Source organism: Pseudomonas sp. LPB4.O (assembly GCF_038383825.1).
Lineage (GTDB): Bacteria > Pseudomonadota > Gammaproteobacteria > Pseudomonadales > Pseudomonadaceae > Aquipseudomonas > Aquipseudomonas putida.
Window position 1 is genome coordinate 853,037 of the sequence record NZ_CP151298.1, and the last position, 55,036, is coordinate 908,072.

At 63.2% G+C, this 55,036-nt stretch carries 53 protein-coding genes and 1 riboswitch (2 of these 54 cut by a window edge); of the genes, 32 read left to right on the plus strand and 21 right to left on the minus strand.

The features are described from left to right. The 4 genes from prmC to MRBLPB4O_RS03885 form a co-directional block, all read left to right on the plus strand. Positions 1-776: the 3' portion of a peptide chain release factor N(5)-glutamine methyltransferase gene (prmC, locus tag MRBLPB4O_RS03870; protein ID WP_341797554.1), read on the plus strand. Its footprint begins 55 nt before the window's first position; the window shows 776 of its 831 coding nt (coding positions 56-831); the start codon falls outside the window, past its left edge; its stop codon occupies positions 774-776. After that, on the plus strand, positions 770-1,525 hold the full coding sequence (locus tag MRBLPB4O_RS03875; RefSeq protein ID WP_049277203.1) for a molybdopterin-synthase adenylyltransferase MoeB: 756 nt from the start codon (positions 770-772) through the stop codon (positions 1,523-1,525). The genes prmC and MRBLPB4O_RS03875 overlap by 7 nt, the downstream gene beginning before the upstream one ends. Then, entirely contained in the window at positions 1,518-2,315 is a 798-nt protein-coding gene (gene murI / locus MRBLPB4O_RS03880) for a glutamate racemase (RefSeq protein WP_341797555.1), read from the plus strand. The genes MRBLPB4O_RS03875 and murI overlap by 8 nt, the downstream gene beginning before the upstream one ends. Before the next feature lie 104 nt (positions 2,316-2,419). Continuing rightward, the gene (locus MRBLPB4O_RS03885) at positions 2,420-2,938 is read left to right on the plus strand and encodes an acyloxyacyl hydrolase (protein ID WP_063423725.1); all 519 of its coding nucleotides are present in this window, start codon (positions 2,420-2,422) and stop codon (positions 2,936-2,938) included. A gap of 138 nt (positions 2,939-3,076) precedes the next feature. Here MRBLPB4O_RS03885 and MRBLPB4O_RS03890 read toward each other — a convergent pair whose 3' ends face one another. From MRBLPB4O_RS03890 to MRBLPB4O_RS03910, 5 genes are all read right to left on the minus strand, one after another. Continuing rightward, positions 3,077-3,775 carry an SDR family oxidoreductase gene (locus MRBLPB4O_RS03890; protein ID WP_341797556.1) on the minus strand — a complete coding sequence of 233 codons (699 nt, stop codon included), beginning with the start codon at positions 3,773-3,775 and terminating at the stop codon, positions 3,077-3,079. An 11-nt stretch (positions 3,776-3,786) separates the two neighbouring features. Further along, positions 3,787-5,214 carry a deoxyribodipyrimidine photo-lyase gene (phrB, locus tag MRBLPB4O_RS03895; RefSeq protein ID WP_341797557.1) on the minus strand — a complete coding sequence of 476 codons (1,428 nt, stop codon included), beginning with the start codon at positions 5,212-5,214 and terminating at the stop codon, positions 3,787-3,789. Continuing rightward, the gene (locus MRBLPB4O_RS03900; RefSeq protein ID WP_341797558.1) at positions 5,205-6,104 is read right to left on the minus strand and encodes a MerR family transcriptional regulator; all 900 of its coding nucleotides are present in this window, start codon (positions 6,102-6,104) and stop codon (positions 5,205-5,207) included. Before MRBLPB4O_RS03900 ends, phrB begins: the two co-directional genes overlap by 10 nt. Then, on the minus strand, positions 6,094-7,062 hold the full coding sequence (locus MRBLPB4O_RS03905; RefSeq protein ID WP_341797559.1) for a DUF523 and DUF1722 domain-containing protein: 969 nt from the start codon (positions 7,060-7,062) through the stop codon (positions 6,094-6,096). Before MRBLPB4O_RS03905 ends, MRBLPB4O_RS03900 begins: the two co-directional genes overlap by 11 nt. Positions 7,063-7,162: 100 nt before the next feature. After that, positions 7,163-8,149: an NAD(P)/FAD-dependent oxidoreductase gene (locus MRBLPB4O_RS03910; protein WP_341797560.1), complete on the minus strand. Its 987-nt coding sequence runs from the start codon at positions 8,147-8,149 to the stop codon at positions 7,163-7,165. 187 nt (positions 8,150-8,336) lie between these two features. Here MRBLPB4O_RS03910 and MRBLPB4O_RS03915 point away from each other — a divergent pair, with 187 nt between their 5' ends. Continuing rightward, entirely contained in the window at positions 8,337-9,242 is a 906-nt protein-coding gene (locus MRBLPB4O_RS03915; RefSeq protein ID WP_341797561.1) for a TIGR01777 family oxidoreductase, read from the plus strand. Positions 9,243-9,255: 13 nt separating this feature from the next. Continuing rightward, on the plus strand, positions 9,256-10,272 hold the full coding sequence (gene hemH / locus MRBLPB4O_RS03920; RefSeq protein ID WP_341797562.1) for a ferrochelatase: 1,017 nt from the start codon (positions 9,256-9,258) through the stop codon (positions 10,270-10,272). Positions 10,273-10,404: 132 nt separating this feature from the next. Here hemH and MRBLPB4O_RS03925 read toward each other — a convergent pair whose 3' ends face one another. Further along, positions 10,405-11,679, minus strand: a complete 1,275-nt coding sequence (locus MRBLPB4O_RS03925; protein ID WP_016501493.1) for a uracil-xanthine permease family protein — start codon at positions 11,677-11,679, stop codon at positions 10,405-10,407. Positions 11,680-11,681: 2 nt separating this feature from the next. Further along, positions 11,682-12,320, minus strand: a complete 639-nt coding sequence (gene upp, locus MRBLPB4O_RS03930) for a uracil phosphoribosyltransferase (protein WP_016501492.1) — start codon at positions 12,318-12,320, stop codon at positions 11,682-11,684. Between the two features lie 161 nt (positions 12,321-12,481). On the opposite strand from upp, the gene MRBLPB4O_RS03935 reads away from it, so the two are divergent. The 4 genes from MRBLPB4O_RS03935 (at position 12,482) to MRBLPB4O_RS03950 (ending at position 14,396) form a co-directional block, all read left to right on the plus strand. After that, on the plus strand, positions 12,482-13,039 hold the full coding sequence (locus MRBLPB4O_RS03935) for a hypoxanthine-guanine phosphoribosyltransferase (protein ID WP_016501490.1): 558 nt from the start codon (positions 12,482-12,484) through the stop codon (positions 13,037-13,039). A 2-nt stretch (positions 13,040-13,041) separates the two neighbouring features. Beyond that, positions 13,042-13,515: a WbuC family cupin fold metalloprotein gene (locus MRBLPB4O_RS03940; protein ID WP_341797563.1), complete on the plus strand. Its 474-nt coding sequence runs from the start codon at positions 13,042-13,044 to the stop codon at positions 13,513-13,515. A 51-nt stretch (positions 13,516-13,566) separates the two neighbouring features. After that, the gene (locus MRBLPB4O_RS03945) at positions 13,567-14,037 is read left to right on the plus strand and encodes a hypothetical protein (protein ID WP_016501488.1); all 471 of its coding nucleotides are present in this window, start codon (positions 13,567-13,569) and stop codon (positions 14,035-14,037) included. A 68-nt stretch (positions 14,038-14,105) separates the two neighbouring features. Continuing rightward, positions 14,106-14,396 (plus strand): PA4642 family protein, encoded by a 291-nt coding sequence (locus MRBLPB4O_RS03950; RefSeq protein ID WP_341797564.1) that lies wholly within the window; start codon positions 14,106-14,108, stop codon positions 14,394-14,396. Between the two features lie 116 nt (positions 14,397-14,512). On the opposite strand, the gene mqo is transcribed toward MRBLPB4O_RS03950, so the two are convergent. Beyond that, positions 14,513-16,021: a malate dehydrogenase (quinone) gene (gene mqo, locus MRBLPB4O_RS03955; protein ID WP_019470525.1), complete on the minus strand. Its 1,509-nt coding sequence runs from the start codon at positions 16,019-16,021 to the stop codon at positions 14,513-14,515. A gap of 600 nt (positions 16,022-16,621) precedes the next feature. After that, positions 16,622-16,855, minus strand: a complete 234-nt coding sequence (locus MRBLPB4O_RS03960) for a hypothetical protein (protein WP_341797565.1) — start codon at positions 16,853-16,855, stop codon at positions 16,622-16,624. A gap of 145 nt (positions 16,856-17,000) precedes the next feature. Here MRBLPB4O_RS03960 and MRBLPB4O_RS03965 point away from each other — a divergent pair, with 145 nt between their 5' ends. After that, positions 17,001-17,585, plus strand: coding sequence for a YajG family lipoprotein (locus MRBLPB4O_RS03965; protein WP_016484885.1), 585 nt, complete (start codon positions 17,001-17,003; stop codon positions 17,583-17,585). A gap of 106 nt (positions 17,586-17,691) precedes the next feature. Here the strand turns inward: MRBLPB4O_RS03965 and MRBLPB4O_RS03970 are convergent, their stop codons facing one another. Further along, positions 17,692-17,898 (minus strand): hypothetical protein, encoded by a 207-nt coding sequence (locus MRBLPB4O_RS03970; RefSeq protein ID WP_016501484.1) that lies wholly within the window; start codon positions 17,896-17,898, stop codon positions 17,692-17,694. Between the two features lie 159 nt (positions 17,899-18,057). On the opposite strand from MRBLPB4O_RS03970, the gene MRBLPB4O_RS03975 reads away from it, so the two are divergent. After that, entirely contained in the window at positions 18,058-18,318 is a 261-nt protein-coding gene (locus MRBLPB4O_RS03975) for a hypothetical protein (RefSeq protein WP_016484887.1), read from the plus strand. A 36-nt stretch (positions 18,319-18,354) separates the two neighbouring features. Here MRBLPB4O_RS03975 and MRBLPB4O_RS03980 read toward each other — a convergent pair whose 3' ends face one another. Further along, positions 18,355-19,521, minus strand: coding sequence for a 1-acyl-sn-glycerol-3-phosphate acyltransferase (locus MRBLPB4O_RS03980; protein WP_341797566.1), 1,167 nt, complete (start codon positions 19,519-19,521; stop codon positions 18,355-18,357). A gap of 125 nt (positions 19,522-19,646) precedes the next feature. Between MRBLPB4O_RS03980 and MRBLPB4O_RS03985 the strand changes: the two genes are divergently transcribed. The 4 genes from MRBLPB4O_RS03985 to MRBLPB4O_RS04000 all read left to right on the plus strand — a co-directional run bounded on the left by MRBLPB4O_RS03985 (position 19,647) and on the right by MRBLPB4O_RS04000 (position 21,671). Next, on the plus strand, positions 19,647-19,829 hold the full coding sequence (locus MRBLPB4O_RS03985; protein WP_341797567.1) for a CPXCG motif-containing cysteine-rich protein: 183 nt from the start codon (positions 19,647-19,649) through the stop codon (positions 19,827-19,829). Continuing rightward, positions 19,829-20,089: a DUF2007 domain-containing protein gene (locus tag MRBLPB4O_RS03990; RefSeq protein ID WP_341797568.1), complete on the plus strand. Its 261-nt coding sequence runs from the start codon at positions 19,829-19,831 to the stop codon at positions 20,087-20,089. The genes MRBLPB4O_RS03985 and MRBLPB4O_RS03990 overlap by 1 nt, the downstream gene beginning before the upstream one ends. 15 nt (positions 20,090-20,104) lie before the next feature. Continuing rightward, complete coding sequence (locus MRBLPB4O_RS03995; RefSeq protein WP_341797569.1) at positions 20,105-20,725, plus strand: SOS response-associated peptidase; 621 nt, start codon at positions 20,105-20,107, stop codon at positions 20,723-20,725. Between the two features lie 127 nt (positions 20,726-20,852). After that, positions 20,853-21,671, plus strand: coding sequence for a M48 family metallopeptidase (locus tag MRBLPB4O_RS04000; protein ID WP_341797570.1), 819 nt, complete (start codon positions 20,853-20,855; stop codon positions 21,669-21,671). Between the two features lie 150 nt (positions 21,672-21,821). Here the strand turns inward: MRBLPB4O_RS04000 and MRBLPB4O_RS04005 are convergent, their stop codons facing one another. The 3 genes from MRBLPB4O_RS04005 to MRBLPB4O_RS04015 all read right to left on the minus strand — a co-directional run bounded on the left by MRBLPB4O_RS04005 (position 21,822) and on the right by MRBLPB4O_RS04015 (position 24,692). After that, complete coding sequence (locus tag MRBLPB4O_RS04005; RefSeq protein ID WP_063423738.1) at positions 21,822-22,406, minus strand: TMEM165/GDT1 family protein; 585 nt, start codon at positions 22,404-22,406, stop codon at positions 21,822-21,824. Between the two features lie 88 nt (positions 22,407-22,494). Then, positions 22,495-22,634: riboswitch (yybP-ykoY riboswitch) on the minus strand. A gap of 39 nt (positions 22,635-22,673) precedes the next feature. Further along, positions 22,674-23,672, minus strand: coding sequence for a class I SAM-dependent methyltransferase (locus tag MRBLPB4O_RS04010; RefSeq protein WP_341797571.1), 999 nt, complete (start codon positions 23,670-23,672; stop codon positions 22,674-22,676). A 54-nt stretch (positions 23,673-23,726) separates the two neighbouring features. Further along, positions 23,727-24,692 (minus strand): 2-hydroxyacid dehydrogenase, encoded by a 966-nt coding sequence (locus tag MRBLPB4O_RS04015; protein ID WP_341797572.1) that lies wholly within the window; start codon positions 24,690-24,692, stop codon positions 23,727-23,729. A 162-nt stretch (positions 24,693-24,854) separates the two neighbouring features. Here MRBLPB4O_RS04015 and MRBLPB4O_RS04020 point away from each other — a divergent pair, with 162 nt between their 5' ends. From MRBLPB4O_RS04020 to MRBLPB4O_RS04055, 8 genes are all read left to right on the plus strand, one after another. Continuing rightward, positions 24,855-26,537, plus strand: coding sequence for a fatty acid--CoA ligase (locus tag MRBLPB4O_RS04020; protein ID WP_197864923.1), 1,683 nt, complete (start codon positions 24,855-24,857; stop codon positions 26,535-26,537). Between the two features lie 332 nt (positions 26,538-26,869). Next, positions 26,870-28,756 carry a DUF1302 domain-containing protein gene (locus MRBLPB4O_RS04025; protein WP_341797573.1) on the plus strand — a complete coding sequence of 629 codons (1,887 nt, stop codon included), beginning with the start codon at positions 26,870-26,872 and terminating at the stop codon, positions 28,754-28,756. 25 nt (positions 28,757-28,781) lie between these two features. After that, on the plus strand, positions 28,782-30,146 hold the full coding sequence (locus MRBLPB4O_RS04030; RefSeq protein ID WP_341797574.1) for a DUF1329 domain-containing protein: 1,365 nt from the start codon (positions 28,782-28,784) through the stop codon (positions 30,144-30,146). Positions 30,147-30,567: 421 nt separating this feature from the next. After that, complete coding sequence (locus MRBLPB4O_RS04035; protein ID WP_341797575.1) at positions 30,568-33,285, plus strand: LuxR C-terminal-related transcriptional regulator; 2,718 nt, start codon at positions 30,568-30,570, stop codon at positions 33,283-33,285. A gap of 159 nt (positions 33,286-33,444) precedes the next feature. Then, positions 33,445-35,052: a tetratricopeptide repeat-containing response regulator gene (locus MRBLPB4O_RS04040; protein ID WP_258655237.1), complete on the plus strand. Its 1,608-nt coding sequence runs from the start codon at positions 33,445-33,447 to the stop codon at positions 35,050-35,052. Next, positions 35,049-35,741, plus strand: a complete 693-nt coding sequence (locus MRBLPB4O_RS04045) for a HAMP domain-containing sensor histidine kinase (protein ID WP_341797576.1) — start codon at positions 35,049-35,051, stop codon at positions 35,739-35,741. Before MRBLPB4O_RS04040 ends, MRBLPB4O_RS04045 begins: the two co-directional genes overlap by 4 nt. Before the next feature lie 146 nt (positions 35,742-35,887). Next, positions 35,888-36,532: an MBL fold metallo-hydrolase gene (locus MRBLPB4O_RS04050; protein ID WP_341797577.1), complete on the plus strand. Its 645-nt coding sequence runs from the start codon at positions 35,888-35,890 to the stop codon at positions 36,530-36,532. Positions 36,533-36,641: 109 nt separating this feature from the next. Further along, entirely contained in the window at positions 36,642-37,364 is a 723-nt protein-coding gene (locus MRBLPB4O_RS04055) for an OmpA family protein (RefSeq protein ID WP_016501466.1), read from the plus strand. A gap of 118 nt (positions 37,365-37,482) precedes the next feature. Here the strand turns inward: MRBLPB4O_RS04055 and pta are convergent, their stop codons facing one another. Further along, positions 37,483-39,570, minus strand: coding sequence for a phosphate acetyltransferase (gene pta, locus MRBLPB4O_RS04060; protein WP_341797578.1), 2,088 nt, complete (start codon positions 39,568-39,570; stop codon positions 37,483-37,485). 31 nt (positions 39,571-39,601) lie between these two features. After that, positions 39,602-39,904, minus strand: a complete 303-nt coding sequence (locus MRBLPB4O_RS04065) for a DUF3565 domain-containing protein (RefSeq protein ID WP_341797579.1) — start codon at positions 39,902-39,904, stop codon at positions 39,602-39,604. Here MRBLPB4O_RS04065 and MRBLPB4O_RS04070 point away from each other — a divergent pair. Next, a complete protein-coding gene (locus MRBLPB4O_RS04070) occupies positions 39,903-40,388 on the plus strand; it encodes a peptidylprolyl isomerase (RefSeq protein ID WP_016501463.1) in 486 nt (161 codons plus the stop codon). The genes MRBLPB4O_RS04065 and MRBLPB4O_RS04070 overlap by 2 nt on opposite strands. 145 nt (positions 40,389-40,533) lie before the next feature. Then, positions 40,534-41,016, plus strand: a complete 483-nt coding sequence (locus MRBLPB4O_RS04075; RefSeq protein WP_341797580.1) for a glutathione peroxidase — start codon at positions 40,534-40,536, stop codon at positions 41,014-41,016. A gap of 124 nt (positions 41,017-41,140) precedes the next feature. Here MRBLPB4O_RS04075 and MRBLPB4O_RS04080 read toward each other — a convergent pair whose 3' ends face one another. After that, on the minus strand, positions 41,141-42,331 hold the full coding sequence (locus tag MRBLPB4O_RS04080) for a glycosyltransferase family 1 protein (RefSeq protein ID WP_341797581.1): 1,191 nt from the start codon (positions 42,329-42,331) through the stop codon (positions 41,141-41,143). Positions 42,332-42,509: 178 nt separating this feature from the next. On the opposite strand from MRBLPB4O_RS04080, the gene MRBLPB4O_RS04085 reads away from it, so the two are divergent. After that, positions 42,510-43,826 (plus strand): PAS domain-containing methyl-accepting chemotaxis protein, encoded by a 1,317-nt coding sequence (locus MRBLPB4O_RS04085; RefSeq protein WP_341797582.1) that lies wholly within the window; start codon positions 42,510-42,512, stop codon positions 43,824-43,826. Positions 43,827-44,016: 190 nt separating this feature from the next. On the opposite strand, the gene cysZ is transcribed toward MRBLPB4O_RS04085, so the two are convergent. Then, positions 44,017-44,745, minus strand: coding sequence for a sulfate transporter CysZ (cysZ, locus tag MRBLPB4O_RS04090; protein WP_016501458.1), 729 nt, complete (start codon positions 44,743-44,745; stop codon positions 44,017-44,019). Positions 44,746-45,075: 330 nt separating this feature from the next. On the opposite strand from cysZ, the gene trxB reads away from it, so the two are divergent. Next, on the plus strand, positions 45,076-46,038 hold the full coding sequence (gene trxB, locus MRBLPB4O_RS04095; RefSeq protein ID WP_003247318.1) for a thioredoxin-disulfide reductase: 963 nt from the start codon (positions 45,076-45,078) through the stop codon (positions 46,036-46,038). Between the two features lie 59 nt (positions 46,039-46,097). Here trxB and nadC read toward each other — a convergent pair whose 3' ends face one another. Next, the gene (gene nadC, locus MRBLPB4O_RS04100; protein ID WP_016501457.1) at positions 46,098-46,946 is read right to left on the minus strand and encodes a carboxylating nicotinate-nucleotide diphosphorylase; all 849 of its coding nucleotides are present in this window, start codon (positions 46,944-46,946) and stop codon (positions 46,098-46,100) included. Between the two features lie 242 nt (positions 46,947-47,188). Between nadC and MRBLPB4O_RS04105 the strand changes: the two genes are divergently transcribed. The 3 genes from MRBLPB4O_RS04105 to ampE all read left to right on the plus strand — a co-directional run bounded on the left by MRBLPB4O_RS04105 (position 47,189) and on the right by ampE (position 50,833). Next, positions 47,189-49,345, plus strand: a complete 2,157-nt coding sequence (locus tag MRBLPB4O_RS04105) for a DUF1631 domain-containing protein (protein ID WP_341797583.1) — start codon at positions 47,189-47,191, stop codon at positions 49,343-49,345. A gap of 88 nt (positions 49,346-49,433) precedes the next feature. Beyond that, the gene (ampD, locus tag MRBLPB4O_RS04110; protein ID WP_341797584.1) at positions 49,434-50,006 is read left to right on the plus strand and encodes a 1,6-anhydro-N-acetylmuramyl-L-alanine amidase AmpD; all 573 of its coding nucleotides are present in this window, start codon (positions 49,434-49,436) and stop codon (positions 50,004-50,006) included. Continuing rightward, positions 50,003-50,833 (plus strand): regulatory signaling modulator protein AmpE, encoded by an 831-nt coding sequence (gene ampE, locus MRBLPB4O_RS04115; RefSeq protein ID WP_234227514.1) that lies wholly within the window; start codon positions 50,003-50,005, stop codon positions 50,831-50,833. Before ampD ends, ampE begins: the two co-directional genes overlap by 4 nt. A gap of 79 nt (positions 50,834-50,912) precedes the next feature. On the opposite strand, the gene MRBLPB4O_RS04120 is transcribed toward ampE, so the two are convergent. Together MRBLPB4O_RS04120 and cra are read right to left on the minus strand one after the other, a co-directional pair. Next, entirely contained in the window at positions 50,913-51,701 is a 789-nt protein-coding gene (locus tag MRBLPB4O_RS04120; RefSeq protein WP_341797585.1) for a TatD family hydrolase, read from the minus strand. Positions 51,702-51,703: 2 nt separating this feature from the next. After that, the gene (gene cra / locus MRBLPB4O_RS04125) at positions 51,704-52,699 is read right to left on the minus strand and encodes a catabolite repressor/activator (protein WP_341797586.1); all 996 of its coding nucleotides are present in this window, start codon (positions 52,697-52,699) and stop codon (positions 51,704-51,706) included. A gap of 284 nt (positions 52,700-52,983) precedes the next feature. Here cra and ptsP point away from each other — a divergent pair, with 284 nt between their 5' ends. Beyond that, positions 52,984-55,036 carry the 5' portion of a phosphoenolpyruvate--protein phosphotransferase gene (gene ptsP / locus MRBLPB4O_RS04130; protein ID WP_341797587.1) on the plus strand. It continues 800 nt past the right edge of the window, so the window shows 2,053 of its 2,853 coding nt (coding positions 1-2,053); it begins with the start codon at positions 52,984-52,986; the stop codon falls past the right edge of the window.

Consider the following 55,036-nt stretch of genomic DNA (forward strand, 5'->3'; position numbering starts at 1 on the left):
AGCGGCTGGATGCCGAACTGCTGCTGGCTGCTGCCATCGGCAAATCGCGCAGCTACCTGCACACCTGGCCCGAGCGAATTGTCAGCAGCGAAGATGCCCAGACCTACGCCGATTACCTGCAGCGCCGCCGTGGCGGCGAGCCGGTCGCCTACATCCTCGGGCAGCAGGGCTTCTGGAAGATCGACCTGGAAGTGGCGCCGCATACCCTGATCCCGCGGCCGGATACCGAACTGTTGGTCGAGACGGCCCTCGAGCTGCAACCTGCCTCGCCAGCCAAGGTCCTCGACCTGGGCACCGGTACCGGTGCAATTGCCCTGGCCCTGGCCAGCGATCGCCCGGCCTGGCAGGTAACTGCGGTTGACCGGGTGGAGAAGGCCGCTGCCTTGGCCGAGCGCAACCGCCAGCGCCTGGGCCTGGGCAACGCCCAGGTGCGGGTAAGCCACTGGTTCGACAGCCTGGCCGGCGAGCGTTTCGACCTGATTGTCAGCAACCCGCCCTACATTGCCGCCGCAGACCCGCACCTGGTGGCCGGTGACGTGCGCTTCGAGCCCAGCAGTGCGCTGGTGGCCGGTGCCGATGGCCTGGACGACCTACGCGTGATTGCCGCCCAGGCCCCCGCGCACCTGTTGCCGGGTGGCTGGTTGCTGCTGGAGCATGGTTACGACCAGGCAGCGGCAGTACGCGCCTTGCTGGCTGAGCAAGGTTTTATCGAGGTTGCCAGCCGCACGGACCTGGGCGGCCATGAACGCATTACCCTGGGGCGCCTGCCATGCTGAGTGATGAGGAACTGTTGCGTTACAGCCGGCAGGTATTGCTGGCCCAGATCGACATCGACGGCCAGTTGCGGCTCAAGCAGAGCAAGGCCCTGATCGTCGGGCTCGGCGGCCTGGGCTCGCCGGTTGCGCTGTACCTGGCTGCCGCCGGGGTCGGTGAGCTGCACCTGGCCGACTTCGACACCGTCGACCTGACCAACCTGCAACGCCAGGTGATTCACGACAGTGCCAGCGTCGGCATGAGCAAGGTCGATTCGGCCTTGCAACGCTTGCAGGCAATCAACCCGGAGATCGGCCTGGTCGCCCATCGCCAGGCCCTGGATGAAGACTCGCTCGCTGCTGCTGTGGCGGCGGTCGACCTGGTGCTGGATTGCTCCGACAATTTCGCTACCCGTGAAGCGGTCAACGCTGCCTGTGTGGCTGCTTGCAAACCGCTGGTAAGCGGCGCGGCGATCCGCCTGGAAGGGCAGCTGTCGGTGTTCGACCCTCGGCGCGACTACAGCCCCTGCTACCACTGTCTGTATGGGCATGGCAGTGAAGATGAGCTGACCTGCAGCGAAGCGGGCGTTATCGGGCCGCTGGTGGGCCTGGTGGGCAGCCTGCAGGCGCTGGAGGCGATGAAGCTGCTGGCCGGGTTCGGCGAGCCGCTGGTTGGCCGCCTGCTGTTGATCGATGCCCTCGGCACCCGCATTCGCGAGTTGCGGGTCAAGCGTGACCCGGCCTGTACTGTTTGCGGCAAGCGCGATGGCTGAGCGCTCGGCGCCGGTCGGCGTGATGGACTCGGGGGTCGGCGGTTTGTCGGTGCTCGCCGAGATCCAGCGCCTGCTGCCCAACGAGACGCTGTTGTACGTGGCCGACTGTGGCCATGTGCCTTATGGCGAGAAGTCGCCAGACTACATCCGTGGACGCTGCCGGCGTATTGCCGCGTTCTTCCATGCACAAGGCGCCAAGGCCATGGTACTGGCGTGCAACACCGCCACGGTAGCGGCGGTGGCTGACTTGCGCGAGTTGTACCCGACCTGGCCGCTGGTGGGCATGGAACCCGCCGTGAAGCCTGCGGCGGCGGCTACCCGCTCGGGCGTGGTCGGTGTGCTGGCCACTACCGGTACCCTGCAGAGCGCCAAATTCGCCGCTTTGCTCGACCGCTTCGCCAACGACGTACAGGTCATCACCCAGCCTTGCCCGGGGCTGGTCGAGCTGATCGAAACCGGCGACCTGACCAGCCTGGCGCTGCGCCAGATGCTGCTTGGCTATGTGCAGCCGTTGCTGGCCGCCGGCTGCGACACGCTGATCCTCGGTTGCACCCATTACCCGTTCCTGCGCCCGTTACTGGCCGACCTGGTGCCAGCGGACGTGGCTATCATCGACACCGGCGCCGCTGTGGCGCGCCAACTGCAGCGGCTGCTGGGTGCCAATGATCTGTTGGCCGAAGGCCCGGCCGGCGATGCCCGCTTCTGGACCAGTGCTGATCCAGAAAATCTCAGAAAAATCCTACCTGTGCTGTGGCGTAAGTCCGACGATGTGCAAAGCTTTGCGTTGTGAAAAAAACGTGAAAGACAGCTGAACTATCGTTCCACTTCCGCTTTCTACCGCTTGCCTGCTTGAGGCGGACACTAATAACAGCATCAGGAAGAAGGATGTTTCTTATGAGGAAACTGCTTGGCTTGGCGGCGGCTGCTGCCTTTACATTGGGGCAAGCGATGTCGGCACAGGCTGCCGACGTTTCGTTTTCGGTAGGGCAGACCGGTGACTCGACCATGGTCTACCGATTAGGGCTGCAATCGAACTGGGATGCGAGCTGGTGGCAGACCAGCGTTGGTCGGCTGACTGGTTATTGGGATGGGGCCTACACCTATTGGGATGGTGACGAGACGGCGAGCAACCATAGCCTGTCGTTCGCGCCAGTCTTCGTCTATGAATTTGCCGGGGAGTCGGTGAAGCCCTACATCGAGGCTGGGATTGGTGTAGCGGCGTTTTCCAGCACCGAGCTGGAAAGCAATGAGCTAGGCTCGGCGTTCCAGTTCGAGGACCGCATCGGCTTCGGTTTGCGCTTTGCCGGCGGGCATGAGATTGGGGTGCGGGCGATCCACTACTCCAACGCGGGTATCAAACAGCCCAACGATGGTGTGGAGAGCTACAGCCTCCATTACCGCATGGCGCTCTGAATTCACCTGCGCCGGCGTCTTCGCGGCGGTTCGACGCTTCGATGAACCCGCTTCTACAGGGATACCGCAGCATTCAAGATCTGGGTATTCCTGTGGGAGCGGGCGCGCCCGCGAAGAAGCTAACCCTGTTTTCAGGTATTAGCGCGTCAACGGCCACAGGCTACTGACGTCCAGGGTTTCCAGGATCAGTTCCGGTTCTCCCTGCGGCCACCGACGCAACAACGCTTCAGCGACACCCTGCGGCGTCCACTCCTCCGGTATCGCCTGCACCGACGTCACCGGCACCTTCAGCGACTGTGGCGCCACTACAGTCAGCCCGATGCCCAGCTCCTTCAGAGGCTTGCGTTGCTCACGCATCCATTGCGGCAGGTTGTTCCAGCCCGCAATGACCTGTGTCGGTGCATACAGCTGCAACGCTGAATACCGGTTGAACAACGCCATCACCTGCGGCGAATCGCCCTTCGCCAGCAAAGGCAGCGCTTTGCTCAGGCACAGCTCACCTGCCAGCTGGTTGGTACTGCCTATCGCCTCGAACAGTTCGCTGTCTGCTACATCGGCCGGCAGGTAATCACTGGTACCCGCATTGATGATCAAGCCATCCAGCGAGCACCAGGCATGGCATATCTGCTGGCAGGCATCGGCTGCGTCGGGTTCGGCATGCAGCTGCCATGGCAGGCGCAAAAAACGCCGACCATGTTGTGCTGCCAACCTATTCAATTCATCGCTTTCCTTTGCACTGGCGGCAACGCGATGGCCCTGTTCGAGCAAGCGTTCCACCAAAGCCAGACCTAGTCCATTGCTGGCGCCCGTGACCCAAAAACTTCGTGAGTCATTCAAGACGTTGTCCTCTAATACTGCCGGCGTGGAAGGGCCTTGAAGGCTTCCAGTGCACGCAGGCGACTGCTGCCGAGATCGACCACAGGACTGTGATACAAATTATTAGCAAATAAATCCCTGCATTTCATCGGTTCATGGATATTTTTCTCGCTTATGTCACGTAACTCCGGCAGCCAGTGCCGAATGAAATGCCCTTGAGGGTCGAAACGTTGAGACTGTGAAATCGGGTTGAAGATACGGAAATAGGGCACTGCGTCTGTGCCGGTGGATGCACTCCACTGCCAGCCGCCATTGTTGGCAGCCAGGTCACCGTCTATCAGGTGGCGCATGAAGTGCCGCTCGCCCTTGCGCCAGTCGATCAGCAGGTTCTTGCTGAGGAACATCGCCACGACCATGCGCAGGCGGTTGTGCATCCACCCGGTATCCAGCAGCTGGCGCATGGCGGCGTCGATGATCGGGAAGCCGGTGCGGCCTTGTTCCCAGGCCTCCAGGTCTGCCGGGGCGTCACGCCAGGGCAAGGCTTCGGTCTGGGCGCGGAAGGCGCGATGGCGTGAGACCTGTGGATAACCGCTCAGGATGTGCTTGTAGAATTCGCGCCACAGCAGTTCGTTGATCCAGGTTTGTACGCCCGTACTGCCACTGTCGAACTCGCCTCGGTTGCTGGCCAGTGCGCCGTGCAGGCACTGTCGGGGCGAGATCACGCCGGCGGCCAGGTAAGTCGAAAGCTGGCTGGTACCGGGCTTGGCAGGCAGGTCACGCTGAAGCTGGTAGTCGTCGATGGCTTCGTCAAGGAAGCGGGACAGCCGCCCCTGCGCCTCGGCTTCACCCGCCGGCCAATGGTCACGCAAGGCGCGCGTGGGTGTTTCAAAACCGTCCACGTGTTGCGGAACCGGGTCGGCAGGGATGTGCAGCGGTGCCTGGCGCTTAACCCGGTGGGCCAGGGCAGGCAGGCTGCGGTGCAGGTGCTCCAGGCAGGTTTTCTTGAACTGGCTGAAAACCTGGAAGTAGTCACCACTGCGGGTCAGGATGGTGCCCGGGCGGAAAAACAGCTGGTCGAGGTGGCTGTGGGCCTGAATGCCCGACTTTTCCAGCAGGGCACGGGTGGCATCGTCACGGCGCTGCTCGTTGATGCCGTACTCTTCGTTCCAGTGGGCGCTTGCCACCTGATGTTGGCGGCATACCTCAAGCACGGCTTGTGGTGCCTGGTCCCAGGTGTCGATCTTGCGGATCAGCAGGGGGATATTCAGGCCTTCCAGCGACTGGCGCAGGTCGCGCAGGTTGCGCAGCCAGAAATCGACTTTGCAGGCGGCATCATCATGGGCTTGCCATTGCCCGGGGCTGACCAGCCACAGGGCAATGGTCGGCCCGCGCTCGGTGGCGGCGCTGAGTGCGGTGTTGTCATTGATGCGCAGGTCGCTGCGCAGCCAGGTCAGGTGCATGGGGCATTCATCTCTACAGGGTGGCCGCTTTGGGCTTGAAGCAAGCGCAGTGCCACCTGCGGGGTTTCGAACAAGGCGAGGTTGGGGAGCTCGAGGGCAAGCAGCTGATTTTCATGCAGCAACAGCATCGGGCCGCCGGCCAGGATTGTCATGGGCAGGTTGTGCAGGGTGCGTTGCAGTGCCTTGCCATCGATGCGGGGCCCCAGGTGCAGGAGCACGGCGCGGGGGTTGAGTGTGCTGACCGCGCGTTGCAGGTGCGGGCCTGCAACGGGGTTTTCCAGTACTTCGACTGGGAACCCGTTGCTGGTGAACAGCCAGGCGCATAGCCATAAACCGGCGCTGAAGGCACGTTCACTGTCTTCCACCAGCAACACCGCAGGGCCCTGCAATAACTGGTTGTCATGGTAGACGCGGGCACCAAGCTTGCTGCGAAGCCAGCTGTGGAAAAACGCCTGTTCCAGCTGCGCATTGAAGTAATTGCACCACCGCAGGTCGAGGAGGTCGAGCAGCGGCAGCAGCAGTTGTTCGCACAGGGTAACGGCCGGGTACAGGGCCATGGCCTGGTTAAGCTGTTGGTCAAGGGCGCGCTGTGAAAGGTTGGCAATGGCCTCGATCAGCTGGAACTGCCGGGCCTGCCAGTCACCCTTGGGCGGCGTGCTGGACGGCTTGTCGAGCAGCTCGCTCACTTGGCCGACCGATGCCCCACGCTGCAACCAGCCAAGGATTGCCTCGACCCGCTCGACCTGTTCCTGCGGGTACAGGCGATGCCCCTTGGCGGTGCGCTGGGGCTTGAGCAGGCCATACCGGCGTTCCCAGGCGCGCAGGGTGACCGGGTTGACGCCGGTGCGGCGGGCCAGTTCGCCGATGGGCAGCAAGTCCTCAGACCGCATTGCGCAAGCCCAGGCTCTCGGGGTGCGGCTGCAGGTAGGCTTGCTGCTGCAGATAGGAGTCGGGGTGCTTGCGCAAATGGTGCTTGAGCAGGGTCAGCGGCACCACAAGTGGCACCACGCCTTGTTGGTACTGACTGATGAGTGTCTGCAACTCGGCCTTGTCCTGTTGCGTCAGGCTGTCCTTGAAATAGCCGCTGAGGTGCTGCAGCACATTGCAGTGGGTGCCGCGGCTGGCGCAGCGGCGCAGGGCCTGCATCAGCTGGCTGAAGTAGCGTGGGCCGATGCTGTGTGGGTCGTCATCCTTGCTCATGCTGCCCAGCAGGCGGCCCAAGGTTCGATAGGCCTGGGGGTTGTTGGCCATCACCAGGTATTTGTAACGCGAATGAAAGCGGACCAGGCTGCCACGGCTAAGGCCCTCGGCAAGCAGGCGCTGCCAGTCGGCGTAGGCATACACGCGGCTGATGAAGTTCTCGCGCAGCACGGGGTCATGCAGGCGGCCTTCTTCTTCTACTGGCAGGTCCGGGCGTTGAGCGCAGAAAGCCTGGGCGTAAACGCCGCGCCCACCGTGGAGGGCCGGATGGCCGTTGTCCTGATACACCTTGACCCGCTCCAGGCCACAGGAAGGCGACTTCTGCATGAAGATATAGCCGCAGATATCGTCGAGCTCGGCGGCCATCTGCTCGCCATAGCTGCGTAGCGGGCCGGTCAGGTCCATACCAGGGTTGCGGGTGCCGACCACTATCGGTCGTTCCGGATTGCCCACCAGGCGGATCGGGTCGCGCGGTATGCCCAGGCCGATGGCGACTTCCGGGCACACCGGTAACCAATCGAAATGGGCATCCAGTTGCGTACGGCACAGGTCCGAGGCTTTGTGGCCGCCGTTGTAACGCACGCTATGCCCGGTCAGGCAGGCGCTGATAGCGATACGCGGCTTGCTGTGGGCGGAAGGGTCGTGCATGGCTGCCTCCGGTAAACCTGTACGAGTCTAAAATTTTGTACAAGTTTATTCCAGCACAGCCGGGGAGTTATGCAAACTAGAATTTGTGTATAACGCTACATCACTCCAAGTGTTCGAGCAGCCGCCGCGCCGCTTCCTGGCCGCTGAGCCAGGCGCCTTCTACGCGCCCGGACAGGCACCAGTCGCCGCAGGCGTACAAGCCTTGGTCAGCATCGGCCAGTGCGCCCCACTCATGATTGCTGCTGGGGCGCGCATACAGCCAGCGGTGGGCCAGGGCGAAGGTGGGCGCCGGTACCACGCAGCCGACCAGCTCGGCGAACTCGCCCCACAGCTGTTCGATCACTTGCTCCTTGGGCAGGTCGATGTGCTGCCGGCTCCAGTCGGAGGTCGCGTGCAGCACCCAGGTATCGAGTTGCTCGTCGCGGCCGGGCTTGCTGCGGTTACGGGCCAGCCAGTCAAGCGGGTTGTCCTGCACGAAGCAGCCTTGCATCGGGGTGTCCAAAGGTGTCTGGAAGGCCAGCGCGACAGCCCAGACAGGTTCCATTTGCACGCCCGCAGCCACGGCGGCCAGTTTCGGGGTGGAGGCTAGCAGTGGCGTGGCCTGCGGTGCCGGCACGGCGATCACCACGCGGCTGTAAGGACCATGGCTGCAGCCTTCGGTATCTTGCAGGTGCCAGTACTGCTTGCCACGGAACACTTCGGCGATACGGCAGCCGAAGTTCACCGTCACATCCTTGAGCAGGCCACGGGTGATGGCGCTCATACGTGGTACGCCTACCCAGCGGGTCTGTTCGTCAGGGGAGGGGGTGAGCTCGCCATCACGGTAGTTGTACAGCTGTGGCTTCCACTGCTCGGCCCAGCCGGCGGCAACCCAGTGTTGCACCTGCTCGACGAAGCGCCGGTCACGGGCAGTGAAATACTGGGCGCCGAGGTCTAGCGCGCCGGCCTCGCTGCGCTTGCTGGCCATGCGTCCACCACTGCCGTGGCCTTTGTCGAACAGATGCACGGATTGCCCGGCTTTTTGCAACGCCTGGGCGGCTGACAAGCCGGCGATACCGGCCCCGATGATGGCAATAGGTACTGTCATGATGGCCTCTTCAAACCTTGCTGTTAGCAGACTACGCTGTCAGGCAAACCTGTACAATCCAGAAATTCTGTATAAGGTTATTCCGCTTTGGCGGTCAGGTTGGCCTATGTTTATCCGAGAGCGTCGGGTCAAAAAAGTGCCTTGATGTTAAAAATAGACCACCGCCGCACTCTGCGAGGACACAGCCATGCATATATTGCTGACAGGTGGCACCGGTTTGATTGGCAAGCATCTTTGCCAGTACTGGCTTGGCCAGGGGCATCGGCTTACGGTTTGGAGCCGGCGACCTGAACAGGTGGCAAAAATATGTGGTAGTGGCGTACGTGGCATCGCCCGCCTGGAGCAACTGGAGGCGGACGATCACCTTGATGCGGTGGTCAACCTGGCCGGTGCGCCGATTGCCGATCGGCCCTGGACGGCTGCCCGACGCAACCTGCTGTGGGCCAGCCGGGTCACCCTGACCGAGCAATTGCTGGCCTGGTTGGGCACCCGTGAGCAACGCCCGCACGTGCTGATCTCCGGCTCTGCGGTGGGCTGGTACGGTGACGGTGGCGAACGCGAACTGACCGAGGCTTCGCCACCGGTGCGCGAAGATTTCGCCAGCCAGTTGTGCATTGCCTGGGAAGAGACGGCCCAGCGCTCCCAGGCTCAGGGTATCCGCGTGGTACTGGTGCGCACCGGGCTGGTGCTGGCCAGCGATGGCGGCTTTTTGTCGCGCCTGCGCGTGCCCTTCAAGCTGGGGCTGGGCGGGCCATTGGGCAATGGCCGGCAGTGGATGCCGTGGGTCCATATAGACGACCAGGTCGCCCTGATTGATTTTCTCTTGCAGCACAACGATGCCAGCGGTCCTTATAATGCCTGCGCCCCGGAGCCGGTGCGCAACCGCGAGTTCGCAAGGCGCCTGGGCCGGGCCCTGCATCGGCCAGCGCTGCTGCCAGTGCCGGCACTGTTGCTCAAGGCTGGCCTGGGCGAGATGTCGACCTTGCTGCTGGGCGGGCAGCGGACACGCCCGGTACGCTTGCTGGCGGCTGGCTTCACTTTCCGCTTCAACGATCTGCAATCGGCCCTGGACAACCTGTCCAGCCGCCTCTGACATAGGACGCTGCATGACCGATCACGCCCTGCTGCTGGTCAACCTGGGTTCCCCGGCTTCCACCTCGGTGGCCGATGTGCGCCGCTACCTCAACCAGTTCCTCATGGACCCGTACGTGGTCGACTTGCCTTGGCCGGTGCGGCGCCTGTTGGTGTCGCTGATCCTGGTCAAGCGCCCGGAGCAGTCGGCGCATGCCTATGGCTCGATCTGGTGGGAGGAGGGATCGCCGCTGGTGGTGCTGACCCGTCGTCTGCAGTCAGCAATGGTGGAGCACTGGCCCCATGGGCCGGTGGAAATCGCCATGCGCTATGGCCAGCCAGCCTTGCCCCAAGTGCTGGAACGCCTGGCAGCCCAAGGCGTGCGCAAGGTGACCTTGGCGCCGCTTTATCCACAGTTCGCCGACAGTACCGTGACCACTGTGGTCGAGCTGGCTAAACAGGTGATCAACGAGCGCCAGTTGCCGTTGCAGATGCGCGTGCTGCAGCCGTTCTACGAGCACCCTGAATACATCGAGGCGCTGGCGGCCAGCGCCCGGCCTTACCTGGAGCAGGATTACGACCACCTGCTGCTGAGTTTCCATGGCTTGCCGGAGCGGCACTTGAAAAAGCTGTTTCCGAAGGGCAGCAAGCACGACCTGCGTACCGCCGATTGCTGCCACGGTGCATCCGCCGAGGTACGTGCGGTGTGTTACCGCGGGCAATGCCTGGCTACGGCCAAAGCCTTTGCGCAGAGAATGGCCATACCGGATGGCAAATGGTCGGTATCGTTCCAGTCTCGGCTGGGGCGGGACAAGTGGATCGAGCCCTACACCGAGACGCGGCTGGATGAGCTGGCCAAGGCTGGTGTGAAGAGGCTGCTGGTGATGTGCCCGGCATTTGTGGCCGATTGCATCGAGACGCTGGAAGAGATCGGCATGCGGGGCAGCGAACAGTTTGTCGAGGCCGGCGGGCGGGAGCTGGTGCTGGTGCCGTGCCTGAATGATCACCCCGAGTGGGTGAGGGTGCTGGCGGATATGTGCGAAAAGGCCTGACACTGCGGCTGCCTGTACCGGCCCTATCGCCGGCAAGCCAGCTCCCACAAGGGCATCACAGTCTCTGAAACCTGTGGTGTACCTGTGGGAGCTGGCTTGCCGGCGATAGGGCCGGCTCAGGTTAAAGCCGGATCAAGGCAACTGATCATCCAGCTTCTTGTGCTTCCAGCCATCATTGCCCGGCAGGATGAGGTTCAGGGCAATTGCCACGATGGCGCACAGGGCGATGCCCTTCAGGCCCCAGTCATCCGGGCCGTCACCGCTGCCGATCAGCACGCCGCCGATACCAAACACCAGGGTTACCGACACGATCACCAGGTTGCGCGCTTCGGCCAGGTCGATCTTGTGACGGATCATGGTGTTCATGCCCACCGCCGCGATCGAACCGAACAGCAGGCACAGAATCCCGCCCATCACGGGTACCGGGATGCTTTGCAGCAGTGCGCCGAACTTGCCGATGAACGCCAAAGTAATGGCGAAGACCGCCGCCCAGGTCATGATTTTCGGGTTGTAGTTCTTGGTCAGCATCACCGCGCCAGTCACTTCGGCGTAGGTGGTGTTGGGCGGGCCGCCGAACAGGCCGGCTGCCGTGGTGGCCAGGCCGTCACCCAGCAAGGTGCGGTGCAGGCCAGGCTTTTTCAGGTAGTCACGGCCGGTCACGCTACCGACCGCAATCACCCCGCCAATGTGCTCGATCGCCGGTGCCAGGGCAACCGGGACGATAAACAGGATGGCCTGCCAGTTGAATGCTGGTGCGGTGAAGTTAGGGATTTCCAGCCACGGTGCAGCGGCGATCTTCGCCGTGTCGACCACGCCAAAGGCGAAGGCCAGGGCAAAGCCCACCAGCACGCCGGAGATGATCGGTACCAGGCGGAAAATGCCCTTGCCGAACACGGCGACGATCAAGGTGGTCAGCAGGGCTGGCATGGAGATCAGCATGGCGGTCTTGTACGGCATCAGTGCTGCGCCGTCCCCACCTTTGCCCATCGCCATGTTGGCAGCGATCGGTGCCATGGCCAGGCCGATGGAGATGATCACCGGGCCAATCACCACAGGCGGCAGCATGCGGTCGATGAAACCGGTGCCTTTGATTTTTACCATCAGGCCCATGAAGGTGTACACGAAACCTGCAGCCATCACGCCGCCCATGGTCTCGGCCAGGCCGAACTGGCCCTTGGCGAGGATGATCGGGGTGATGAAGGCAAAGCTGGAGGCCAGGAACACCGGTACCTGGCGGCCGGTTACCAGCTGGAACAGCAGCGTGCCGATGCCGGCAGTGAACAACGCGACGTTCGGGTCGAGGCCGGTGATCAGTGGCATCAGCACCAACGCGCCAAATGCCACGAAGAGCATCTGCGCGCCCGAAACGACCTGGCGCCAGAGCGGGTCGTTGAAGCCGTCCTGCATGGTCAGGCGTCCTTTTGCTTGGTGCCGAAGATCTTGTCACCGGCATCGCCCAGGCCCGGCACGATGTAGCCGTGCTCGTTCAGGCGCTGGTCGATCGAAGCGGTGTAGATCTTCACGTCCGGGTGGGCTTTTTCCACCACTTCGATGCCTTCTGGCGCGGCGACCAGCACCATGGCGCGGATCTCTTTGCAGCCGGCCTTTTTCAGCAGGTCGATGGTGGCGACCATCGAAGCGCCGGTAGCCAGCATCGGGTCGATGATCAGGGCCAGACGCTGGTTGATGTCCGGCGCGAGCTTTTCCAGGTAGGTATGGGCTTCGAGGGTTTCTTCGTTGCGGGCAACGCCAACGGCACTGACCTTGGCACCCGGGATCAGGCTGAGCACGCCGTCAAGCATGCCGATACCCGCGCGCAGGATCGGTACCACGGTGATCTTCTTGCCGGCAATTTTTTCAACTTGCACCTTGCCACACCAGCCATCGATCTCGTAGGTTTCGAGTGGCAGGTCCTGGGTGGCTTCGTAGGTCAGTAGCGCGCCGACTTCCTGGGCGAGTTCGCGAAAATTCTTGGTGCTGATATCGGCACGGCGCATCAGGCCGAGCTTGTGGCGGATCAGCGGGTGGCGGATCTCACGAGTGGGCATAGGGGGGCTCCGAAAGGCGGGCAAAAAAACCGCGCTAGATTAATCTATTCAGCCTGTGCTGTCGTCTGGTCATTCTGGACGTTAGTCCATAAATGCTTGATCTGGGACGAGCGGATGCGTACCTTTGCCCGCTTTTCCAAAATGCACCCCCGGAGAGCGCCATGTCCGCCGATCTCGAGCACATCCGTCAAGTCATGCGTGAAGCTGACTGCCTGTACACCGAAGCCGAAGTCGAAGCGGCCATCGCCAAAGTCGGCGAGCAGATCTGCAAGGACCTGCACGACAAGAACCCGGTGGTGTTCTGCGTGATGAACGGTGGCCTTATCTTCTCCGGCAAACTGCTGACCCACCTGCAGTTCCCGCTGGAAGCTTCGTACCTGCACGCCACCCGCTACCGCAACCAGACCAGCGGCGGCGAGCTGTTCTGGAAGGCCAAGCCTGAAGTGTCGTTCATCGACCGTGACGTGCTGATCGTCGACGACATCCTTGACGAAGGCCACACCCTCAGCGCCATCATCGAGTTCTGCAAGCATGCCGGCGCGCGCTCGGTGCACACCGCTGTCCTGATCGACAAGGACCACGACCGCAAGGCCAGCCCGGACCTCAAGGCCAACTATGTGGGCCTGCCGTGTGTCGACCGCTACATCTTCGGTTACGGCATGGACTACAAAGGCTACTGGCGCAATGCCAACGGCATTTTCGCCGTCAAGGGGCTGTGACCATGCGCCAGCCTGCGTTCATCGACCAATCGCTGTTCGCCGGGCTGGCCGAAAAGGCTGCCGCCAACCCGCGTGGGCGGCAGCACCATACCTTCCATGAAATGGAAGAGCCCTGCCACCGCATGGCGGTCGGGCTGCAGCCGAGTACCTACATTCCGCCGCACCGCCACCTGAGCGCCGACAAGGCCGAGACCTTGTTAGCGCTGAAGGGGCGCTTCGGCCTGCTGATATTCGATGATCAGGGAAGGGTGACTGACAAGCGGGAGCTGCAGGCAGGCGGTGATTGCCTGGGTGTGGACTTGGCACCCGATACCTACCATGGGCTGGTGGTGCTGGAGCCGGACAGCATCTTGTTCGAATGCAAGGCCGGGCCTTACCGGCCGGTGGGCGAGGGCGAACATGCACACTGGGCGCCGCGCGAGGGGGAAGCCGGCGTGGCCGAGTACCAGGCCTGGATGCTCGCGCAGTTCGATTGAGGTTGCCTGCACCCGGCATGCTAGAGTGCTCCTTCATACAAGGAGCCTCACATGCGTGCGATTCTTCCCCTCCTGCTGGCCGTCAGCATGCCACTCGCCGCCGCCCCCCTGCACAGCCAGTTCCTGCCGCCCGATGATCAGTCCTTGCGCCAGGAAGCGCCGACCGGTCAGCAACTGCTGCAAGTGACCGACTACTCGGTGGTGGTGGGGGCCCAGCGCCAGTCCGACCAGCAGCCGATCCCGATCACCTCGTCGTTGCAGGTGCGCCTGAAGGGCAAGCCGTTGAGCAAGGGCGCGACCATCGCCCAAGTGCTGCTGACCTTCGACGGCGAAGCGGCCAAGAGCTTGAAGAAGCCCGTGTATGACGAAAAAAGCCGCACCTTGAGCCTTAATTACCCGGTCAGTGACTACCGGGTAATCATGGACCTGCTGCGTAACGAGACCCTGTACGTGCAGTTTCTCACCTATGGTAACGGCCACATCTGGGCCGACCTGCACACCGGTACCGTACGTACGCGTTGAGCCACGCGGCCTGCGAGGGGTAAACTGCCGGCCTTCGAAATCCCGTGATGGTCCAGTTGGAGTCGGCAATGCGTAAAGACAAGAAACAGGTAATCGGCGACGAAATCAGCGACGACTACATCAAGTCGTTCCTTCAGTTCGAACCGGCCGATGGCGTGACCTCTCCTTCGCACCACAAGCTGGTCAAGGCGTACCGCGGGCTGCGTGTCGACGATTTCGAGCGCTTTGTCGGCTTCTTTGTCGAAGCTGGCCTGGACCTGGATGGCAAGGACGAGCACGGCAAGACCTTCGTCGAGCAAATTGCCGACCAGCGCAATGCGCCTCAGTACATCGAGATCATCGACAACGCCCGCGGTTGATTTGTAAGCCTGTACCGGCCTCTTCGCGGCTTCAGCCGCGAAGAGGCCGGTACAGGCAGATAACGCCTCAGGCACAAAAAAACGCCCCGAGGGGCGTTTTTTCGTTACCGGGCGGTTCAGGCGTAGTGCTTGGCCGCCGGGCTGCTTTCCACCAGGTCCAGCGCCACATCGTTGTCGGCACTGATCTTCTGGTACAGGGCAGCATCGGTTGCCAGTGTCTTCTCGCGCGCCGGGAAGATTTCCTTGAGCTTGGCAGCCCAGGCACCTTTGGCCTGCTCGGGGAAGCAGCGTTCGATCAGTTCCAGCATGATCGACACGGTCACCGAAGCGCCTGGCGAAGCGCCGAGCAGTGCGGCGAGGCTGCCGTCCTGGGCCGAGACCAGCTCGGTACCAAACTGCAGCACACCACCTTTTTTCGGGTCTTTCTTGATGATCTGCACGCGCTGACCAGCCACTTCCAGGCGCCAGTCTTCGGCCTTGGCCTGCGGATAGAAGCGACGCAGGGCTTCCAGACGCTGCTCCATAGACTGCATCACTTCGCTGACCAGGTACTTGGTCAGGTCCATGTTGTCACGGGCCACGGCCAGCATCGGGCCGATGTTGCCCATGCGCACCGACAGCGGCAGGTCCATCAGCGAACCGTGCTTGAGGAACTTGGTGGTGAAGCCGGCGTACGGGCCGAACAGCAGCGAAGTCTTGCCGTCCACAACGCGGGTATCCAGGTGCGGTACCGACATCGGCGGGGCGCCCACGGCGGCCTGGCTGTAGACCTTGGCCTGGTGCTGCTTGACGATTTCCGGATTGTCGCAACGCAGCCACTGGCCGCTGACCGGGAAGCCGCCAAAGCCTTTGCTTTCCGGGATGCCCGAGACCTGCAGCAGCGGCAGGGCCGCGCCGCCGGCGCCGAGGAAGACAAAGCGGGCGTCGACTTCGCGGCTGCCGCCGCTGTTGACGTCCTTGATGCTCACGGTCCAGCCTTTGCCGTTACGGCGCAGGCCGACGACCTTCTTGCTGTATTTCACCTGCGCGTCCGGCGAGTCGCCCAGCAGCTTGAGCAGCTTGTTGGTCAAGGCGCCGAAGTTGACGTCGGTGCCTTTGGCTACACGAGTAGCTGCAATGTGCTGGTCGGCCGGACGGCCTGGCATCATCAACGGCATCCAGTCGCTCATCACCGCCTTGTCTTCGGTGTATTCCATGTCAGCGAAGGCATGGTGCTGCTTGAGCAGCTCGAAGCGCTTCTTGAGGAAGGAAACACCCTTGTCACCCTCGACGTAGCTCAGGTGCGGGACAGGGTTGATGAACGCACGCGCCGAGCCGAAGTTGCCCTTCTTGCTCAGGTAGGCCCAGAACTGGCGCGACACCTCGAACTGGGCGTTGATGTGCACGGCCTTCTTGATGTCGATGCTGCCATCGGCGGCCTGGGGCGTGTAGTTAAGCTCGCACAGACCAGCGTGGCCGGTACCTGCGTTGTTCCAGGGGTTGGAGCTTTCCGCGGCTCCGGAGTCCATCGCCTCGACGACCTCAAGCTTCAGGGTCGGGTCAAGCTCCTTCAGCAGTACGGCCAGGGTGGCACTCATGATGCCCGCGCCTACCAGTACTACATCAACCGATTCGTTCTGCGCCATTTAACGCGTCTCCACAATCTACAGCTACCTAATTGACAGCATAGGACCTGGGGTAGCCAGGGTCGCCATGTCCGACTTTTCGCAGTTCTTGCAACTTCCGCGGACACCGCCAATCAGTCTTCGGGTTCAGCTATTGAACGCCGTTTGCCACGGGTGCGGCAATTCGACTTATGGTCAAGGTGTCGTGCGTGCGTTATGGAACGGTTCAGACACTCATACGGGATGAGCGCATTTGCCGCCTGTTCAGGGCTGTTCGGGACACATCTGCCGCTTTTGCACATGCCAGACTGTTCATTTGCTCGCCACACTCTTGTGAAGTTGTGAAAACCGTTTTTTCACGCTCTTTTGGAGACGTGAACCTCAAAAGGGGACTGCGCGATGGCAACCCGCAGGTTCATGCAGTGTGAAGGGCCGGAAAAGCAGGCACGACAGCCGATGCAAGACCTGAGTGGAAGGCTCTCTGTGGGCGAAGCGGTGAAGTTGCCGGGGTCAATCGGCGAGTGCGGGGCCCGATCAGGAGACGTCCTTATAATCGGGGGGAGATTATAGCGATGTCGCGGGCAGAAATGTCGCCATTCGTGGTTTTTATTGCAGCGTTTGTCAGGCCGCGAGGATGCGCTGGTGCCAGCGGCGGCTTGCGCGAGCGCAAACCCGGGCGTCGGCGGGCAGCTCGCGGCCCAGCCAGGCCAGCTGGATGTCACCAACCTGGACCCAGCCGCTGCCGCTTGGCACCTGGCTGCATTGCTTGAAAGCCAGGCATTTGCCTTGGCTATCGAGGCGGGCGTAGGTGTTGTGGCGCGGGCGTTGGAAAAGCAGAGTCCAGAGCGAGGCCATGGCGGCGAGTCCTTTGCATGAGGGCTTGGCGCAAGGATAAGGGTGGGGCCATGAAACGATTGTGACAAGCGGGTCGGGCCGATGACTGGTCTGTGCCTGGCTAGGTATACTGTGGGCCTTTGCCGCATTTTCTGGAGAAACGCGCATGTTGCAACGTCTGTTGTTCGGTTTGATTGCCGTGGCCAGCCTCAGCCTGGTCGGTTGTGCCCACAGCCCGCAACAACTCAACCCGCAACCCACGCTCAAGGCCCAGCTCGCCCCTGTGGGTCACGGCCAGCCGGTCGTGGTGCGGGTGGTTGACGGCCGGCCTTCGCAATCCTTGGGCACCCGTGGTGGCATGTACCCTGAGACCAGCACCATCAGCGTCAGCGGTAACGACGTGGTACCCAAGCTGCAGGCCCAGGCCGAAGCTGCCGTGCGCCTGCTCGGCTTCACCCCGACGCCGAATGCCTCTGGTGCCCCCCAGCTGACCGTGACCCTGGCCGAGCTGAAATATCAGTCGCCTAAAGACAACCTGTACGTGACCGAGGCCACCATCGGTGCCACCTTCCGCGCCGACGTGCGCAATGGCGGGCGCAGCTACAGCGGCCGCTACGGCGCTTCGCTGGACCAGCGTTTCGGCATGGCGCCGAACCAGGACACCAATACCCAGCTGGTGGGTGATGTGCTGAGCGATGCCCTGACCCGCCTGTTCAAAGACCCGACCATCGGGCAGGTGCTGGGCCAGTAAGCGTTTGGCTGGATGAAAAAAACCCGCTCCCTGTGCCAGGTAGCGGGTTTTTTGTTGCCTGTGCTGGCCTCTTCGCGGGTAAACCCGCGAAGAGGCCGGTTCAGGCTTACGCTGCTTCTACGTAGAAATCCAGCAAGCTGAAGCCCGTCCCGGCATCGACCTCTGGCAAATCTTCATGTACATGCCCGCCCAGCGCACAGTAGACCAGCCACTGGCGGTCCTGCACATTGATGGCAAAACCATCGATCAACGCCTGTTGTTCATCGCTCTGGGCAACGAGGTAGAGGCGGTCCTGGTTTTCGGCGTGCAACATGAACAAGCTCCGGATCATGAGAGGCCGACAGGGTGGCCTGTTCAGATGACGAGCAAATGACAGATGAAATTTAATGACACTTTGTCGCCCATGCCGGGCGCCGAACAGCGACTTGGGTAGAATGCGTGCCTTTGCCGCTGCTCACACCGAGGTTGCGTGATGTCCTTGCAAGTGCTCTGGGGGTTCCTGGCCGCCCATCCCACCAAGTTGATCAACCTGCTGGCGCTGCTGCTGACCTGCCCGGGCGGGTTGCTGCTGCACAGCGCACGGCGGCGCGAGGCCGAGACCCGCGAATACATGGCGGTGGAGGAGGGGGTGGTGGACGCATTCGACCTGCGGGTGCCACGCTACTTCTACATTCTCGGTTTTTCGTGCCTGGCGATGGCGTTGCTGTTGTCCTGGTTCAGTACCTGGGTCTGAGAACCATTGGGGCTGCAACGCAGCCCCCGGGATCGATCAGGCGACCGGCGTCTGCTGCCTGACCTGATACTGGTTACGCACCGGCGTCGCATACTGCAACACAAGGTAAGGCCGCTGCTCTTCAGGGCAGGCATCTAGCCGGCGCTGCCATTCTTCCTTGGCCTTGGCCAGCTCGTCCGCCGGGAACACCTTTTCGGCACTCGGCACCTGCAGCGCCTCATCCTTGCTGTCCCACATCGCATACGCCAGGTAATGCACCGGGAACAGGCGGTAGCTGCCAAGGATCTGCCGGTCGATTTCGGCTGCCAGCTGCTTGGTGTCCTCGTAGTACGCGGTCACCGGCGGGGTGAACGTGATGTGCACCCGGCCCTTGTAGCCAGTAATGCCCTTGGCGATGCTGTTGTCATCCTCGCCCGGCGCCTTCGTGTAGGTGCCGGTGGTGGCGCGGATGTACAGCTCGCGGGCCTTGGCCTGGTCGCACGGGTCGTATTCGTAGCTGATCGACACCGGCGTCAGGTTCAGGCCCTGGATCACCGCACCGAACGGCTCGTCCTTGCGGCTCATGTGGAACATCTTGAGGATCGCCGAATCGGTGCGGTCGTCACCGTCCTTGGCGCGGCCTTCGGCCTGGGCGATCCAGATCGACGTGGCGTCGTTGCGGATCGAGTGGCTGATGTAGGCCGAGAGCAACTGATAGGCTGCCAGCTTCTCGCGGCGTCCGCTGATCGAACGGTGCACGATGAAGCTCTTGTTCAGACGCATCATGTCGCTGACAAACGGCTTTTGCAGCAGGTTGTCACCAATGGCAATGCGAGGGGTGGGCAAGCCTGCGTGGTACACCGCGTAGTTGACAAACGCCGGGTCCATGACGATGTCACGGTGGTTGGCCAGGAACAGGTAGGCGGTGCCGGCCTTGAGCTGTTCCACGCCGGAATAGGTAACGCCGTCGGTGGCGCGGTCGATGGTCTGGTCGACGTAGTATTCGACTTTGTCCTGCAGGGTCGAAACGCAGGTGACGCCAGCGAATTCCTTGCGCAGGCGACGGGCAATCAGCGGCTTGAGCAACCAGCCGAGAGCACCGGCCGCACGCGGGAAGCGGAAGTGAGTGAGGATATCGAGGAATGCCGGGTCGCTGAGCAGGCGTGCCAGAACGGCAGGGACCTCAGCGTCGTCGTACGGTCGGATGGCATCGAATTCGCCCATCATGCTCTCTTGTTGGAAACGGCTAGGGTAATAAGGTAGGGGCGGGCTCCGAAAAACGGCTCGGACACACACAGGCCCTGTAAACAGACCGGCAATTATACGCATAAGTCACCCCGGAGGCCGCGATGCTGGAAACTGCGAACTACGAATGCCCTTATTGTGGCGAAGAAGTCGAAACCACGGTCGACCTGTCCGGTGGCGATCAGGAGTACATCGAGGACTGCCAGGTGTGCTGCAAGCCTATCCGCTTCGTGCTGCAGGTGCATGGCGAGGAGTGGATGCTGGACGTCTTCGGTGAGAACGACTGATGCGGCGTATCTACGAACCTGAAAACCTGCTGGAAGCCGAAATGCTGGTCGGCATGCTGGCCAGTGAAGGCATCAACGTGCAGCTGGTGGGCCGTGACTTGATGGGGGGCGTAGGCGAACTGCCCCTGCAAGGTCTGCTCGGGCTTGCGGTAGCTGATGAGCAGGCCGAGTACGCACGGCAGCTGATCGATGCGTACAATGCTGCCCAGCCACTGGTTGGCGACGAACCGGAGAGCTTCCCCGGTACCTTGATCTGCTAGGTTCTGAATTCGCCCATGTGTGGACGTTATGCCCTGTTTCGCTGGCCCCAGGCGCTTGCCAGCCTGCCTGGCTTCCCCGAAGGCCAGCCGGCCCAATGGAACATTTCGCCCGGGGCTTCGGTGTTGATCCAGCGCCAGCTCGACGGCCAGCAGCAACTGGCCAAGGCGCGCTGGGGGCTTACCCCGGCCTGGCTCACAGACCTGTCCCGCACCCCCGCGCATGCCCGCGCCGAAACCCTGGTCGAGCAGCCAATGTTTCGCGATGCATTTCGCCAGCGTCGCTGCCTGATGCCGGCCAATGGCTTTTACGAGTGGCGTGGCAACGTGCGTAAACGCCCGTACTGGTTAACCCCGGGGGAGGGCTCGTCGCTGTATTTTGCAGCAGTGTGGGAGGCCTACCCGGTGCAGGACCAGGTGTGGCTGAGCTGCGCGGTGGTGACCCAGGCGGCCATGAGCCAGCGTCGGCCGCTGATACTGGACGAGGCGGGGCAGGCAGCATGGCTTGATCCGGATACGCCGATTACCCGCCTGCATGAGTTGCTGGCCAGCCCGTCGGTAACATTGCGAGAGCGGGCCTTGGCCAATTTCGTCAATGACCCGAAGCTGGATGCGCCGGAGTGCCTCACGCCGGCCTGATGCTCTGGCCCTTTCGCGGGCATGCCCGCGAAGAGGCCGGTACAGGCGAAGAAAATCTTCCCTACGGCTATAGCGGGCACTGGCGACTCGGCCTAGGATACGGCGCATGTAAAAAGGGAGTGTTTTCATGCGTAAGTCTTTTGTCGTCAGCCTGTTGAGTGCTGGCATCCTGCTGGCCGGTTGCCAGGCGGTGAACACCACCAGCGGCGGCGCTGTCGGCGTGCAGCGCCAGCAGTACATGTTCAGCATGCTCTCGACCGATGAGGTCAACCAGATGTACGCCCAGTCGTACCAGCAGACCCTGGGTGAGGCATCGAGCAAAGGTGTACTCGACAAATCCAGTGCCGATGCCAAGCGCGTACAGGCCATCGCCAACCGCCTGATCGCCCAGGCGCCCAAGTTCCGCCCGGATGCCGCGCAATGGAACTGGGAAGTCAACGTGATCAAGAGCGACGAACTGAACGCCAACTGCGGCCCGGGCGGCAAGATCATTGTCTACACCGGGCTGATCGATCAGCTCAAGCTCACCGATGCGGAAATCGCCGCGGTGGTGGGGCACGAGATTGCCCACGCCCTGCGTGAGCACAGCCGCGAGGCCATGTCCAAGGCGTACGGCGTGGAAATGGCCCGTCAGGGTGCCGGTGCCATCTTCGGCCTCGGCCAAGGCAGCATGGCCATGGCCGACACCGTGGTGAACTACGCCATGACCCTGCCCAACAGCCGGTCCAACGAGAACGAGGCCGACCTGATTGGCCTGGAGCTTTCGGCGCGTGCCGGCTACGACCCGAATGCCGCGATCACCTTGTGGAACAAGATGAGCAAGGCTTCCGAAGGTGCACCGCCTGAGTTCATGAGCACTCACCCGGCGTCCGAAAGCCGCATCGCTTCACTGCAGGCGGCGATTCCGAAGGTGATGCCGCTGTATCAGGCTGCGGCCAAGCCGTAAGACTTTGTTTTCGGTTTACGCGGTCCCATTGTAGGAGCAGCCTTGTGCTGCGAAAGGGCCGGTAAGGGCAGTCCACTTGGGGTGCCTGTACCGGCCTCTTCGCAGCGCAAGGCTGCTCCTACAGGCTTTGCGTCAGGCTGCAACTTTTGGTTAACCCACCCAACCACTGGCTTTCATCGCCGTATAGACCGCCACGATGGCCAGCACGAAGAACGCCGTTGCCGCCAGGCGACGGATCAGGGTCAATGGCAGCTTGTCTGCCGCGAAGTTACCCGCCAGAACCACCGGCACGTTGGCGATCAGCATGCCCAGGGTGGTACCGATGATCACCATGATCAGGTGCGGATACTGCGCCGCCAGCATCACGGTGGCGACTTGGGTCTTGTCACCGATTTCTGCCAGGAAGAACGCGATCAGCGTAGTCAGGAACGGCCCGAAGCGGCGCGCCGGGTTCTCGTCGTCATCCATCTTGTCGGGCACCAGGGTCCACAGCGCAGTGGCGGTGAAGCTCGCGGCCAGGATCCAGTGCAATGCCGAGTCGCTGAAGAAGCTGCCGAACCAGGCACCCACGGCGCCAGCGGCGGCATGGTTGGCCAAGGTGGCGGCGACGATGCCGGCAATGATCGGCCAGGGCTTGCGGAAGCGGGCAGCGAGAATGAGCGCGAGCAGTTGCGTCTTGTCGCCGATTTCGGCGAGGGCAACGATGGCGGTGGGGACCAGCAGAGATTCCAGCATCAGGTTTCCTACGGGGGCGGGTCGACACGGCTATGACACGTACATCCTCCCCGCCCCGGGTAAGGTGTGCGTGTCATAGGTCTTGTCAAACCCTGGATCCGTCTCTGCGGATCTCTCCATGCAGGCTGGCATGGTGGGTCGCACGCGCCATGGTCTGTTGACCAAGTATGTTGACGCGTACCGGGCGAGCAGGGTGCTCGCGGGAGACTACTCCCCTAGGACGGTGCGGATTCTGCCTAGGCAAAACGCTTTCGGCAAGCGCTGTTTTTATCCGCGTGTTGCCTGATAGATACGGAAACCGTCAGCGTCGGCGCGCACCTGGCAGTTGCCCAGCGCCCCTTCGATCAGCGGCTGGTAACGCAGGAAGCTGTTGGCAACCAGGCGCATTTCGCCGCCTTTTCGCAGATGAACGGCCGATTTTTTCAGCAAGTTCTCCGAAGCGTGGTAGTTGGTATGTACCCCGGTGTGGAACGGAGGGTTACTCAGGATCAGGCTGAGATCGGTCGGGGCCGCGTCGATACCATCCCCGCTGATCACCTCGCCTTCCAGGCCGTTGGCCGCCAGCGTCAGGCGGCTGGCCGCCACGGCGAAGGCGTCCACATCCAGCAGGGTTACCCGGCTTTGCGGATAGCGGCGCTTGACCGTTGCGCCCAATACCCCGGCGCCGCAGCCGAAGTCCAGCACATGCCCGCTCGGCAGGCTGTCGAGGTGCTTGAGCAGCAGGGCGGTGCCGCGGTCGAGGCGCCCGTGGCTGAATACGCCAGGCAGGCTGACCACTTGCAACGGGCCGTCGTCAAGGGCCAGTTCGAAGCGTTCGGCCAGGCTTTCCAGCGGCTTGGCCTCAGGCGTCTGCTCGATGGTCACTTGCCACAGCTGGCAGTGCCGGGCGCTGTCCAGCTTGCGCGGTTTGCCAAAGGCCTGCAGCTGTTTGGCCGCGCCTTCGATGCCGCCGCGCTTTTCGCCGACCAGGTACAGCTCACGGCCGGCCAGGCGCGACGCCAGGGCATTGAGCAGGTAGGCGGCCAGTTCGCGGGACTTGGGCAGGAACAGCACGGCGCTGTCGAAGGGCACTTCAGGTGGTTCGACACCATGGTGGCTGCGGCCGGCAAAGCGGCTGTCGAGCAGGGCCTGATCGCCTGCGTGCCATGTCCAGGCCTGGGCCTGTGGCAATTGGCCGAGCAGGCCATCGGCGGGGGCGCCGGCAATCAGCAGCGGCCCCTGGAACAGCTCTGCCTGGCGGAGCAATACTTCACTGCGCGGGTCCATGGACGACGCCTCCTGGAAAAAAGTGGCGCAGTGTAGCAGAGGCGGGCGCCCCGCTCAGCTGACCACGCGGCGTGGCTGGCCGGCGAAGAAGGCCTGGGCGTTCTCGCTGAGCTGGCCGACGATGCGTTGGCGCGATTCCACTGCCCCCCAGGCGCTGTGCGGGGTGATGATCAGGCGTGGGATGCCGGGTGCGAGCAACGGGTTGCCGTTGACCGGCGGCTCCACGCTGAGCACGTCGGTGGCCGCGCCGCCCAGGTGACCATTGCGCAGGGCATCGGCCAGCGCCTGCTCGTCGATCAGGCCGCCACGGGCGGTGTTCACCACCAGCGCACCGGGTTTGAGCAGGGCCAGTTCGCGGGCACCGAGCATATGCCGGGTGTGCTCGTTCAGCGGGCAGTGCAAGGTCAGGGCGTCGACTTGTGGCAGCAGCTCGTCCAGCGGCAGGCGGTCGGCGCGTTCCGGGCGGCCGGGAATCTGCCCGCTCAGTACGCGCATACCGAAGGCTTCGGCCAGCCGCGCCACCGCGCCGCCCAGTTCGCCGTGGCCGAGCAGGCCGAGGGTTTTGCCTTCGAGCTCGACGATGGGAAAGTCCAGCAGGCAGAACTGGCTGGCCTTGGCCCACTGGCCGTCCGCCACCGCCTGGTTGTAGTCGCACAGGCGGGTGGCCATGGCCAGCAGCAGGGCGAGGGTGTGCTGCGCGACGGACGGCGTGCCGTAGCCCTGGCAGTTGCATACCGTGATGCCCTGCGCGCGCGCTGCTGCCAGGTCGACATTGTTGGTGCCGGTGGCGGCCACCAGGATCAGCTTGAGCTGTGGGTTGGCAGCCAGGGTCGCGGCGTCGAGCATGACCTTGTTGCTGACCACCGCCACGGCGCCCTGCAGGCGCTGGCTTACCTGGTCAGGGCGGGTTGCATCGAACAGCTCCAACTCATCGAACTGGCTTCGTAGCGGGGAAAGGTCGAGGTCACCAAGGTCCAGGGATTGGTGATCGAGAAACACGGCGCGACGCGGGCTTGGCATCAGTAAGGCTCCGTTGGCAGGGCAGGGATGATCCATCACCCGGACAATGCCACTCATACCCCGCGCAGCCAAATCATTCCTTCGGCTGATTTAGCCGTCACATTCGCGAACTACAGTTGTTCCCAGACTTCTCCGGCCCGCTTTTTCAGAAAAGGGATACCCATGCTGCAGACCCGCATCATCAAGCCCGCCGAGGGCGCCTACGACTACCCGCTGCTGATCAAACGCCTTTTGATGTCCGGCAGCCGCTATGAAAAGACCCGCGAAATCGTCTACCGCGACCAGTTGCGGCTGACGTACCCACAGCTCAACGAGCGTATTGCGCGTCTGGCCAATGTGCTGACCGAGGCGGGGGTAAAAGCGGGTGACACGGTGGCGGTAATGGACTGGGACAGCCACCGCTACCTGGAGTGCATGTTCGCCATCCCGATGATCGGCGCTGTTGTGCACACCATCAACGTGCGCCTGTCGCCCGAGCAGATCCTCTACACCATGAACCACGCCGAAGACCGCGTGGTGCTGGTCAACAGCGATTTCGTCGGCCTCTACCAGGCCATTGCCGGGCAGCTGACCACCGTTGACAAGACCCTGCTGCTGACCGATGGCCCGGACAAGACCGCCGAGCTGCCTGGGCTGGTGGGCGAGTACGAGCAGCTGCTGGCAGCCGCCAGCCCACGCTATGACTTCCCGGACTTCGACGAAAACTCGGTGGCCACTACCTTCTACACCACCGGCACCACCGGTAACCCCAAAGGTGTGTACTTCACCCACCGGCAACTGGTACTGCACACCCTGGCCGAAGCTTCGGTCACCGGCAGCATCGACAGCGTGCGCCTGCTGGGCAGCAACGACGTGTACATGCCCATCACGCCGATGTTCCATGTGCATGCCTGGGGCATTCCCTACGCCGCCACCATGCTTGGCATGAAACAGGTATACCCGGGGCGCTACGAGCCGGACATGCTGGTCAAGCTGTGGCGCGAAGAAAAGGTCACGTTCTCCCATTGCGTGCCGACCATCCTGCAGATGCTGCTCAACTGCCCGAACGCGCAAGGGCAGGACTTCGGCGGCTGGAAGATCATCATCGGCGGCAGCTCGCTCAACCGTTCGCTGTACCAGGCTGCCCTGGCGCGTGGCATCCAGCTGACCGCCGCGTATGGCATGTCCGAAACCTGCCCGCTGATCTCCGCCGCGCACCTGAACGACGAGCTGCAGGCCGGCAGCGAGGATGAGCGCGTCACCTACCGCATCAAGGCCGGCGTGCCGGTGCCGCTGGTCGAGGCGGCCATTGTCGATGGCGACGGCAACTTCCTGCCGGCAGACGGCGAGACCCAGGGCGAGTTGGTGCTGCGTGCACCGTGGCTGACCATGGGTTATTTCAAGGAACCGGAAAAGAGCGAGGAGCTGTGGCAGGGGGGCTGGCTGCACACCGGCGATGTCGCTACCCTCGACGGCATGGGCTACATCGACATTCGTGACCGCATCAAGGATGTGATCAAGACCGGTGGCGAGTGGGTTTCTTCGCTCGACCTCGAAGACCTGATCAGCCGTCACCCGGCCGTGCGCGAAGTGGCGGTGGTGGGGGTAGCCGACCCGCAATGGGGCGAGCGCCCGTTTGCCCTGCTGGTGGTGCGCGAAAGCCAGGCCATCGATGCCAAGGCGCTCAAGGACCATCTCAAGCCATTTGTCGAGCAAGGGCACATCAACAAGTGGGCGATTCCTAGCCAGATCGCTGTTGTTACTGAAATTCCCAAGACCAGTGTCGGCAAGCTCGACAAGAAACGCATCCGCCAGGACATCGTCCAGTGGCAGGCCAGCAACAGCGCGTTCCTTTCCACGCTGTGACCGCCGTGCGGGTCGCTGACGTCAGAACGCGACCCGCACGCTAGAGGCCCCGGCGCCTTGCCAAATGGCAAAAATGCGCCATCCTTGAGCTCTGCCAGCCCGCAATCGGGACAATACTGCAGCGAGTTGGCGGCATGGAGCGCAAATCACACTTTAGAGGGATCAAGCGCCTGTGCCTTGCTGGCTATAGTCGGGGCCAGGGGATTTTCAGGAATGGGGGAGGGCGACACGCGCAAGCCGTGTCGCCGCAGGTGAAAACCTGCAAACCGGTCGCTCGGGCCGTTCTTGAAAGGACTCACTGCCATAACAATAAAGTACATGGAGTAGCGTCGATGAAATCTGCAAACCTGTTCTGGCGCCGGGCCAAGTTGCCCCTGGCCGTCAGCCTTGCTTCCACGCTCGCAAGTCCTGCTTTCGCTGTCAGTTTCAACATTGGTGAAATCGAAGGGCAGTTCGACTCGTCGCTCTCCATCGGCGCTAGCTGGTCGACGGCCAACCCCAACAAGAACCTGATCGGGGTGAACAACGGCGGCAAGGGCCTGTCGCAGACATCCGACGACGGCCACCTGAACTTCAAGAAGGGCGAAACCTTCTCCAAGATCTTCAAGGGCATTCACGACCTGGAGCTCAAGTACGGCGATACCGGCGTGTTCGTGCGCGGCAAGTACTGGTACGACTTCGAGCTGAAGGACGAAGGCCGCGAGTTCAAGGACATCAGCGACTCCGGCCGCAAGGAGGGCGCCAAGTCGTCCGGCGCCCAGTTGCTCGACGCCTTTGTCTATCACAACTATTCCATCGGCGATCAGCCGGGCTCGGTGCGCCTGGGCAAGCAGGTGGTGAGCTGGGGTGAGAGTACCTTCATCGGCGGCGGCATCAACTCGATCAACCCCATCGACGTGTCGGCGTTCCGCCGCCCAGGGGCCGAGATCAAGGAAGGCCTGATCCCGGTCAACATGTTCTATATCTCGCAAAGCCTGACCGACAACCTGTCGGCCGAGGCCTTCTACCAGATCGAGTGGGACCAGACGGTTGTTGATAACTGCGGTACGTTCTTCTCCCAGCCGGACATCATCGCCGACGGCTGTACCGACAACCTGCGTGTGCTCAACAGCAGCCGCACGGTGCCCGGCGCGGCCCAGCAGTTTCTCGCCTCCCGGGGCGTGGACATCAACGAGGAAGGGGTGATGGTGCGCCGCGGCGCCGACCGTGATGCCCGCGACAGCGGCCAGTTCGGCGTGGCACTGCGCTATATGTTCGACCCGCTGGACACCGAGTTCGGCGCCTACTTCATGAACTACCACAGCCGCGCACCGATCTTCAGTGCCACCGGCGCCCCACCATCGGTGTTCGCCGGCCTGAGCGCGCTGCCTGCCCAGTTGCGGGCGCTGGCACCGCTGATTGTGGCCGGCAACTCCGAGTACTTCGTCGAGTACCCCGAAGACATCCGCCTGTACGGCCTGAGCTTCTCCACTACGCTGCCTACAGGTACGGCCTGGAGTGGTGAAGTCAGCTATCGCCCCAATGCCCCCGTGCAACTGAATACCACCGACATCCTGTTCTCGGGCGTGCGTCCGATTGGTGGCGCACTGACCAACGCTTCGCTGCTCTCCGGTACCCCCGGCCAAGACCTGCACGGCTACCGTCGCAAGGAAATCACCCAGTTCCAGACCACGCTGACGCACTTCTTCGACCAGGTAATGGGTGCCAGCCGCATGACTGTGGTGGGCGAAGTTGGGGTAACCCACGTTGGCGGCCTGGAAAACGCCCGCGAGACCCGCTATGGCCGTGACCCGGTCTTCGGGCCAGGCCCGCTGCCTGCCACTGGCGGTGCGGACACCTGCCAGGCACTCAATGCCAGCACCATCGCCGGCGCAGGTGCTGGGGCATCCACCACCAACTTGAATCGTAAATGCGAAAACGACGGCTACACCACCAGTACCTCCTGGGGTTACCGCGCACGGGTCATCTGGGACTACAACGACGTCTTCGCCGGGGTCAACCTCAAGCCCAGTGTGGCCTGGTCGCATGACGTTTCCGGCTACTCGCCCGGCCCGGGTGCCAACTTCGAGGAAGGCCGCAAGGCAGTCAGCCTGGGCCTGGACGCCGAGTACCAGAACACCTACACGGCGAGCCTGTCGTACACCAACTTCTTCGATGGCAAGTACAGCACCGTGGATGACCGTGACTTCGTCGCGCTCAGCTTCGGCGTGAACTTCTAAGCATACAGATCCAGGACGACACGACATGAACAAGACCAGAAGTCTGCTGCAAGCCGGTGTACTGGGCCTGTCCCTGCTGGCGACCAGCGTCATGGCTGCGGTATCCGCTGACGAGGCGGCCAAGTTGGGCAGTACCCTGACCCCGATGGGGGCTGAAAAGGCCGGCAACGCCGATGGCTCGATCGGCCCTTGGGAGCCGCTGTCGGTGAGTGCGGGCAGCGTCGACGGCAAGGGTTTCCTGGCCGACCCGTATGGCAGTGAAAAGCCGCTGTTCACCATCACTGCGCAAAACGCCGAGCAGTACAAGGACAAGCTTTCGCCGGGCCAGATGGCCATGCTCAAGCGCTACCCGGACACCTTCAAGATCCCTGTATTCAAAACCCATCGCGGCTCCACGGTACCTGCGGACGTGTTCGCCGCCATCAAGAAAAACGCCACCCAGACCACGCTGACGGAAGGCGGCAACGGTTTGAACAACTTCAACACGGCAGTGCCGTTCCCCATCCCGAAAACCGGCCTGGAAGTGATCTGGAACCACATCACCCGTTACCGGGGGGGCAGTGTCAGCCGCCTGGTGATCCAGGCCACGCCACAGCAGAACGGCTCTTTCAGCCCGGTTTACTTCTCCGACCAGTTCGTCTTCCGCGACAGGATGAAGGATTACGACCCGAACAACCCAGGCAACATCCTGTTCTACTTCAAGCAGGAAGTGACCGCGCCAGCGCGCCTGGCCGGGACCGTGCTGCTGGTGCACGAAACCCTCGACCAGGTGAAGGAGCCGCGCAAGGCGTGGATCTACAACGCCGGCCAGCGTCGCGTACGCCAGGCGCCGCAAGTGTCGTACGACGGCCCGGGTACCGCCGCCGACGGCCTGCGTACCTCGGACAACCTGGACATGTTCAACGGTGCGCCAGACCGCTACGACTGGAAGCTGGAAGGCAAGAAGGAGCTGTACATCGCCTCCAACGCCTTCAAGCTGGATGACCCCAAGCTGAAGTACGCCGACATCATCAAGGCCGGGCACATCAACCAGGACCTGTCCCGTTACGAACTGCGCCGCGTCTGGCACGTGGTCGCAACCCTGAAACCGGGCCAGCGGCACATCTACGCCAAGCGGGACTTCTACATCGATGAGGACACCTGGCAGGCCGCAGTGATCGACCAGTACGACGGCCGTGGCCAGCTGTGGCGTGTGTCCGAAGCCCATTCCCAGCCGTATTACAACAAAGAGGTGCCTTGGTACACCCTGGAAACCATCTACGACCTGCAGTCGGGTCGTTACCTGGCCCTGGGCATGAAAAACGAAGAGAAGCGTGCCTACGACTTCGGCTTCAGTGCCAGCAAGGCGGACTTCCAGCCTGCGGCTTTGCGCCAGTCGGGTATTCGTTGATCTGACAACCCTTCGCTCCGTGTGATCCCCAGAACGCCCCGGCCTGCCCGGGGCGTTTCTGTTTACTGCTCCGGCGATAATTTCCAGTCAAACACAGGCCCTGTAGGAGCAGCCTTGTGCTGCGAAGAGGCCGGTAAGGCTAAAGACTATCTTCGGCTGCAATGGCCTCTTCGCAGCACAAGGCTGCTCCTACCGCTACTGCACTGGCCTTGAAAGCTGTGCAATCCCTGTGTGAGCGGGCGATAAATCTGCTGAATACCCACCCAAACCCCCGCCCCAGCCCCCTGTCCATCAGCCATGTTGCTTTTTGTCGCAGTCTTTTCCGGGGCAATTGCGCCCATCATCTTCAAATGCGCTGCGTTACCGGCTAGTCTCGCAAGCATCCATATCGCCGAAGTCCTCCACCCAGAACGAGCCGGCCATGACAGATTTGTCCCGTACACATGGATTTGCCAGCCAGGCCCTGGGCCTGCTGGACGGGCGTTTCTTCCGGCCGCCGCTGCCGGACGGCCATGTGCCGCGCTTGCGCCTGTGTCAGCGTCTGCAAGCCGGGTTGGGTGGCCGGCTGTTGCTGGTCAATGCCCCGGCGGGTTTCGGCAAAAGCTCCCTGGCCATCGAATTTTGCGAAGCGCTGCCCGAGCATTGGCGTAGCCTGTGGCTGGGCCTGAGCCAGCGTGATGCCGACCCAGGCCGCTTTCTTGAACGCCTGCTCGAAGGCCTGCAGCAGTACTGCCCTGCGCTGGGCGGGCAGGCCATGGGCTTGCTGAAAATGCGCCAGCGCCACCAGCCGTTCGCCTTCGAGGAGTGGATCGACGGCCTGCTCGACGAGCTGGCGCTGTACCTGCAAACCGATACCCCTTTGCTGCTGGTACTGGACGACTATCACCTGGCCCAGGGGCCGGTGCTCGACCGCTGCCTGCAGTTCTTCCTCAACCACCTGCCCGCCGGCCTGGTGTTGCTGGTTACCAGCCGCCAGCGCCCGGATTGGCACCTGGCGCGCTTGCGGCTGTCGCGCCAGCTTGTCGAACTGAACGAACAGGATTTGCGCCTCACCGACGAAGAGTCGCTGGCGGTGATCGGCCGGCAGCCAACGGCCCTGCGCGGCCAGGCACTGGATAACCTGATCCAGCGCAGCGACGGTTGGGTGGCCGGTTTGCGTTTCTGGCAACTGGCAGCCAGCGAGTCGGCGGACGAGCAAGCCTTGCCCCAGGCCTTACATGGCGGCGAAGGTCTGATCCGCGACTACCTGCTTGAAGAAGTCATCGACATGCTGCCCGCCGACGTACAGGCGTTCCTGTACGACACGGCCTGCCAGGAGCGCTTCTGCGCCCCGTTGTGCGACGCCCTGCGTGGCCGCCAGGACAGCGCAGCTGTGCTGCGTTTCCTGCAGGCGCACCAAGTGTTTTTGGTGCCGCTGGACGAGCATGGCCACTGGTTCCGCTACCACCACCTGTTCTCCGACCTGCTGCGCAGCCGGCAGGCCAGCGAACCACTTGCCGGTTTGCAACTGCGTGCCTGTCGCTGGTTTGAAAAGCAGGGCCTGCTGGACGAGGCGGTGGAGCAGGCGCTGCGTGCCGGCCACCTCGATGTCGCTGCCGACCTGGTGCAGAGCCTGTCCGAGGAGCAACTGCTGGCTGAACAGAACGTCGGCATGCTGCTGCGCTGGAAGATGGACCTGCCCGACAGCCTGCTGATCAGCACGCCACGCTTGATCGTGCTGTACAGCTGGGCGTTGGGGCTGGCGTGCCAGCTGGACGCCGCCGAGGAACTGGCCGGCTACCTCAGCCGCTTTCTGCCCGCGCCTTCGGCCACCGCGCAAAAGTCGATGCTGGCCCAGTGGCTGGCGCTGAGTGGGGTCATTGCCCGCGGCCGTGGCGACCGCGAACGCACCTTGGCCTATTGCGGCGAAGCGCTGCAGAGCCTGCCGAGCAAGCGTTATGGTCAACGCCTGGTGTGTTTGTCGACGCTGTCCAACCTGGCCATTGCCGACGGCGACTTCTGGCGGGCCCGAGGCTGGAACCGCGAAGCCCTGGAGCTGGCCCAGCGGGTTGGCAACCCGTTGTTCGAGGCGCTGGCCCATTACGACCGTGCGCGGGTGCTGCATGCCCGTGGCGAGGTGTTGCGCGCACTGGACGAAGTGCGCCAAGGGCTTCAGCGCCTGCAAGGGCTTTCGGCGCAGCGGCTGTATGCGGTGCGCGCGCGCCTGACGCTTTACGAAGGTTACCTGCTGGTCTCGCGCCTGCAGCCGGCCCAGGGCCGTGCGCGTTTGCGCGCGGGGCTGGGCGAGGCGCGGGCCTGCCGGGATATCAGTGTGCTTATCGGCCATTGCGTAATTGCTACGCTCGATGGCCGGGAAGGGCACTTTTCGGAGGCTTTTGCCGAATTGGCCGAGGCCGAGCGCCTGATGCATATCTGGGACGTCCCCCCGGTCTACTACCTGGCCATGATTACCCTGATCAAATGCGAACTGTGGCTGGCCCAGGGGCGTACCGACCTGGCCGAGTCCTGGCTGCTGCGCCTGGGCCAGACCTACGGCGGCGAGCAGCCGGCAGCCGCACCGGAGTTCCACCCGCTGCTGCCGTTGCACATTGCGTTGCAGCAGGCGCTGCTGGAGCGCATCCAGTTACGCGGTGACGACGCCGTACAACGCCTGGCAAGTCTGGTTGAGCGTGGCCAGGCCAGTGGCGGCATGCTGCTCACCGTCAGCGCCCTGTGCCAATGGCTTTCCCTGCTGCTGGACGAAGGCCGGGAGGGGCAGGCCGCGCAATTGCTGCCAAGCCTGCTGGCATCCGCTCATGGCGGCGTGCTGCAACCGTTCCAGCCGCTGCTGGAAAAGCACCCGCACTGGCTTTCTGAGCAATTGCAGGCAGGTTCGTCCTGCCCGGTTCAGGCGGAATTGCTCAAGCGCCTGCCGCAGCAGCGAAGCGCCACCACCGGCACCGGCGAAGCCCTGAGCGGCCGCGAACTGGCCGTGCTCGAACTGATTGCCCAGGGCTGTTCCAACCAGCAGATCAGCGAGCGGCTGTTCATTTCCCTGCACACCGTGAAGACCCACGCCAGCCACATCAACAGCAAGCTGGGCGTTGAGCGGCGTACCCAGGCGGTTGCCAAGGCCAAATCCCTGGGGGTGCTGGCGTGATACTGGCCCTGCAGGTCATTGCCCGCTAAAGTGATGGCCTGAGGCCATGGATTGTGGCCGGTGATGCTCTACCCTCATCTTTCCCGACCAGCTGCCGATACAGCGATCGGTGGCATCGCCTCGCGCGATTTTTCAATCATTCCAAGGCAGGTCGTGTTGATGCTGCAGTACGGGCAAAAAAGCTTTCTGATCGTCGACGACTTTACCGACTTTCGCACGTCGACCCGTTCCATGCTGCGCGAGTTGGGCGTGCGCGACGTGGACACCGCCGACAGCGGCGAGCAGGCGCTGCGCATGTGCGCGCAGAAGCGCTATGACTTCATCCTGCAGGACTTCCACCTGGGCGACGGCAAGAAGAACGGCCAGCAGGTGCTCGAAGACCTGATCATCGACAAGCACATCAGCCATGAGTGCGTGTTCATCATGGTCACGGCCGAAAGCAGCCAGGCCATTGTCCTCAGCGCCATCGAGCACGAGCCCGATGCCTACCTGACCAAACCGTTCAACCGCGTAGGCCTGGCCCAGCGCGTCGAGAAACTGTTCCAGCGCAAGACGTTGCTAAAGCCGATTTTGCAGGCGCTGGACCGCAATCGCCCGGCCGAAGTGCTGGCCGCCTGTGCCGAGCTGTGCAAGAAAGACCCGCGCCTGGCACCGCTGTGCCTGCGTTATCGGGCCGATGCCCTGCGTAACCTCAACCGCTTCGAGGAACTGGAAAAGTTCCTCAAGGCCATCCTGGCCAGCCGCCCGCAGCCTTGGGTGTACGCCGCGCTGGGCGCCCTGATGCACAAGCGTGGCCAGAATGCCCAGGCCCAGGGTGTGTACGAGCAGGCGCTCAAGGCGTTCCCGATCATGCCCGGCCTGTACGACGGCATGGCCGAGGTGCTGGTGGCCCAGGGCGATACCCGGCGCGCGCAAAACCTGCTTGAAGAAGCCGTGCGGCTGTCGCCACTGTCGGTACGTCGGCAGTCGACGCTGGGCAAGCTGGCGCTGGAAAACGAAGACTTCGAGAGCGCGTCGAAGGCGTTCCGCCATGCGGTGAACCAGGGGCAGAGCTCGCGCTACAAGGATGCTGAAAACAACCTTGGCCTGGTGCAGGCGCTGATGAGCAAGAACGCAGGCTTTGGCCTGGACGCCCGTACCCGGGTCGAAATCAACACCACGCTCAGCGAGGTGGCCAAGGAAAACCCCGAGGACCAAGGCTTGCAGGTACGTGCGCGGATGATGAAGGCCGCCAGCCTGCAACAGGCGGGCGACCCGGAAACGGCCGGCAAGCTGACCGAACAGGCGATCCAGCGCCTGGACAAGATGAACCAGTTCTTCTCGGTCGATTCGGCCCTGACCGTTGCCGCACAGTTGCAGGCAATGGGGCAGGAAGCCGCCGCCCTCGGCGTGCTGAAGAGCTGTGTGGAAAGTTATGGCGATGACCCCAAGGTCATGGAGAAAGTGGGCAAGCTGACGGACGACCCCAGCGTGCTCAACGCCATTACCGAAGCGGTCACCCTCAATCGCCAGGGTGTGCGCAGTTACCAGGGAGGGCAGCTTGGCGAGGCGTTGCAGATGTTCCGCAAGGCGCTGGGTATGCAGCCGAAAAACATCAGCATCGCCCTTAACACCGCCCAGGCGCTGCTGCGCATTGGCGGTGAAAACCCTCAGCCCGCGATCATGCAGGAATGCCAGGACGCCTTGACCAGCGTGGCCGGTATCCCTGCCAGCGACAATCGCTATGACCGTTACCGCAAACTGCACATCCGAGTGTTCGGCGCATGAATCAAGACAATCAGGGGCTGGATTTTTCCACGGTGATCGCCTCCACCGTGCACGACCTCAAAAGCTCTTTGTCAGCGCTGATCCAGTCCCACAGCCAGTGGATGGAGCGCTTGCCCGAAGAGCTGCGTGGTGGTGCCGAGCAGGGAATCATGGAGCACGAGTTTCGCCACCTCAACGGCATGCTGGTGCAGTTGCTGGGCCTGTACAAACTGGGTATCAACCAGTTGCCGGTGTGCCCGGACTACCACGAACTGGACGATTTCATCGAAGCCCAGTTGGCGGCGCATCAGGAAGTGCTCAAGCACAACGACATCCTCGCCACCTGGCGCATCGACACCGACAACCCGCTGGGCTTCTTTGACCGCGAGCTGGTGGCCTCGGTGATTGCAAACGTCATCACCAACGCCACCCGCTTCGCTGGGCACGCCTTGCTGATCACCATCGAAGAAGCCGACAACCAGCTGGCCATTTGTGTAAACGATGACGGCCCGGGTTATCCAAAGCACATGCTCGAGCGCCAGGAGGAATACATCCAGGGCATCGACTCGACCAGCGGCAGCACGGGCCTTGGCCTGTACTTTGCGGCGCGGATCGCGGCACTGCATGAAAGCGGCGGGGTGCGCGGACGGATCGAGATCTCCAATGGCGGGGCGCTTGGGGGCGGGTTGTTCAGGTTGTTCCTGCCTTAAGATATGTGGCGTCCATGAGATCGAGCGCCGCCCGCGCGGCGCTCGATCTCATGGACGCCACACCTCCCAAGGCATGAACCACGTGCGCCCGCCCCATTTTCCTGTCACGCTCTTGAAAGACCCCAGGCTTTGCTTTCGAGCTCATGATGACCCAAACCCCACCTGTCCTCATCCGCGAAACTTTCCCCGTAGGCCCCCTGCAATGCAACTGCACGCTGATCGGCGACCCGCTGACCAAGAAAGCCATCGTCGTCGACCCAGGCGGTGACCCGGAGAAGATCCTGGCACGCCTGCAGGCCCACGGCCTGACGCTGGTGAGCATCATCCATACACACGCGCACTTCGATCATTTTCTTGCCTCGGGCAAGCTCAAGGCGCTGACCGGCGCCACCCTGCACCTGCACAAGGACGACCAGGTACTGTGGGACAACCTGGAGATGCAGTGCCAGATGTTCGGCGTTCCCTACACGCCGGTACCGGCACCCGATCGCTGGCTGGGCGATGACGAAGCGCTGGCCTGTGGCTGTGGCGTGGCATTGCATACGCCTGGCCACACCCCGGGGTCGATGAGCTTCTGGTTCGCCGATGCCAAACTGCTGATCGCCGGCGACACCTTGTTCCGCCGTGGCATTGGCCGCACCGATTTGTGGGGGGGTGACCAGCGGGCTATCGTGCGTTCCATCAAGGAGCGGCTGTACCGGCTGGACGAAGAGGCCATTGTGGTGACTGGCCACGGGCCCGATACCCGCCTGGGTGACGAGATGCGAGAAAACCCTTTCGTGCGTGCCTGAGTGCACATGAAGGCACTTTCATTGAATTTTTCATTGCCGATGCAATCCAAGGCTGGCATAGATCCCTTCGTGATCTGCCGCATTTATGAATTTCAGTAGGAGCTTGTCCATGTTCACCATGCGTCGTCTGATTATCGTCGCAACTGCCGCTGCCCTGATGACTGGCTGTGCCGGCCAGAACCCTTATGACAACCAGGGTCAGGCGCAGGGCTCCACGGGGATGAGCAAGACTGCCAAATACGGCGGCTTGGGCGCGCTGGCTGGCGCCATCGCCGGTGCTGCCATCGACCACAACAACCGTGGCAAGGGTGCGCTGATCGGCGCCGCCGCGGTAGGTGCTGCAGCAGCGGGTTATGGCTACTACGCCGACAAGCAAGAGGCCGAACTGCGCGCCCAGATGGCCAACACCGGCGTGGAAGTACAGCGTCAGGGCGACCAGATCAAACTGATCATGCCGGGCAACATCACCTTTGCCACCGACTCGGCCAACATCGCCCCAAGCTTCTACTCGCCGCTGAACAACCTCGCAGGCTCGTTCAAGCAGTTCAACCAGAACACCATTGAAGTGGTCGGGTTCACCGACAGCACCGGCAGCCGCCAGCACAACATGGACCTGTCCCAGCGCCGCGCGCAGGCGGTCAGCACCTACCTGACCTCGCAGGGTGTGGATGCTTCGCGTATCTCGGTGCGTGGCATGGGCCCGGACCAGCCGATCGCCAGCAACGCCGACGCCAATGGCCGGGCGCAGAACCGCCGGGTGGAAGTGAACCTGAAGCCGATTCCGGGCCAGCAGTATGACCAGCAACAAGGCCAGGTTCAGCAATATCCCTGATTGATGCCCGGGGCCGCCTTGCGACCCTATCGCGACACATGGCCGCTCCCACAGGCATTACGCGATTCCTGTAGGAGCGGCCTTGTGCCGCGAATGGGCTGCAAAGCAGCCCCAGCTTTTAGCGCACCACGCTGGCCTGAATCGCCGTCAGGGCAATGGTATGCACGATATCGTCAACCTGAGCCCCCCGCGGCAAGTCGTTCACCGGCTTGCGCAACCCCTGCAGCATCGGCCCCAGGCTGACCCCGTCGGCACTGCGTTGCACCGCTTTATGCGTGGTATTGCCGGTATTGAGGTCAGGGAACACGAACACCGTGGCACGCCCGGCCACCGGGCTATCCGGCGCCAGTTCCCGTGCAATCGCCGGGTTGGCCGCCGCGTCATACTGCAGCGGCCCGTCAATCAGCAGCTGCTGCGCTGCACCCTGCGCCAGGCGTGTCGCTTCGCGCACTTTCCCGACCTCTTCATCACTGGCCGAATCGCTTGAATAACTGATCATCGCCACCCGCGGCGCGATGCCGAAGGCCTGCGCCGACTCGGCACTCTGCCGGGCGATCTCCGCCAGTTCGGCAGCGCTCGGGTGTGGGTTCATCACGCAGTCGCCGTACACCAGCACCTGCTCGGGGAACAGCATGAAGAACACTGACGACACCAGGCTGGAGCCCGGCGCGGTCTTGATCAACTGCAGGGCCGGGCGGATGGTGTTGGCGGTGGAGTGCACCAGGCCCGATACCAGGCCGTCCACTTCGTCCAGGGCCAGCATCATGGTGCCGATCACCACCGGGTCTTCCAGTTGCTGCTCGGCCATTGGTGCGTTGAGGTTCTTGCTCTTGCGCAGCGCGACCATCGGCTCCACGTAGCGCCCGCGAATCAGCTCGGGGTCGAGGATTTCCAGGCCAGGCGGCAGGGTAATGCCTTGGGCGCGTGCCACCGCCTCGACATCTTCGGGCTTGGCCAGCAGCACGCAGCGAGCGATGCCACGCGCCTGGCAGATGGCTGCGGCCTGCACCAGCAACGGCTCGGCACCCTCTGGCAGGACAATGCGCTTGTTGGCCTGCTGCGCCCGCTGAATCAGCTGGTAGCGGAACACCGCTGGCGACAGGCGCATCTCGCGCGGGGTGCCGCAGCGTTGGTGCAACCAGGCCGCATCGAGGTGGCTGGCGACGAAGTCGGTGATGAACTCGGCGCGCTCGCGGTCGTCGACCGGGATTTCGCGGTTCAGCGAATTGAGCTGGTTGGCGGTGTCGTACGAGCCAGTGCTGACCGACAGGATCGGCAGGCCGGCCTGCAGCGCGCCGCGGCACAGGCCGAGGATGCGCGTGTCCGGCTTGCTGTCGCTGGTCAGCAGCAGCCCGGCCAGCGGTACGCCATTGATGGCGGCCAGGCTGACAGCGAGGATGATGTCGTCGCGATCGCCCGGGGTGACCACCAGGGTACCCGACGTCAGCAGCGGCACCGTGTTGGCCACGGTGCGTGCGCAGATGATGATCTTGCTCATGCGCCGCTGCTCGTAGTCGCCGGCGTTGAGCACCTGGGCGCCGAGCAGCTCGGCCACGTCGCGGGTGCGCGGGGCGTTCAGCTCGGGCTGGTAGGGGATGCAGCCGAGCAGGCGGAAGTCGTTGCCGCGTAGCAGGGGCGAGTGCTCGCGCAGGCGGGTGGCGAAATCCGCCATGCTTTCGTCGGTGCGCACCTTGTTGAGGATTACCCCGAGTACCTTCGGGTCGCGTGGGCCGCCGAACAGCTGGGCCTGCAGTTCAACCCGGCCGGACAATTCGCTGAGCACTTCGTTTTCCGGGGCCGATACCAGGATCACTTCGGCATCCAGGCTCTTGGCCAGGTGCAGGTTGACCCGAGCCGCGTAGCTGGCGTGGCGCGTGGGCACCATGCCCTCGACCACCACCACGTCATTGCCGACGCAGGCTTGCTGGTAGAGGCGGATGATTTCTTCGAGCAATTCGTCCAGCTGGCCGTCGCCGAGCATGCGCTCGACCTGGGCCAGGCTCAGTGGCACGGGAGGCTTGATGCCGTGGGTGCGCGCCACCAGTTCTGTCGAGCGTTCAGGGCCGGTGTCACCCGGGTGGGGTTGGGCAATCGGCTTGAAAAAACCGACCTTCAGGCCGGCGCGCTCCAGGGTGCGCACCAGGCCGAGGCTGATGGAGGTCAGGCCGACACCGAAGTCGGTCGGCGCAATGAAAAATGTCTGCATGCGTGCTTCTCGAAATAAGCGGTGCAAGAAATTAACGGCCAAGGGTAGCGCTATCGACCCCTTGCGCGCACCAGCCGCACGTAAAAGGCTGGCCGATGCGCTGCGCGCGTTGCGCCGGGTCGAGCACCCAGGGGCGTGCCTGCCACGGCGGTTGGTGGCGCAGGTGCTGGGTATGGCCGCAAGACAGCTCGGCCACCCAGTGGCCTTCTTCGTCCTGATGGAAGCCGGTGATCCGACTGATGGGCCGCTGCTCGTCCGCAGTGCGTTCGCAATCGGACGATGGCTTGGTTACACTTGTCCGCTCTACATACTTTTGCAAAAGGTCTTGCCCCATGCTGATCGCCGCCAACAAGGCTGTCTCCATCGACTATACCCTGACCAACGACGCCGGGGAGACCATCGACAGCTCCGCCGGTGGCGCGCCGCTGGTCTACCTGCACGGTGCCGGCAACATCATCCCGGGCCTGGAAAAAGCCCTGGAAGGCAAACAGGCCGGTGACGAGCTGAACGTTTCCATTGAGCCGGAAGACGCCTACGGCGAATACCTGGCCGAGCTGGTCAGCACCCTGAACCGCAGCCTGTTCGAAGGCGTTGACGAGCTGGAAGTAGGCATGCAGTTCCACGCTTCGGCACCGGACGGCCAGATGCAGATCGTCACTATCCGCGACCTCGACGGCGACGACGTCACCGTTGACGGCAACCACCCGCTGGCCGGCCAGCGCCTGACCTTCCAGGTCAAGGTAGTCGACGTGCGTGACGCCAGCGAAGAAGAAATCGCTCACCGTCACATCCACGGTGAAGGTGGCCATCACCACTGATTTTCTGCGCTAAGCTCAGAAAGTCGCCAGGCGCTCGGGCAAGCCGATTTGCCTTCCTACGGGAGGTGGACGGTTTGGACGGGCGCCTTTTTATTGGGCGGAATTCGCCCGCGCGGCAACCGGGAACCTGAGAGGGGATGTCATCATGAGTGCATTTCACGACCTGAAACTGGACGCGCTGAACGGCGGGGAGCTGCCCCTCGCACCGTTCAAGGGCCAAGTGGTGCTGGTGGTCAACGTTGCCTCCAAATGTGGTCTCACGCCGCAATACAAGGCTCTGGAAAACCTCTACCAGGTTTACAAGGCCAAGGGCTTCAACGTGCTTGGCCTACCATGCAACCAGTTTGCCGGGCAGGAGCCGGGCAGCGAAAAGGAAATTCAGGAATTCTGCAGCCTCAACTACGGGGTGAGCTTCCCGCTGGGGGGCAAGCTGGAAGTCAACGGGCCGCAACGCCATTCGTTGTATCGCCTGCTGGCGGGCGAAGGGGCTGAGTTCCCTGGCGACATCAGCTGGAACTTCGAGAAGTTTCTGGTTGGCAAGGACGGGCGGGTGCTGGCGCGCTTCTCGCCGCGCACGGCGCCGGATGACCCGGCGGTGGTGCAGGCAATCGAAAAAGCACTGGCCTGAAAGTCTTGCGCGGTCCCTGTAGGAGCGGCCTTGTGCCGCGAATGGGCCGCAACGCGGCCCCTCGATGGCTTTGACATCGAGATCCGGGGCCGCTATGCGGCCCATTCGCGGCACAAGGCCGCTCCTACACAGATCGCGTAGCACCCAGCCGCGAAGCGGGTGAGGCTGCAGCCTGGTTCCGGGCCGCATCGAGATACCCCTCAAACTGCTCGACAATCGCCGGCCAGCCCTGGCGGCTGGCATGCTGCCGCGCATTCAGGCGCACCCGGCGCAAGGTTTCCTCTTCCTCCAGCAGCCAGCAAGCCGCATCGACAAACGCCGCCTGGTCCCCCGGCATGGCCAGCGCCCCGCTGTGGCCATGGCGAATATGCTGCGCAGCCGCCGCCTCGTCATAGGCAACCACCGCCAACCCCGAAGCCATGGCTTCGAGCACCACATTGCCAAACGTTTCGGTCAGGCTCGGGAACAGGAACAGGTCACCGCTGGCGTAATGCTCGGCCAGCACCTCGCCGCGCTGGGCGCCGCAGAACATGGCATCCGGCATCTGCTGCTGGAGGGCGGCGCGCTGCGGGCCGTCACCCACCATGATCAGGCGCAGGCGCTTCTGTGGATAAGTCGTCTGCAGTGCCTCAAGGCAAGGCCGCAGCAAGCCAAGGTTCTTTTCCACCGCCAGCCGCCCGACATGCAGCACGGCGAGATCGTCCGGGCCCAGCCCCCAGCTTTCGCGCAACGCCTGGCTTCGCCGGGCCGGGTTGAACAGGCACGCATCGACACCCCGAGCGAGCAGTTCCAGGCGCTCGAAACCACGGCGCTCAAGCTCCAGGCGCTGGCTGACACTGGGCACCAGGGTGATTGCCGTGCGCCGATGGAACCAGCGCAGGTAGTGGGTGAGCAAGCGTGCCAGCAAACCCAGGCCGTACTGGCCGGAGTACTGCGGGAAGTTGGTGTGGAAGCCGCTGACGACCGCGATTCCCAGGCGCCTGGCCGCGCGCAGTGCGCTGAGCCCCAGCGGCCCCTCGGTGGCGATGTACAGCACATCCGGGCGCTGCCGCCGCCAGCGGCGCAACAACTTGTGCATCGACACCTCGCCCCACTGCAAACCGGGGTAACCAGGCAGCGCCCAGCCACGGCAGAGCATCAGGTACGGGTCGTTGTGCACGGGGGCTTCGCCGGCTTGGCGCGGGCGCACCACCTCCACCTCATGGCCGCGCTGAAGCAGCCCTTCGCCAAGGCGGCCAAGGGTGTTGGCCACGCCGTTGATTTCGGGTGGGAAGGTTTCGCTGACCAAGGTAATGCGTAGGGCGGGTGTATTCATGACAAAAAGTTTCCGCCTGCCGGGTTGCGCCAATGTGACTGCAATGTGACGTACAGATGACGCCTGACCGCTGACGCTTTTGCCTTTATGAATATTTCGTTGCGCGGTGCTCAAGAAGGTGCAACCGGCAGCCGATGAAGATGCATTCGACTAGGTGATGCGCTCCAGGAGTGCGGTGATGTTCAACAGCAAGCTCAAGCAAGAAATCCGGCAGCTGCGCGAAGATCTGATGTCCGTGGAACAGGTCAAGAGTAGTCTCGACAGCGAGATGCTGGTACTTCAACTCGACCCACAGGGACGGATCGAGATGGTCAACGGCAACTTCGAGAGCGAAATGCTCTACCGTTCCGATCAATTGCTTGGACGCAACATCGAGGACATCGTCCCAGCCCATGTGAAGTCGCTGGATTTCTACCAACGCATGAAGAGCGCGATCAGCCGTGGCGAGCATTTGAACGGCGCCTTCCGTCTGCTGCGTGGCAACGGCCAGGAAGCCTGGCTGCGGTCGATCCTGCAGCCGGTAAAGAACAGCGAGGGGCGCATCAAGTACTTCACGCTGCACTCCAGCGACCTGACCCGCACCATTGAGACGTCTCGTGAGCACGAAAGCCTGATCAAGGCGCTGATGCGCTCTACTGCAGTGATCGAGTTCGACCTCGACGGCACCATCCTCACTGCCAACGAGCGTTTCCTGGCCACAGTCGGTTATCGCCTTGAGCAGATTCGCGGCAAGCACCACCGTATGTTCTGCGAGCCGGAGGAGGTTCACTCGGCCGGCTATCAGGCGTTCTGGGACAAGCTGCGCCGGGGTGAATACGTTGCCGAACGTTTCAAGCGTATCGATGCCCATGGCCGGGTAATCTGGCTGGAGGCTTCGTACAACCCGATCTTCGATGCCCACGATGTGCTGTACAAGGTGGTCAAGTTCGCCACTGTGATCACCGACCAGGTCAACCAGGAGCAGGCCGTGGCCCAGGCGGCAGATGTCGCCTATAGCACCTCGCTGGGTACCGATGTCAGCGCGCGCAAGGCCACCGAGGTGGTCACCCAGACCGTCAGTGTGATGCGCGGCCTTGAGGCCTCGATGCAAGAGGCGGCGGAGGGCATCCAGGCGCTGGACACCCAGTCACGGGTGATCGGGTCGATCATCAAGACCATCAGCGACATTGCCGGGCAGACCAACCTGCTGGCCCTTAACGCGGCCATTGAAGCGGCCCGCGCGGGCGAGCAAGGGCGAGGTTTTGCCGTGGTTGCCGACGAAGTGCGCCAGCTGGCTTCGCGCACCAGCACCGCTACCGAGGAAATTGCCCGGGTAGTAAAGCAGAACGAGCAACTGGCGCAGGCGGCGGTGGAGATCATCGACACCAGCAAGCGCCAGGCCGAGCAGGGACTGGCGCTGGCCGATGAGACGGGCAACGTGATTGTCGAGATCCAGGACGGGGCGAAGCGGGTGGTGGATGTGGTGGGGCAGTTTTCCAGCCGGTTGGGGCAGTAGAGCCCCAAGCAGATTTGGTCTGCCTTTTGGTGGACCCAATGTCTTTCACCATCACTCAGGCTGCCCCCTCATCTTGTAGGAGCAGCCTTGTGCTGCGAAGAGGCCGGTAAGGCTGAAGATTATCTTCGGCTGCAATGGCCTCTTCGCAGCACAAGGCTGCTCCTACAGGGGGGCGGGTACACCTCGGCAGTCAGTTACGCTCCCGCACCCAGAACAATGTAGCCCCGGCCACCGCCGCCGGCATCATCAGCACGTTCACCCCTGGGATCATCAGTGCCAGGTAGGTGATGCCGCCAAAGCCCAGCGACTGCCAGCGCTTGCTGCGCAGCCAGGCCAGCATGTCCTGCCAGCTCATCTTGTTGTTGTCCGCCGGGTAGTCGATGTACTGAATGGCCATCATCCATACCCCGAACATCAGCCACAGCGGCGCGGCGATTACGTTGACCACGGGGATCAGCGACAGGATGAACAGGCCGATGGCCCGTGGCAGGAAGTAGCCCAACTTGCGCATTTCGCGGCTGAAGGTGCGTGGCACCATGGCCACCAGCTCGCCCCAGCTGAACGCCGGGAAGGTGTCTTCGCCACGCACCACCACTTCGACCTTTTCCGCCAGGAAGCCATTGAACGGCGCGGCAATGATGTTGGCCACCAGGGTGAAGGTGAAGAACACCATCAGCACCAGCAGGGCAACGAACAGCGGCCAGAGTATGTAGCTGAGAAAGCTCAGCCAGTCTGGCAGCGTTGGCATCAGGGCATCGAGCCACAGGCCGAACTGGTGGCCGGCGAAGTAGACCATGCCACCGAACAGCAGCAGGTTGACCGCCAGCGGCAGTAGCACGAACAACCGCAGGTTGGGGCTCAGCACCAGTTTCAGGCCTTCGCGCAGGTATTGGGGGCCGGAGAGGACAGGGGCTTGCATCGGGAGACTCCGCAGAGAAGGAAAACGCGCTGACCTTACCGAGTTTGCCGCGCCGACGAAAGGTGGCTGGCAAGCGGGACACGGGCTGTAACAAAAGCGCCAGGGCTGGCCTATGAATGAAATCAATGAATAGACCGTGCCTATGAGGTGGATTGTCTAAGGATATTTCCTTAATCTTTGCGACCTCGCTACAGTGCGCTCAACTTTCCGCTTTTCGGGCCTGCGCGTTGTAGCCTTCCCCAAGTGCTGCGTGGGTCCGTTTTAATTTTCCAGCTGGCGCAGCCGGTACACCGATGCCGGCCCGTGCCGCCGGCTCGACAGGAGTTCGACATGTCTGAAGTACGTCATTCGCGCGTCATCATTCTCGGTTCCGGCCCTGCCGGTTACAGTGCTGCAGTCTACGCTGCCCGCGCCAACCTCAAGCCGCTGCTGATCACCGGCATGCAGGCGGGCGGCCAGCTGACCACCACCACCGAAGTTGACAACTGGCCGGGCGACCCCCACGGCCTGACCGGCCCGGCCCTGATGCAGCGCATGCAGGAACACGCCGAGCGTTTCGAAACCGAAATCGTCTTCGACCACATCAATGCTGTCGATCTGGCCAACAAACCGTTCACCCTGCAGGGTGACAGCGGCAAATACACCTGCGACGCACTGATCATCGCCACCGGTGCCAGCGCCCGCTACCTGGGCCTGCCGTCGGAAGAAACCTTCATGGGCAAGGGCGTTTCGGCCTGCGCCACCTGCGACGGTTTCTTCTACCGCAACAAGCCAGTCGCCGTGGTTGGCGGCGGCAACACTGCCGTGGAAGAAGCGCTTTACCTGGCCAACATCGCCAGCAAGGTTACCTTGGTGCACCGTCGCGAGACCTTCCGCGCCGAAAAGATCCTGGTCGACAAGCTCAACGCCCGTGTGGCCGAAGGCAAGATCGAGCTCAAGCTCAACGCCACCCTGGACGAAGTGTTGGGTGACAACATGGGCGTAACCGGTGCGCGCCTGAAGAACAACGACGGCAGCAGCGACGAAATCAAGGTCGACGGCGTATTCATCGCCATTGGCCACACCCCGAACACCTCGCTGTTCGAAGGCCAGCTGACCCTCAAGGACGGCTACCTGGTGGTCAACGGCGGCCGTGAAGGCAACGCTACCGCCACCAACGTTGAAGGTGTGTTCGCTGCAGGTGACGTGGCTGACCACGTTTACCGTCAGGCCATTACCTCGGCCGGCGCTGGCTGCATGGCGGCCCTGGACGTAGAGCGTTACCTGGACGGCCTGGCCAACGCCTCGTTCTGATCAGATAGCGCCCCAAAAAAACCGGCTGAAAGGCCGGTTTTTTATTGCCTGCGGTCAGCTCACAGGCTCAACCGCATGGACAGGTCCACTGCTTTCACATCCTTGGTCATGGCACCAATCGAGATGTAGTCCACGCCAGTCTCGGCAATTACCCGCAAGGTCGTCTCGTTCACCCCGCCGCTGGCCTCCAGCTTGGCCTTGCCCGCGTTAATACGCACCGCTTCGCGCATTTCGTCCAGGTTCAGCTCGTCGAGCATGATGATGTCCGCGCCCGCTGCCAGCGCCTCGCGCAGTTCATCCAGGCTTTCCACTTCGATCTCTACCGGCTTGCCCGGCGCAATTCGGTGCGCCGCCGTTACGGCCTCGGCAACACCACCGCTGGCGGCGATGTGGTTTTCCTTGATCAGGAAGGCGTCGTACAGGCCGATGCGGTGGTTGTCGCAGCCGCCGCAGGTAACCGCGTACTTCTGTGCCAGGCGCAGGCCGGGCAGGGTTTTGCGGGTGTCCAGCAGGCGCACCTGGGTGCCTTCCACCAAGTCGGCCAGGAAACGCGCACGGGTGGCGACCCCCGACAGCATCTGCAGGAAGTTCAGCGCGCTGCGCTCGCCGCTCAGCAGCGAGCGGGCCGGGCCTTCCAGGTGGAACAGCGGCTGGTTGGCCGTGGCGCGATCACCGTCGGCCACCTGCCAGTGCACGGCCACACGCGGGTCAAGCTGGCGAAACACGGCGTCGACCCAGGCAGTGCCGGCAATCACGCAGTCTTCGCGGGTGATGATGGTGGCCTTGGCCAGGCGCTCGGCCGGGATCAGCTGCGCGGTGATATCGCCACTGCCGATGTCCTCCAACAGTGCGCGGCGCACGTTGGCTTCGATTTCAGCGGTCAGGTCGGCAAGGCGTAGGTTCGGCATGGTCGGCTCCACAAGCTAGATGCCGGCGATTATAGGGCAGGGGGCCGATGTGTACAGCCGCCCCGGCCATGACCTTTGGTCGGTCTTCGTGAGCAATGCCTGCAAACGAGGGTCATTAACCCGTCCATGAATCGGCGCTGGCAGCTGTGCGATTTTTTACTGATAATGGCGACCAGTATTTGGCGTCATAGCTTTGACGATTTACAGCCCCTTCGGGCATGACACCCTGCAAGGAGTCCAGGATGCAAAAAGAAGGCAAGGTGGTGCCCCTGGCGGCAGCCATCGACCGAGGGGGGCGCACGCCTCTGCCTTGCCTTCCGGTGTTGCTCCTGCAAGTGCGCGACAAGGCTGCGCTGCAATTGCGCCAGGGCTTGCAGGCGCTGTTCGACAATGCTGACGACACCCTGTTCGAGATGGCCGACAAGGCCGTTGATCGCTGCGACCAGAACCTGTACTTCGAGGCCATGCGGGATCTGCGCCTGAAGCGCAAAAGTATCGAACGCGGCTTCCTTGATACCTTCTATGACGCCTACGCCCGCATCGGCCAGGTCGACCTGCTGGTGCATCTGGCAGAACCCGGCAACCTGCGTAGCAAGGTGCAACTGGAACGGGCTGCGGCCATCGAAGGCATGGTCGCGCGGGTGCTGTCGCGCGATGGCATTGCCCTGCAGCAACTGGGCCTGCGCTTGCAGGCCTTGCTCGACCGCCCCGTGCATGAGCAGCGCAACCCGCTCGGCCCTGCTGCATTGTGCGGGTACTTCCTTGAAGCTGGCCGTAACCTGGGGGTGGGCTTACGGGTCAAACTGGTCCTGCTCAAGCTTTTCGAGCGTTATGTCTTGCGCGATGTCGACGTCATCTATGCCGAAGCCAACCAGTTGCTGGCCGTCGCCGGTGTGCTGCCCGAGTTGCAACCGGCCCCGCGCCGGCGTGCCGAAGACCGGCGCATGAGGGCAGGACGAGGGCCGGCAAGCCAAGGCCAGGAAGTGGGGGCGGATGCGGCAGGCCAGGCCTTCTTTGCCTCGTTGCAAACCTTGCTGGCCCCGGCGCGCGGGCAGTTCGCACCGCGATTGCAGGCGGTGGCTGCGGCCCAGTCGATCAGCACCGCCGACCTGGTCCGCCTGCTTTCGCATTTGCAGCACTACTTGCCGGCTACCGGCGAGCCTGATGATTTCGAGCTCGGCCAACAACTCGAACAACTGCTGCTGCGGGTCAGCGTGCGCAGTGGCACGCGCCGGCGCATCGCCGTAGCCGACGAGGACATGATCAACCTGGTCGGCCTGCTGTTCGCCTGTATTCAAGGCGACGACAACCTGCCGGCCAGCCTGCGTGCGCTGATCGCGCGCCTGCATATCCCGCTGCTCAAGGTCGCCCTGCTGGACAAGGGGCTGTTCAGCCGGGCCAGTCACCCTGCACGCCGGCTGCTCAACGAAATCGCAGGCGCAGCCATTGGCTGGGAGTGCGGTGGCGAAGGCCTGCGCGACAGCCTGCACTTGCGAGTAGAGCGCATAGTCCAGCGCTTGATTAATGATTTTGCCGAAGATACCGGCCTGTTTGCCGAACTGCTCGACGAGTTCCTTGCGTTCAACCAGGAGGAACGGCGGCGCAACGAATTGCTTGAGCAACGCACGCGCGACGCCGAAGAAGGGCGTGCCCGTGCCCTGCAGGCGCGGCAGCAGGTGCAGCGGGTGCTCAACCAGCGCCTGCGTGGCCGGGTCTTGCCCTTGGTGGTGGTGCAAATGCTGGTACAGGCCTGGAGCCAGGTGCTGCTGCTGGCTTGGCTCAAGCAGGGTGAAGCCTCCCAGGCCTGGCGAGATAGCTTGCAGACGGTGGACACGCTATTGGCTACTATCACCCCCGGGCATGAGCCGCAAACCCTGTTGCAGCAGGTGCCGGGCCTGCTCAAGGCGCTGCGCGATGGCTTGGCTAGCGTGGCCCTGAATTCGGCGGCAACCCGTGAGTTCTTCCTGCAACTGGAGCAATTGCACCTGCGTGCCTGCGCAGGCGCTGAGCTAACGGTTGGCCATGGCCAACCCTTGGCCGAAGTGCTGGTGGACGAAGATATCGTGCTGGCGATTGCCGAAGAACCGTCCTGCGCGCCTTTACACATTGCCGATGGCCAGGCTGCAGCGTTGCGGCAGGTGCAGCGCTTGCGTATCGGGACCTGGGTTGAAGTACTTGATGACGACGAACCGCTGCGCTGCAAGCTGGTGGCACACATCGACAGCAGCGACAGGCTGGTGTTTGCCAACCGCACCGGCATGAAGGTGCGAGAGTGGAGCGGCGCGGGCCTGGCGCAGGCGCTACAGCGGGGGGACGTGCGGGTGCTGGATGACGGATTGTTGTTCGAGCGGGCGCTGGAGGCGGTGCTCGACGGGCTGCGGCAACCGCAGGTGCGGTAACCGGCAACATTACAATCATTCACATGCCAACGGCGTTGGCGGCAGGGCATACTGTGGTTCTGTTCAAGGCGCTTTCAGGATTTGCCCCATGCAATTGGACCGTGCCACTGGCTGGTTCCACGGAATCGGAATCACCCACTGCCCCTCGCCGAACTTCAATGCCCGCCCCGAAGGCGAAGTGATTTCCCTGCTGGTGATACACAACATCAGCCTGCCGCCGGCCTGCTTTGGTACCGGCAAGGTGCAGCAGTTCTTCCAGAATTGCCTGGACCCGAACGAACACCCTTATTTCGCCAGCATCAGCCAGCTGACCGTGTCGGCGCACCTGTTCGTCGAACGTGACGGGGCGGTGACGCAGTTCGTGTCATTGCTGGAGCGCGCCTGGCACGCGGGTGTGTCGTGCTTCGACGGGCGCGAAGGCTGTAACGATTTTTCCATCGGCATCGAGCTGGAAGGCACCGACGACCTGCCCTACACCGATGCCCAGTACGGCGTGCTGGAGCAGCTAACCCGGCACATTCGCAGGGCCTGGCCGGCCATCGACCTGGGCCGCATTCAGGGCCACAGCGACATTGCCCCGCAACGCAAGACTGACCCCGGCCCGTCGTTCGATTGGCCGCGCTACCGTGAAGCGTTGCTGCACAACGAGGACAAGGCATGAGTTTTCTGGTGTTGCTGCTGGCACTGTGGGTCGAGAAGTTTTCGGCCCTGCGCCATCAAGTGCAGCGTGATGGGTTCTTTCTTGGCGAACTGGTACGCCTGGAGCGCAGCGGCAAGGTGCACCCCTGGTGGACGCTGGCCATCCTGGTGTTGGCACCGGTAGCGCTGCTGGTGTTGCTGCTGCATGTGCTGGAGCCGGTGGCCTATGGGCTGTTGGCGCTGCCGGTGCATCTGCTGGTGTTGGTCTACAGCCTGGGCCGTGGCGATGCCAAGGCGTCGCTGGGACCGTTCCGTGATGCCTGGCGACGCGGTGATGATCAAGCGGCGCTGCATGTTGCAGAGCGCGACCTGGGCGTGGTGGCGGACGAGCCGCATAGCCTGTTGGTGCGTGTGCAGGGCAACCTGCTGTGGCAGGTGTACCAAGGCTTTTTCGCGGTGATCTTCTGGTATTTCGTGCTGGGCCCTGGTGCGGCGCTGGCTTATCGCCTGCTGGCGCTGTGCGGCGAGCACAGCCAGCAGCCTGCGTTGAAGGCGCGGGCCGAACAACTGCGGCACATCATGGACTGGCTGCCGGTTCGCTTGATGGCGTTGAGCTTTGCGCTGGTGGGCAACTTCCTTGCAGTGACCCGGGTGATGCTGCACGAGGTGCTCAACTGGCACATCAGTGCTGCGCACCTGGTGGCGCGGGTGGGGCGTATTGCCGATGACATTCCCGATGAAGAAGACAGCCAGCGTGGGCTGGGGCGGCTGGACAGCCTGTGGGAGCTGCTGCTGCGCTGTGCGGTGTTGTGGTACGCCGGGTTCGCGCTGTGGACCGTGCTGGTTTGACATAGGGTCGCCTTGCTATTTGCGTCGCCTGGCAGATCGAGCGCCGCGCGGGCGGCGCTCGATCTGCCAGGCGCAGCAACTACAAAGGCGAGCACCAGCCAAACAACTCGCAAGCATTGCGGCTACTGGCTTGCGCCAGCGCCTCTACATCCACTCCCATCACCTGGGCCAGCGCCCCGGCAATGTCCGGCAGATGCTCCGGGCTGTTCCGTTGCCCCGGGTACATCACCGGCGCCATATCCGGCGCATCGGTCTCCAGCACCACACTCTCCAGTGGCAGGCGCGCCAGCGTCTTGCGCAGCCGCAGCGCCTGTGGCCAGGTGCCGGCACCGCCAAGCCCAAGCCGAAAGCCTAGCTTGATGTATTCGCGCGCCTCTTCGTAACTGCCGGCAAACGCATGAATCACGCCCGCCCGCGCCGGCTTGTAGCGCTTGAGCGTGGCGATTGCCTGGGCATGGCTGCGGCGTACGTGCAACAGCGCGGGCAGTTCGAAGTCGCAGGCCATTTGCAGTTGCGCTTCGAACAGGTCCTGTTGGCGTGTTTTGTCCAGGTCTTCGAGGTAGTAGTCCAGGCCAAACTCACCCACGGCGCACAGCCGTGGGTCGCCATGCAGGCGTTCCAGCCATTCGCGCAGTTGCGTCAGGTGCTCCGGGCGATGCTGGTCGAGGTACACCGGGTGCAGGCCGAGTGCTGCGAACAGGCGCTGATCGGTGCAGGCGAGGTCCCACACCCGCTGGAAATTCGCCTGGTACACCCCCAGTACCACCATCCGTTCCACCCCGCGTGCCGCCGCGTTGGCCAGCAGGCGCGGGCGGTCGGCGTCGAAGTCGGGGAAGTCCAGGTGGGTGTGGGTGTCGATCAGGCGCATGTTCAGGCCGCCGTGATGCGCTGCTTGAAGGTGCGGCCCACGGCATGCACGCCAGGTTCGTAGCGTTTTTCCTCGATTGCGGCCAGCGCCAGTTCCAGCGCGGTGGCGGCAATCAGGCCATGCTGCTGGGCCATGGCATTGACCGGCAGTGGCAGGAAGTCGAGCAACTGGTTGTCACCAAAGGTGCCCAGCTGCAACTGGCGCGAGTCGGCCGGGCGTGCCTGAAGGGTGTCGAACACCCCTTGCAGCAACACGTACGAGGTGGTCACCAGGGCATCCGGCAGGCCGCCCAGGTCATGGATAAGCTGTTGCATAAGGCGCTGGCCGCACTCACGGCTGAACGCCTCGCCCTGGTAGCGACGGACATCACCGGTATAGCCTTGCAGGGCTTCGTCGAACCCGCCGGCACGCGCCTGGCTGACTGACAGCTCGGGGCGTGCGCCTATCAGGGCAATGCTGCGTGGGGCGGCGCTGAGCAGGCTGGTAGCCAATTGCCGGCTGGCATCGCGGTCGTCGCTGATGACCGAGCAGAAGTGCGTAGGGTCCAGCCGGCGGTCGATGGCGATCACCGGCAGGCCTTTGTCCTGCATATCGCGGTAGCTGTCGTCTTCCGGCGGCAGGCAGCTGGCGACGAACAGGGCATCGCAACGGCGCGCGCGGAACAGTTGCTGCAACTGGCGCTCGCTGTCGGGCTGGTCGTCGCTGCTGGCGATCAGCAACTGGTAGCCACGGGCGCGGGCGCCTTGCTCCAGCTGCTTGGCAATGCGGGCGTAGCTGGGGTTCTCCAGATCCGGGAGAATGAAGCCCAGGGTGCGGGTGTGTCGGCTGCGCAGGCCAGCGGCCTGCGGGTTGGGTGTGAAGCCGTGGGCTTCGACCACCGCGCGCACCCGTTCGACAGTGGCGTTGCTGATGCGCTGCTGTTCAGCCTTGCCGTTGATGACGTAGCTGGCCGTGGTCACGGACACACCGGCCAGACGGGCGATATCGCTGAGTTTCACCGAATTTTCCTTGTTATTTCCGGGGCTGGCTCTGAGGCCGGACCGGGTATTTTGACCCGGCGCTGGCGCCATGCGCAGACGACCATTGTCGCAATTGTCCGACAGGATGGGGCTTTTTACCGGGCAGATTATCGAGTAACGTGGCCGTCTGGTCAGATTAAACGTTTCAGCTGCCGAATTTTCTGCCTCGGCTGCCATCTGTGCAAGGCTGTTGAACTGGCCCTTCATGTGAATTTCACAACAATACTCCAGTACCCGACCGGGAACTGCAAAAGGAGAAGGTCATGCTCGAACTCGCCAAGGAGCAGATAGCCATGGGCCAGACGGCCGCCGACAAGGCCGCGGCGTTGCGCCTGCTGGCGGACCGGCTGGTTGCCGACGGCCTTGTCGCGCAGGGGTACCTGCAGGGGTTGCAGGATCGCGAGGCGCAAGGCTCCACCTTCCTTGGCCAGGGCATCGCCATCCCCCATGGCACCCCGCAAACCCGTGATCTGGTGTATGCCACCGGCGTGCGTCTGTTGCAGTTTCCCGAAGGCGTGGACTGGGGCGATGGGCAAATGGTCTATCTGGCCATCGGTATCGCCGCCCGTTCCGACGAACACCTACGCTTGCTGCAACTGCTGACCCGCGCCCTGGGCGAAACCGACCTGGCCGAAGCGCTGCGCCGGGCCAGTTCCGCCGAAGCACTGCTCAAGCTGCTGCAAGGCGCGCCACAAGAGCTGGCGCTGGATGCGCAACTGGTCGGCCTGAACCTGCCGGCTGAAGACTTCGACGAACTGGCCTGGCGCGGTGCCCGCCTGTTGCAGCGCGCCGACTGCGTCGACAGCGGTTTTGCCGCTGTGCTGCAGCAGGCCGAGCCGCTGCCACTGGGCGAGGGCCTGTGGTGGCTGCACAGCGAGCGCCAGGTGCGCCAGCCGGGCCTGGCTTTTATTACCCCACAGCAGCCACTGCGTTACCGCGACCAGCCGCTCAATGGCCTGTTCTGCCTGGCCAGCCTTGGCGCGGCTCATCAGGCCCTGCTTGAGCGCCTGTGTGAAGTGCTGATAGAAGGCCGCGGGCAGATGCTCTATCAGGCCACCAGCAGCCGTGCAGTGCTGGAAGTGCTGGGCGGCGAGGCGCCAGCAGACTGGCCCAGCGCGCGCATTGTGCTGGCCAACCCGCATGGCTTGCATGCCCGCCCGGCCAAGGTGCTGGCGCAACTGGCGAAAGGTTTTGAAGGGGAAATCCGTATACGTCTGGTCGACAGCGCGCAGCCGGCGGTGTCGGTGAAGAGCCTGAGCAAGCTGCTCAGCCTCGGTGCCCGTCGTGGCCAGGCCCTGGAACTGGTGGCCGAGCCGGGTATCGCCGCCGATGCCTTGCCGGTGCTGCTGGCTGCTATCGAACAAGGCCTGGGTGAAGAGGTGGAGCCGCTGCCGCAAAGTGCGGAGCCCGTTGCCAGTGTTGCCGCCCAGGTGCTGCAAGCCCCCGCGGCCGGTAGCCGGGTTCAGGGCGTGGGCGCTGCCCCCGGCATTGCCAGTGGCCCTGCCCATGTGTGTGTCGAGCGTGAGTTCGACTACCCCCTGCGCGGGGAGTCCTGTGCCCAGGAACGGCAAAAGCTGCGCCAGGCCCTGGCAACGGTGCACAGTGAGCTGCAGGCCTTGGTCCAGCGCAGCGACAAGGCCATTGGCGAGATTTTCGTCACTCACCAGGAAATGCTCGCCGACCCGGCCTTGACCGATGATGTCGAGCAGCGCCTTGCCCAGGGGGAAAGCGCTGCGGCGGCGTGGATGGCAGTGATCGAAGCCGCAGCCCGCCAGCAGGAGGCGTTGCACGATGCCCTGCTGGCCGAGCGCGCCGCCGATTTGCGCGACATCGGCCGCCGCGTGCTGGCGCAGTTGTGCGGTGTGCACGCCCAGGCTGAGCCCGAGCAACCGTACGTACTGGTGATGACCGAAGTTGGCCCTTCCGACGTCGCCCGGCTGGACCCAAACCGGGTCGCCGGTATTGTCACTGCACAGGGTGGTGCCACCGCCCACAGCGCCATTGTGGCCCGTGCCTTGGGCATCCCGGCGGTGGTCGGCGCGGGGGCGGCGATCCTGTTGCTGGAAGCTGGCACACCATTGCTGCTGGATGGCCAGCGCGGCGTGGTCAGCGTGGCACCGCCGGAGGATGAGTTGCAACGTGCGCTGGCCGAGCGTGATGCGCGCGAACAGCGTTTGCAAGCCGCCTGGGCCAACCGTTTTGAACCCGCTGTCACCCGCGATGGCCACGCCGTGGAAGTGTTCGCCAACATCGGTGAGAGCAGCGGCATCGCCAAGGTGGTGGAGCAGGGCGCCGAAGGTGTGGGCTTGCTGCGCA

Bases quoted from the DNA above. Each gene is read 5' to 3' on its own strand.
- MRBLPB4O_RS04105 (WP_341797583.1), top strand. From the start codon at position 47,189: ATGCAAAAAGAAGGCAAGGTGGTGCCCCTGGCGGCAGCCATCGACCGA.
- MRBLPB4O_RS03885 (WP_063423725.1), top strand. From the start codon at position 2,420: ATGAGGAAACTGCTTGGCTTGGCGGCGGCTGCTGCCTTTACATTGGGG.
- MRBLPB4O_RS03980 (WP_341797566.1), bottom strand. From the start codon at position 19,521: ATGGGCGAATTCGATGCCATCCGACCGTACGACGACGCTGAGGTCCCT.
- cysZ (WP_016501458.1), bottom strand. From the start codon at position 44,745: ATGCAAGCCCCTGTCCTCTCCGGCCCCCAATACCTGCGCGAAGGCCTG.
- MRBLPB4O_RS03940 (WP_341797563.1), top strand. From the start codon at position 13,042: ATGCGCCAGCCTGCGTTCATCGACCAATCGCTGTTCGCCGGGCTGGCC.
- MRBLPB4O_RS04035 (WP_341797575.1), top strand. From the start codon at position 30,568: ATGACAGATTTGTCCCGTACACATGGATTTGCCAGCCAGGCCCTGGGC.
- MRBLPB4O_RS03875 (WP_049277203.1), top strand. From the start codon at position 770: ATGCTGAGTGATGAGGAACTGTTGCGTTACAGCCGGCAGGTATTGCTG.
- MRBLPB4O_RS03985 (WP_341797567.1), top strand. From the start codon at position 19,647: ATGCTGGAAACTGCGAACTACGAATGCCCTTATTGTGGCGAAGAAGTC.
- MRBLPB4O_RS03905 (WP_341797559.1), bottom strand. From the start codon at position 7,062: ATGCACGACCCTTCCGCCCACAGCAAGCCGCGTATCGCTATCAGCGCC.
- MRBLPB4O_RS04085 (WP_341797582.1), top strand. From the start codon at position 42,510: ATGTTCAACAGCAAGCTCAAGCAAGAAATCCGGCAGCTGCGCGAAGAT.
- ampE (WP_234227514.1), top strand. From the start codon at position 50,003: ATGAGTTTTCTGGTGTTGCTGCTGGCACTGTGGGTCGAGAAGTTTTCG.
- MRBLPB4O_RS03925 (WP_016501493.1), bottom strand. From the start codon at position 11,679: ATGCAGGACGGCTTCAACGACCCGCTCTGGCGCCAGGTCGTTTCGGGC.
- MRBLPB4O_RS03935 (WP_016501490.1), top strand. From the start codon at position 12,482: ATGTCCGCCGATCTCGAGCACATCCGTCAAGTCATGCGTGAAGCTGAC.
- MRBLPB4O_RS04045 (WP_341797576.1), top strand. From the start codon at position 35,049: ATGAATCAAGACAATCAGGGGCTGGATTTTTCCACGGTGATCGCCTCC.
- MRBLPB4O_RS04075 (WP_341797580.1), top strand. From the start codon at position 40,534: ATGAGTGCATTTCACGACCTGAAACTGGACGCGCTGAACGGCGGGGAG.
- MRBLPB4O_RS03990 (WP_341797568.1), top strand. From the start codon at position 19,829: ATGCGGCGTATCTACGAACCTGAAAACCTGCTGGAAGCCGAAATGCTG.
- MRBLPB4O_RS04000 (WP_341797570.1), top strand. From the start codon at position 20,853: ATGCGTAAGTCTTTTGTCGTCAGCCTGTTGAGTGCTGGCATCCTGCTG.
- MRBLPB4O_RS04040 (WP_258655237.1), top strand. From the start codon at position 33,445: ATGCTGCAGTACGGGCAAAAAAGCTTTCTGATCGTCGACGACTTTACC.
- murI (WP_341797555.1), top strand. From the start codon at position 1,518: ATGGCTGAGCGCTCGGCGCCGGTCGGCGTGATGGACTCGGGGGTCGGC.
- MRBLPB4O_RS03995 (WP_341797569.1), top strand. From the start codon at position 20,105: ATGTGTGGACGTTATGCCCTGTTTCGCTGGCCCCAGGCGCTTGCCAGC.
- pta (WP_341797578.1), bottom strand. From the start codon at position 39,570: ATGCAGACATTTTTCATTGCGCCGACCGACTTCGGTGTCGGCCTGACC.
- MRBLPB4O_RS03910 (WP_341797560.1), bottom strand. From the start codon at position 8,149: ATGACAGTACCTATTGCCATCATCGGGGCCGGTATCGCCGGCTTGTCA.
- MRBLPB4O_RS03950 (WP_341797564.1), top strand. From the start codon at position 14,106: ATGCGTAAAGACAAGAAACAGGTAATCGGCGACGAAATCAGCGACGAC.
- MRBLPB4O_RS04005 (WP_063423738.1), bottom strand. From the start codon at position 22,406: ATGCTGGAATCTCTGCTGGTCCCCACCGCCATCGTTGCCCTCGCCGAA.
- MRBLPB4O_RS03900 (WP_341797558.1), bottom strand. From the start codon at position 6,104: ATGCGGTCTGAGGACTTGCTGCCCATCGGCGAACTGGCCCGCCGCACC.
- MRBLPB4O_RS04065 (WP_341797579.1), bottom strand. From the start codon at position 39,904: ATGGGGCAAGACCTTTTGCAAAAGTATGTAGAGCGGACAAGTGTAACC.
- ampD (WP_341797584.1), top strand. From the start codon at position 49,434: ATGCAATTGGACCGTGCCACTGGCTGGTTCCACGGAATCGGAATCACC.
- MRBLPB4O_RS04025 (WP_341797573.1), top strand. From the start codon at position 26,870: ATGAAATCTGCAAACCTGTTCTGGCGCCGGGCCAAGTTGCCCCTGGCC.
- hemH (WP_341797562.1), top strand. From the start codon at position 9,256: ATGACCGATCACGCCCTGCTGCTGGTCAACCTGGGTTCCCCGGCTTCC.
- MRBLPB4O_RS04015 (WP_341797572.1), bottom strand. From the start codon at position 24,692: ATGCCAAGCCCGCGTCGCGCCGTGTTTCTCGATCACCAATCCCTGGAC.
- MRBLPB4O_RS03945 (WP_016501488.1), top strand. From the start codon at position 13,567: ATGCGTGCGATTCTTCCCCTCCTGCTGGCCGTCAGCATGCCACTCGCC.
- MRBLPB4O_RS04010 (WP_341797571.1), bottom strand. From the start codon at position 23,672: ATGGACCCGCGCAGTGAAGTATTGCTCCGCCAGGCAGAGCTGTTCCAG.
- MRBLPB4O_RS04055 (WP_016501466.1), top strand. From the start codon at position 36,642: ATGTTCACCATGCGTCGTCTGATTATCGTCGCAACTGCCGCTGCCCTG.
- MRBLPB4O_RS03975 (WP_016484887.1), top strand. From the start codon at position 18,058: ATGTCCTTGCAAGTGCTCTGGGGGTTCCTGGCCGCCCATCCCACCAAG.
- MRBLPB4O_RS03960 (WP_341797565.1), bottom strand. From the start codon at position 16,855: ATGGCCTCGCTCTGGACTCTGCTTTTCCAACGCCCGCGCCACAACACC.
- mqo (WP_019470525.1), bottom strand. From the start codon at position 16,021: ATGGCGCAGAACGAATCGGTTGATGTAGTACTGGTAGGCGCGGGCATC.
- phrB (WP_341797557.1), bottom strand. From the start codon at position 5,214: ATGCACCTGACCTGGCTGCGCAGCGACCTGCGCATCAATGACAACACC.
- MRBLPB4O_RS04030 (WP_341797574.1), top strand. From the start codon at position 28,782: ATGAACAAGACCAGAAGTCTGCTGCAAGCCGGTGTACTGGGCCTGTCC.
- MRBLPB4O_RS04070 (WP_016501463.1), top strand. From the start codon at position 39,903: ATGCTGATCGCCGCCAACAAGGCTGTCTCCATCGACTATACCCTGACC.
- MRBLPB4O_RS04120 (WP_341797585.1), bottom strand. From the start codon at position 51,701: ATGCGCCTGATCGACACCCACACCCACCTGGACTTCCCCGACTTCGAC.
- nadC (WP_016501457.1), bottom strand. From the start codon at position 46,946: ATGCCGAACCTACGCCTTGCCGACCTGACCGCTGAAATCGAAGCCAAC.
- MRBLPB4O_RS03970 (WP_016501484.1), bottom strand. From the start codon at position 17,898: ATGTTGCACGCCGAAAACCAGGACCGCCTCTACCTCGTTGCCCAGAGC.
- MRBLPB4O_RS04020 (WP_197864923.1), top strand. From the start codon at position 24,855: ATGCTGCAGACCCGCATCATCAAGCCCGCCGAGGGCGCCTACGACTAC.
- MRBLPB4O_RS04050 (WP_341797577.1), top strand. From the start codon at position 35,888: ATGACCCAAACCCCACCTGTCCTCATCCGCGAAACTTTCCCCGTAGGC.
- MRBLPB4O_RS03965 (WP_016484885.1), top strand. From the start codon at position 17,001: ATGTTGCAACGTCTGTTGTTCGGTTTGATTGCCGTGGCCAGCCTCAGC.
- upp (WP_016501492.1), bottom strand. From the start codon at position 12,320: ATGCCCACTCGTGAGATCCGCCACCCGCTGATCCGCCACAAGCTCGGC.
- trxB (WP_003247318.1), top strand. From the start codon at position 45,076: ATGTCTGAAGTACGTCATTCGCGCGTCATCATTCTCGGTTCCGGCCCT.
- MRBLPB4O_RS03915 (WP_341797561.1), top strand. From the start codon at position 8,337: ATGCATATATTGCTGACAGGTGGCACCGGTTTGATTGGCAAGCATCTT.
- MRBLPB4O_RS04080 (WP_341797581.1), bottom strand. From the start codon at position 42,331: ATGAATACACCCGCCCTACGCATTACCTTGGTCAGCGAAACCTTCCCA.